Genomic DNA, 53,678 nt, shown 5'->3' with positions numbered 1-53,678 from the left:
CGGAACTTGGATCGTAGATCCGAACGCTTCAGGAGATTTGGCCTCTACTTTGGCTGGAGCAATCCTGCCAGAGCAAGCTGAGTCTATGAATGAAGAATCACCGCTGCTTTAGCACGGTGAGTGTCAACGTGAGTAATGGATATCTTTACTATTTGATCCTTAAACAGTGACAGTATTGTATCAAAATTTTACCGAGTTCCAGAACCTTGACCACCTTCACTAGGTGCGCCATTGTTCGGTGGGTCGTAATCATTATAAATGGGTAACACGGAAGCTGATTTCTCTGGACAGGAAAATTCTCTCAGCTGATTGCTGATAACAGTAGAACTCGATCTATCAGGAGTAACTAGTTGTAATCCTACGATCAGAGTTCCTAAACCTGCTAACCGTAAAAAAGTATCCATACCACATCAAACCTTGTCTGCTTAGTATATAGTATATATACTTAACAATAAACTGTCAGTAAATCCCGCAAAATTATTGATTGATAAAGAAAACTGATAGTTCAAAGTTAAGTAAGCTTATCGTTGCGGCTATCTCACTCTTCGATATAAACATAATTTTTTTATTTAGTGAGCAGATTTCAGATAAACTTCACAGTAATATTACGCTTTAACATTAAATATTTCAAATACTTAAGTAATTTAACAAAATGTGTAGTTGTTCTTTCCTTGTTCCTTCGCAGAGTACATAGCGGCATCAGCATTTTTTATCAAAGTTTCTATATCCTCGCCATTTAGGGGATAGACGCTAATCCCGATGCTAGTAGAGATGTAAATTTTGTGACCTTGCAAAATAAAAGGTTGATTAATTGTTGCCAAAATTTTGTCAGCTACTCTAGCAATATCAGTTACAGAGGGAATCCCAGGTAGAATCACTGTAAACTCGTCACCTCCTAAACGAGAAACAGTATCACTGCTGCGTAAGCAACGTTTGAGTCTATCAGCTACGGTTTGCAAGAGCAGATCCCCTATATCATGTCCTTTAGTATCGTTAATTAGCTTGAAGCCATCCAAATCTAAGAATAGTAAAGCTACTAAGTGATGATTTTGACGCGCCCATTCTATGGACTGATTCAACCGTTCGTAAAAAAGTTTCCGATTAGGTAAGCCAGTCAAGGTGTCATGGTAAGCTAAGTAGCGCAAACGGTCTTCGGAAAGTTTTAATTCTGTATTAGAACGAGCTAATTCGTCAGCGGTACGTTTGAGGTGTTCTTCTAATTGCTTGCGTTCTGTAATGTCACGAATTACTCCTACTAAAAAAATGTTACCTGCGGGGTCTTTATGCAGTGACCTTTTAGTAGCGATGTGATGAGTAATGCCTTGAGAGTTAGTAAATTGTTCTTCATTTTCTGTTGCGCCACCGCGTTGAAATACCAATTTATCTTGCTGCCAAAAGTTATAGGCTTCATGGTCAGGAAAAAAATCAAAATCTGATTTTTCTAGGAGATTTTCTAAGGGATATCCAATAAATCTACAGTAGGCTTTGTTTAAGACAATCCAGCGATGTTGTTTGTCTTTGACAAAAATTGGGTCGGGAATGGCATCAATGAGATTTTGTAAGAATTCCTTGGAACGTTTTAATTCATCTTTTAAGTGGGCAACTAAGGCTGTAATGATGGTAGCAGAGCTTAAAATTCCTAACATTGGTGGGAACAAGGGCAACCACCAACCTGCTAAAAAAGCCCAATAACTAATAATAAATAGGGTGAAGGTGACTAAAAATATCAGAATTGTGGAAATTTTTACGGAGGGCGATCGCCAAATGAAAATTGCCCCCAACCAAGTCCAAACCCAAATCCATATTACTTCTAACCATTCAGGCCAAACCTGAAATAAAACGGTTTTTCCTTGGGCGGCATTAAGAATTTGGCTGATAAAATTGGCCTGCAATTCTACACCGGAAATTGGTTTAGCACCCCGCATAAAAAGACCAGTGCTGTAAGGTGTGAAGAAAAAATCTTTGAGGGATTCAGCAGTTGAGCCGATTAAGATTATGCGATCGCGCACCCACTCGGCTGGTACTTTCCCCGATAACATTTGTGCCATAGAAACTCTGCGAAAGCTACCTGCTGGCCCTTGGAAATTAGCTAAAATTTGATACCCACCAGCATCAGCCATCACGTAACCACCGTCATTGGCTTGAAAGCGATCGAAAATAGCTTTACCTAGTTGTAAATCACCGCTATGGTTCTTTGCAGACTGCGGTTTAATATTTTCTGCTTGGAGATACTTGAAAGCTAGCTTGAGGGCAAAACTAGTCCGAGGTTTATTGTTGATATGCCAGTACAATAAATTGCGACGTACCTTGCCATCAGCATCAATAATTACATTGTTGAAACCTACTCTCCCTTCCTGTTGCAAAACTGGTGGTGCTGCTACTCTTAGACTTTTTTTAGTGTTTAGTTGCTCAATGCCAACTAAGTTAGATGTTTTCTGCGCCACCTCCAACCACTCTGTATGACCAGGCTGGACTGGTAGATCTCTGTAGATATCTAAACCAATAGCGCGGGGTTTTAGAGAACTGATTTTTTTGATTAACTCTGCCATATTGCGATCGGGAATCGGCCAACTACCAATGCGCTGGATGTCCGCTTCTTGAATGCCTACAATTAATATTCTTTCATCAACCAATTGGGGCGGACGTAACCGAAAAAACTGATCGAAAGCTTCCCATTCCCCAAACTGCAACAATCCCATCAGTCGCAGGGAAATTAAACCAGCCACAACAATGCAAGAGCTAATCCATACCCTTCGATCTTCCAAAAGCTGTTGCTTGACTTTTCTCACAAGCCTTTTGCCGCTAATGCCTAACTGATTCATCATCCGAATTACTCAATTTTGAAAGTTATCCCTATACCTATCTTTCATTAATAGCCAATGGATAGGCAAATCAGTGAATTAGGCTTTTTATGTGGCAGAGTCAAGATAGAATATTTTCTTAAGCAAAATTACAGAGGCGAAATAAAGAAAGTTGGAAGGCAAGGAAAATTAGGATCTGGTTAAAATGAGATTTTCTTAAATATTTCTTAGTTTATCAGTATATATAGCTACTCTAGTTGGGCTAAAGCAACTTAGCTTTACAGTAAATTTAAATGATAATTCCAGTTCTCAAATACATCTTTAACAATAATGTTGGCGCTTATTCTCCAACTAAAAATACGAACTGATATTAAAAATAAATCCCAGTTATCTCGTTAAAGTAATTATTGAAAAATTAACACTCTGGCAGCGATTAGCAACCAGAGTGTTGATTTTTGAACCCAGAGGTTCTCAAAGATTTACCGCCCTCAAAGGGAGTTTTTAAAGTTACGTGGGCCTTTGTAATCTGTTAAATCAGCGAGTTTTTCTAAGGTTTGTACACCTTCGTACAACTGTCCTTTAATCTGCCAAGTTGGATAACCTTTTATATTGGCTGCTTGACAGAGTTGTGGTCTAGCATTTACACCTTTAGGGTCACATTCAACGTAATCTAGTTCAGCAGCAGCTTCTTTACCAAATAATTCTTTTTGCTCGTGACAGTGAGGACACCAATAGGCACCGTATTCTTTTGCGCCTACTTGTTTCAAGTGACGTGCTAAAGCAATTTCTGCTGGGCCTGAAGAGTTTTGAATTGGCTTACCAACTTCTCCAGCGATGGTAGTAGTAGTATTACCAGCTGTGGTGGGTGTTTTGGCGCTGGCATAAACGCCAAGTGTGCCAATTAAGGCGATCATGCCGACTACAATACCAGTAAAAAATAGCTGTCCCACATCTTCCCAAGTATGACCAAATAAAGTAATTACAAATAGGGCGATCGAAAATAATGTTGAAAACAGACAATAAATACACAATTTCCCGATCGCAAACGCCATTAAATAGAACAGATAACCGCTGAAAAACAGCATTGCGGTTGCACCTGCAAACAACCCCAACCAAGTTAATTGTTCCATTTTGGAACGCAGGGCTTTTTGTTCTTGTGGGTTAATGAGTAATGGCCCTAATGCTAAAGCTGCCATACCTGCATAGGCAAAAAAACCAAAGACTGATAAAGGGATGCCAAAAACTTTGGCGTAAGCACTGCTTAATACGGCGTTACAGTCAACGATCCCAGTGGTAGGACAAAGAGCTTCTTTGAACACTCCCCACTCGACTAAGGTGAGGTAAATTGTGTCTAGAATGCCTAAAATGGCGATCGCGGCAATCAGAATTCGCGACCAGCGATGAATCCAAGGAGTAGAACGTCGGCGAATCATAATATTTACAGCCCTGCTATCTCATACAATCTGACTATAGTTTGCCAATTAATTCCCATTGTGAACTATAGACCTTTATTCAACATTTTTAGTCTTGTTAACTGATTAAGAATGCAGTTTTATTGACGACATTGGGTGGGGATGAGGCTTCCCAGATACGCTGTGCCGCATAGCTTCTACAAATTGACTCACCCGAATCGGATCGACTGCTTGCTCGCGTTTTCCTTGACGTTTTAGGGAACTAGAAACAATTACGCCATCTGCTGCTTGCATCAAGGTAGAAATATTTTCCCAACTCGCACCACTACCGATAAATACGGGTGTGTCGCTGGCTGCGGCTTTAGCTAACTCCAGGTCTTCTAAACTGGGAGGACTACCTGTTGCCCAACCAGATAAAATTACTGCGTCAGCTAAACCTCGTTCAATGGTATCTTGTACTGCTGTGGTGAGATTGGGCGAACCTAAAGGTCTGGCGTGTTTAACCAATACATCTGCCAAAATTTTGATATCGCTGCCTAACTCTCGTCGATATCTTAATAATTGATGCGCTTGTCCTTCAATTAATCCTTGATCGGTAGCCATTACGCCTGTGAGGACGTTGACGCGGATAAACTGAGCTTTGACACAGCTGGCGATCGCTATAGCACTGTGAGCATCATTCCGCAATACGTTGATTCCCACAGGCAATGTCACCAAGTTCATCACTCGATCCACAACTAATGTCATGGCGCTGACTACCGCTGGATCTACCTGGCTGTTGGTGAAAGGCGCATCGAAGAAATTTTCCACCATAATCCCATCTACACCGCCAGAAGCCAAAGCTGTGGCTTCTTGTTCGGCGCGATCGATCACTGCTTTTAAATTGCCTCCCCAGCGGGGGGAAGTGGGTAGCGGTAATAGATGAACTACTCCAATAATCGGATTTGGTGTCCTAAAAATTTGCTTCAAGTCCACGTTTTTTTTGCTATTTTCGGACTCGTTAATGCGTCCTGGTAGTTGGTCACTAGTCAATAAGTTTATTGTGACTACTGACTGTTGATTTATTTCACCTATTTTATCAGGTTGGGGTATCTCTATTTTGGCTATGGGTAAACAAGCCGGACATTTTGGTGGGTAAGGGAACAGGGAACAAATTTTTCTGTTACTTTTTCAGGAATGGCTTAAAGCGATCGATCCCTGAGAGCCACTCAATTGAACGGCGGCAACCTTCGTCGAAAGAAACAATTGGCTCATAACCCAAAAGCTTCTCTGCTTTAGTAAAGGGTAGCTGATATTGGGACTGTTGTAAGATGGACATCATCTCTGTCACCACTGGTTCTCCTTTCGGGATCGCGGCTGGGACTACTGGGACGGGTTCAGGTTTTGGTTCTGGGGCTGGCTGCTGTGGTTGGGATTTCGATCGCTTCAACTTTTGCTTGAGATCCTCTGGGATCATGGCTAAAGTTTTTTGCACAAATACTGATTCTCGGATAGAACCGATTAATTCCTGTTTCCGGCTATGGGTGAACTCTGGAACTGGAGGTGATGGCAGCTGGGTTGGGTCAACTCCAAAAGCTTCTGCAAAGGGACGGTAAAAATCTAACCAAGTTACCCTTTCGCTATCGCCAGCAAAAAATGCCTCACCATCCGCATCTTTTGCGGTCAACGCCAGTCGCATGGCATGAATCAGGTTATCTACATAGACGCTATTGCAGATCCCTTTTCCTCCATCGATCAAATAGGCTCTACCGTTTACCAGCTGATCGGCTAATTCTGTAACCCAGCGCGATCGCGGCCCAAACACAATCCCCGGTCGGAAGATCACCACCTCAACCGATCCTGTTTGGTGCAGCTGCAATAGTTGGCGTTCAGCATCGATTTTGGCGATATGGGTGGGAAATCCGGGTTGATTTGTAATTGGTGGAGTTGCTTCAGTTGTCCCAGGAGCGGGAGCCGAGGTATGGACAATCATTGAACTGAGATAAATAATCCGTCGCACCCCGGCTTTCTGGGCGGCTTTATAAGTGGGAACAATAGTACCCCTGATTAGCCCTGGAGTACCCAGAATCGACTGAATAATCGCATCACATCCTTGAAAGGCAGATTCTAAGGATGATTGGTCAAAGGAATTAGCAATCCGACCATCTAATTTATATTGCGCTAGTTTTTCCAGGCTGCTTTGAGAATGAACGATCGGGCAAACTTCTGTAGTTCCTTCGACAGGGAGCATTTCCACTGCCCGTCTACCTACGAATCCACTGGCTCCCACTATTCCAATTCGCATAATTTTCCTGTCACCGTGTAAGTTAGATAGAGTTAATTCAACCAATTTTAGATTTTAGATTTGGAATTTTAGATTCACTCTGCTCACTTTTGGGACAGAGCTTGAGGAATTTGAGATTTTAGATTTATTCCGTTCACTCTTAGACTGATATCTTGCACCTGGAGGCAGAGCCTCTGTTTTTCGTTTCCTGGTTGAAGCAGGGAACGAGAGACGAGAGAAAGGGAGGTTCTACTTTCCCTGCTGCAAGATCTGAGTTAGAGAGGGCTTGAACCAAGATCAAATATCAAAGGAATGCGATCGCGTTCCGCTACGAAGAGCGAAAATCTAAAATTCCCAGTGGTCAACATTAATTGATTACGATTGTATTGCGGTGAGCGATCGCAGACTCGGCATCGAATCTAACAACACTACTTGCCCTGTTTTTGCACTCTGATATGCTGCATCCACGATTTTCATGTTGACCAACCCTTCTGCTCCTCCCGGACTCGGTGTGCGGTTGGTTTGAATACACTCAAAAAAGTGTGCCATTTGTCGATCGTACATGGATTGCGGATAGTGGTCTTGGCGGGGGAACTTAAATCCAGATTTTATCTCCACTACTTCCTTTCTCTTCAGCTTGGAGCGGAGGCGTGTTGGTAATAACTTAATAAAATTGTTTTCCGGGTTCAGGTTAGGCAGCAACAACCGAGTGGGAAAAAGTTGACCAAAACCTCTGGTGCCATAGAGTTGTGTGCTGGCTTGAGGGCCGTCGCTATATGGCTGTCGCCAGCCTGATTCGACGTATGAAGTTGTACCATTATCCCAATTAACGATGATGATTCCGGTATCATCTACGTCGGAGTTTTGATAATAGGTACCCATGCGAGCAAAGACACTCACGGGTTGGGGATCGCCAAGCAAGAAGCGTGCGGTGTCGATCGCATGAATGCCGATATCTGCGATCGCGCCGCCTCCAGATAGAGCCTTCTGGGTAAACCAGCCCCCAGGTCCCCAGTGAGTATGTATGCCATACCCTTTGGTACGGATGATTCTACCCAATTTAGTCCGGCGATTCTTGAGCCATTGTGTCTCTTCATCGAAGCGCCAACAGTGTCCTACCATAAGCACTACGTTAGATCTTAAGCTAGCTTCCAACACCTGCTCAGCTTCGATCGAGTTTAGCGCCATCGGCTTTTCTACTAACACAGGTACTTTGGCGTTGAGTGCCACGATCGCTTGTGGCGCGTGGAGGAAATTTGGCGTACCAATAATCAAGGCATCGAACTTCGCCCTAGCCAGTGCCTCTTCCACAGAGGTATATTGATTGGCGATCGAGAATTTTTGAGCAAATTTACCAGCTTGCTCTGGAAACTTCTCAATCACAGCCACTACCTGACCGCCCTGAGCTTGGACGGCTCTGGCGTGAACTTCAGCAATGTGACCCGCTCCAGCAATTGCAACTTTCAATGTCATGGTTTGTCCTCAAATCTAAAACACTAAATCTAGAGCCCCTTTTTCACGGAAATTCCAGCATCCGTTTCAATTCCCTGCTAGCTTCTGTGGCTCATCTATCAAAGCCTCAAGCATGGAAGATGCTAACCCCAAGTAAATGAATCTTTCAATAACTATAGTGTGATGTATCGATTATTTTTTAGCATAGGATGATGAGTCATTGAAAGCTTTACTCAAAGATCTTTACAGAAGCTTTAAGTTAACAGCTAAATAATCAATCTTCTTAAAGATATTGTCTCCTTCAAAACCTAAAAAATCTATTTTCTTTAGGAAAAATTTAGGCTTTCTGGTTTAGTTATTTCCTAGAAACTCCATAGCTTTGGTACAAGATCTGGGCAGCTAAATAATCAATTTTCTCAACAATATGTTCTACTTCTGAATCAGAGTTTGTTGCCGGGATAGACCGAATTTGTTGGATTTGTTCTCGAAAGTTATTATCATTAATTGCGTTTTTACGAAGTCGCTTTTTCAAAGCTGGAATTATCGCTGATGTAGCTGACTCTTCAGGTTGTGGTGATTAATGATATTTTTGCAGGACTTAAGCAAAACAACGAAAAATCAATGGTTGTAGGCTTCTTCAGCTTTAACCATCACCGTCACATAACAGGTTAGTTATTCTACTGTTACTAACTCAATTTTGTAAATTTACGCAATTATCTTACTTAATAATGTTTTTTGTAGTTCTAAAAATAGAGTTAATCTTCCTCTTAGTTGTTAAAATTTAGTTTTTAACGATCGCAGTGGTAACGAATAACCATAATTTTGTTTAAATTTATGTATTGTACGTAACCAAATTCCACAAGCTGAGTTAAATTTATTTGGGTAGGTATGACATACCAGTTCCAGGGAGATGGGAAGATGGAACTAAATTTTACTTCTTACCTTAGTATTTACAAATTTTCTGGAATTTTGAGCAAAAGTCAAAATAAATTTACAAAGCATTTTTGGGTATTTTAGGGCATTTTGCAGATAAAATAGGTTAAATAAGAAATTTTAAATTTTTAGCTAGTTCAGAATAATTATTTTGCTTTTTTACTGACTATAGTTCTGATTTACGGCGATTTACGTCGAAGAGCGGTCAAACTAGAAAAAAAATTTTTGTTTAGATATGTTGAGAATGTTAATTTTGCGCTACGATTCTAGTACTGACCTAGATGCGATCGCGCAGGACGCAGGCTACCCCAAAAGTATGCCCAGCGCCTGTGGGCTGAACCAGCTTACTCATTGTAGTAGCCTGTGGAAAGGAACGACCTATCGCTCCGTTGTCGATCGCATCCCAAGCATAAAGACCGAGTTTGCCAAAACAAAAGTCTGAATGCTTATGCGACAAACGAACGAACGAACCTTCTCAATTCGCTAAATGCCTCACACAATGGGCCAACAGCCAACGATAGCAATTACTCATCTAGGATGTGAAAAAAACCGCATCGATACCGAGCATATTCTGGGACTGCTAGTACAAGCAGGATACCAGGTTGACAACAACGAAGAATTAGCAGACTACGTGATTGTTAATACGTGCAGCTTTATTCAAGCAGCACGGGAAGAATCCGTGCGTACCATCGCTGAATTGGTGGAGACTGGCAAAAAGGTAGTAATCACCGGGTGCATGGCGCAACACTTCCAAAACGAGCTACTGACGGGTTTCCAAAAACAGGAAAACCAGACTGGGGAAGCAGTAGCGGTCGTCGGTACTGGTGATTATCACAAGATTGTCAATGTAATTCAGCAAGTACAGCAAGGAGAAAAAGTTACCGAAATTTCCCAAGCGCCGACTTATATAGCTGATGAAAATATTCCCCGTTATCGCACTACCCCAGAAGCAGTAGCTTATTTGCGGGTAGCCGAAGGGTGTGATTACCGCTGCGCGTTTTGTATTATCCCCCATTTAAGAGGGGATCAGAGATCGCGTACAATAGAGTCGATCGTCGCGGAAGCCAAGCGACTAGTTACTGAAGGCGTAAAAGAAATTATCCTGATTTCCCAAATTACCACTAACTACGGGTTAGACATTTACGGAAAACCAAAGCTAGCAGAACTTTTGCGAGCCTTGGGAGAAGTAGAAGTACCTTGGATTCGCGTACATTACGCTTATCCCACCGGATTAACTCCAGAGGTAATTAAAGCCTTTCAGGAAACGCCAAACGTCTTACCGTATCTAGACCTTCCCTTACAACATTCCCATCCTGAAGTGCTCCGAGCCATGAATCGTCCTTGGCAAGGGCAAGTAAATGACACAATCATTGATAGAATTAAAGAGGCGCTACCACAGGCCATTTTACGGACAACATTTATCGTTGGGTTTCCTGGAGAAACGGAGGAACATTTCCAGCACCTAGTACAATTTGTTCAGCGCCACGAGTTCGATCATGTAGGTGTATTCACCTTCTCTCCAGAAGAAGGAACCCCAGCATATAGTTTGCCGAATCAATTACCCCAATCTGTGATGGATGAGCGTCGGGACATCCTGATGCGAGTTCAACAGTCTATTTCCCAGAAAAAGAACCAACAATCAATTGGGAAAATAGTAGATGTTTTAATTGAGCAGGAAAACCCCGCAACTGGGGAATTAATCGGTCGCTCAGCCAGATTTTCGCCAGAAGTCGATGGACTAGTCTACGTCACGGGTAATGCCGCACTGGGTTCAATTGTCCCGGTGAAAATTACAGACGCAGATATATACGACCTCTACGGTTACACAACTAGCTAATAGCTATTAGCTAATGGCTAAAAATCAGGACTAGTGGTAACTAGCCATTAGTTCTTAGCGAAAAAAAACACCTATCAACTAACAACTTATCAAACCTAAAAGCAAATTCATGACTATAACTTTCAAAAACTTAGGTCTTTCAGAAACTCGCGTTCAACAACTAGAAAAATTGGGTCTTACTACCCCTACAACAATTCAAACTCAAGCGATTCCGCATTTGTTATCTGGGCGTGATGTGGTAGGACAATCTCAGACTGGAACTGGGAAAACAGCTGCTTTTTCTTTACCAATTTTGGAAAGAATTGACCTGAGTCAAAAAGCAGTACAAGCATTAATTCTCACTCCTACTCGTGAACTAGCATTACAAGTTGGAAATGCAATTCGTGACTTCAGTGGTGCTAGTAGCGAACTTCCCACCAAGGAAGCGCGGAATTTGTGGGTATTGCCAGTATATGGTGGTCAAGCAATTGAACGCCAAATCCGTCGTTTGCAACAAGGCGTGCAAATTGTGGTGGGAACACCCGGACGGGTAATTGATTTGTTGGAACGCGGAGATTTGAAACTCGACCAAGTTAGCTGGTTAGTATTGGATGAAGCTGACGAAATGTTGAGTATGGGCTTTATTGATGATGTGGAAAAAATCCTCAAGCAAGTACCAGCTGAACGGCAAACAGCTTTCTTCTCTGCTACCATGCCACCAATGATTCGCGAGTTGATTACTAAGTTTTTGCGATCGCCAATTACTGTAACAGTAGAACAACCGAAAGCTGCACCTAAGCAAATCAACCAAGTAGCTTACATGGTGCCCCCAGGATGGACAAAAGCTAAGGCTCTTCTACCAATTTTGGAAATGGAAGATCCCGAATCAGCTTTAATCTTTGTTCGTACCCGGAAAGCTGCGGCGGAACTGACTAACCAATTACAAGCGGCTGGTCACAGTGTAGATGAATATCACGGCGACCTCAACCAACAAGCACGGGAACGGTTGTTACTCCGCTTCCGTCAGCGTCAAGTACGTTGGGTAGTAGCGACTGATATTGCTGCACGCGGTTTAGATGTAGATCATCTCAGCCATGTGATTAACTATGACTTACCCGATAGTGTGGAAAGCTACGTTCACCGCATTGGTCGGACAGGTCGTGCAGGTCGGGAAGGAACAGCAATTTCCTTGATTCAATCTTTGGATCGGCGGAAACTGCGGTTAATTGAACGGCACGTTAGACAAAGCTTGAAGATTACTTCTGTTCCTACTCGTTCTCAAATTGAATCACGTCACCTGGAAAAATTGCAAGACCGAGTGCGGGAAGCATTGGCGGGTGAAAGGATGGCTTCTTTCTTACCGATTGTGGCTAAACTGGGTGAAGAGTATGAGGTGCATACGATCGCTGCGGCAGCACTACAAATGGCTTACGATCAAACTCGTCCAGCTTGGATGAAATCAGAAAATTACAGCGCGGAAGATGAAGCGGCAATTAATGGTAAACCCAAACCTCTCCTGAAGCGGAGCAAACCTGCTGCACCAACTAGGGTAGAAATTGAAAGCAAGAAATAGTTAGCTTGCTCTTTTCTAAATTAAATTATCCCCAGACTAAAGTCTGGGGCGATCATAAAAGCCTGCTATCGCAGGTTTTTTTGTGCTATTGACTAAGATTTATAAATAGTCTTTACTATGTATAGGCATTAGAATAAAAAAATTTGTTTGATTCTTTCTGCCTTCAATGAATATTTGAGTGTTGCTTTTGCTGCATAAATTGTTTCATTGATTGGCGACGATTAATCATAAATTTGTGCCAAAACCCGGGGTACAAATCATCCATTGTTTTGGTAATTGACCAAATTTCCATGCCGATCAAGCTATGTAAAGAGCGATCGGATTTTTGCAATTCTTCAAGGTGTTGAGCAATATTTACCAAAGTTTGTGCATCAGGAACCATTGGTTTTTGTGGTTCAGGAGGTTGATAAACATTTAATTCTAGCATAGTTAGCCACTCTCAATCAGCGAACTTAGATAAATTTCTCCCAGGCAGCCATTGCAGTACACCCTACCGAAATTACCAGTGCAGTACAGCAGAAATCACCAATCAGTTGAATACAGGTACATAGCTAGACAGAAAAGCCTTCTGCCCTGGAACCTTCTGTCTTTCTTGTAGTATTAAATTAATTTTTAGCATTAATTTTTACTTATTGCACCTGATGAGCAGCAAATTTTACGATAACTTGATAAAGGGTAGGGAACATTTGAACAAAATTGTTGAGCGCAGCCCCCACCTAAAATATGTGAATTAAGTGAGGTTAGCTCTCTCCAACTAACAAAGCGAAGCAATATTAATGGTTTAATATGATACAAAATAGAAAAGTTACAGCTTACTTTATAAAAATTTATAAATTGTGGCAAAAGTAGTTATTACCATACATTACTTATACTTAGCCAAATTCACACATATAGTTAAATTTAACTGTTATAACCAGTATATTCAGGTATTATTCAGCAAGGAACCATGATAAAAAAATGACAATAGTAGTTAAAAGTAACCAGGTGGGAATGTGGAATAAATCCAGGAGGTTTAAAGGAATGAATATTAAAACCTGAGTGAAAAAAGCTCCAATAATCATTAAAAATATAAGTAATATAGCTATAGGCATAGCATCTACAATTTCAGTAAAAACAATTTTAATTATAGCAAAGTGAACACATGATTCTGCAATTCTAATAATTAGTTATGTTACTAGGAATTAATCTGAAAGGGAACCATCAAAAAATTAGTAAATTAATTTTATTTTACTCATTTTTATCAAGCTTGTGGTTTGTATTAACTGCACAAATTTTCAGATTGCTAACCAGAAACAGTCTGACTTTGAAATACTTACATATAATCGCGGAATGGACATTTGTACTTTTTACTGCTTGGTTACTCTACTACTCAATTGGTCGTTTACAGCGACAATTACAACAAAATAAACAAGAGTATTATAACTTATTTAATCATACAGTTGAAGGAATTTATCAAGTATTGCCTTCAGGAAAATACATAAATGCTAATTTAGCGTTAGCACATATTTATGGGTATACTGCTCCTGAAGAAGTAATTGCTAATTGTAATTGGCAAGAATTAGATGTTGACTATGAGAAACGGGAAAATTTTATAAATAAATTGTATAAAAATGGTACGGTTTATGGAGAAGTATTTGAAATTTACCGCCGGGATAGAAGCATTATATGTGTGGTAGAAAATGCTTGTGCTGTGCGAGATAGTTTGGGAAAATTGCTGTATTATCAAGGGACAGTTCAAGAAATAAATAATATTAAAAAATCACCAGAAGGTGAAGAAGAATTCTCAGAGGACAGCAATACTATATTGATGGCTGTAATTGAAGGAATGACTGATGCTGTGTTTGTCAAAAATCATCAAGGAAGATATTTGATGACAAATGAACCGGGGGCTAGGTTTTTAGGAAAATCTGTTAATCAATTATTAAATTGTTATGACTGGGAATTGTTTCCCAGAGAAGTGGCGCAACAAATTAGGCAGAGCGATCGCCTAGTATTATCGACAGGAGAAACCATGACTTATGAGCAGAACACTACTATTTTAGATAAAAATAATTTACCTGTATCCCGATCTTTTATAGTTAGTAAAAGTGTTTACCATAATTCAGAAGGTAAGACTTTAGGATTGATTTCTATTGCTAAAGATATCACTGATTATAAACAAGTAAAAGAAGAAAAAAGTCAACTATTGGAACAAGTAAAAAAAGATATTGAGGATTTGGCGGCGCTGACTGAAGCAACAACAAATAGTCCCAACACTATAGATTTAAAACAACTATTAGATACATTATTACAGCAAATCGTTGAAGTTTTATCAGCAGATACAGCAGTAATTTTATTAGCAAAGAACGGTTATTTGCATTACACAAACGGAGTAGGAGTACATCCAGAAATTAGTATTTATTATGAAGTGCCTGTGGGTGAAGGATTTGCAGGTACTATTGCGAAATTTATGGAACCACTTTATGTTAAAGATACAATCAATGCACCTACTTTAGAAGTATTGAATGCAACTTCTTTGACATTCATTCTAGAGCAGGGAATCCATACAATGTTGGGTGTACCACTCAAACGCAACGGCAACTGTATTGGTGTTATTCATTTGGGTTGGTGCCAGATTCATCCTTATAATGAGCGAGAACTACACCTTTTAGAAATTACAGCTGAGCGTTGTGCAATGGCGATCGTTAACACTGAACTTTACGAGCAGACTCAAAGATTGCAGAAATTACGACAATTACAAATTGAGCGAATGCCGATCGGTTTTATTCTTACCGATCCTGACTTTCATTTTTTAGATTGGAACCCCGCAGCAGAAACCATTTTTGGTTTTACTAAAGAAGAAATTCTGGGAAAACATATATTTACTATTGTTCCTGAGTCAGCTAAAACTAACTTTGGCATAGTTTTGTTGCGACTTAGCAAAGGAGATATGACTGCTCATAGTATTAATGAAAACATTACTAAAGCAGAAAAAATTATTATTTGTGAATGGCGGAATACTCCACTTCAGGAAACTGATGGCACAATTTATGGTCATTTGTTCATGGTGCAAGATATCACCGAGTTAAGGAAAGCTCAGGAAGAAAGACTACGTTTTGCTTTTTACGATCCGTTGACTGGACTACCAAATCGAGCTTGGTTTTTAGAACATTTGGGCAAAGTTTTACAACGGAAAACAGAAGATTATAGCGAAAATATTCAAGCAAAATTTCCTAAATTTGCTGTGCTTTTTCTCAATTTAGAACGCTTTGAGATAGTGAAATATAGCTTGGGACATTTAATAGCAGATCAACTGCTTATTGCCACAGCGCGACACTTAGAAAATTGTTTGCGCCCAACAGATAAAGTTGCTTATCTAGGAAGAGATGAGTTTGTCATTTTATTAGAAGATATTGCTGATGCTAAGGTTGCAAAGGAAATAGCTAACCGGATTTATCAGCAATTAAGCTTGCCTTTTAATTTAGATGGGCATGAAATATTTTCTAGTGCTAGTATCGGTATTGCGATTAGTTCAGATTTGTGGAATTCGCCTGATTATCAGCGTCCTGAAGACTTTTTGCGAGCAGCAGATACGGCGATGCACAGTGCGAAAGGTAGTAGGACTCCGGTGGTATTTGAGACAGATATGTATACAAGTGCTTTGTCTCGTTTGCAGTTGGATACTGATTTAAGAAGAGCGATCGCACTGATAGCCAAACCGAATAATGAAGTCCAGGAATTTGAATTATATTATCAACCAATTGTCTGTTTAAAAACTGATGAAATCAAGGGTTTTGAAGCACTGATTCGTTGGAATCATCCAAATAGAGGATTAGTTTCACCTGCTGAATTTATTCCCGTTGCAGAAGAAAGCAGATTAATTATTCCCCTTGGACTATGGATACTAAGAACCGCTTGTCAACAGTTGCGAATTTGGCAACGACAATTTCAGCGCAGTTTAACTATGAGTGTTAATCTTTCTGGTATTCAATTAGAGCAAGCTAATCTGACTGCACAAATTGAAGGAGTTTTGGGAGAAGTTTGGATTGCACCCAACACTTTAAAGCTGGAAATTACGGAAAGTACGATTATGAAAAATACTGAGTCTGTTCCAAATTTGTTAAATCAAATTAAACAAAATAAAGTGCTTTTCGCTATTGATGATTTTGGGACAGGTTATTCATCTTTGAGTTATTTACATCGATTCCCGATCGATACTTTAAAGATCGATCGCTCTTTCGTCAGTCGCATGAGTTTAGATGAGGAAAATTTAGAAATTGTCCGCTTAATTGTTACTTTAGCTCATACATTAGGGATGGATGTCACTGCCGAAGGTGTAGAAGACCTTGAGCAAATACGTTTATTGAAAAGTTTAGGATGTGAGTATGGACAAGGTTATTTCTTCGCTAAGCCATTAAATAAAAAAGCTGCTACCGAATTTTTAGAAAAAAAATTTAGGAATCCAATTCTAGACCTCCGAATTCATAAAGAAGTCGGAGATCTAGACAAAAGCTAAAGAATATAGAGCAGTAAGAACAGCACGATCCAAACAATATCTACAAAGTGCCAATAAACTTCTGCTGCTTCAACACCGAAGTGGTTTTTGGAACTGTAATGTCCTTGCTTGAGCGATCGCCACAGCACGCCTAAAATTAACAGAATACCGAAACAAACGTGCATTCCGTGAAAGCCAGTCAAAACGTAAAAAGTGCTGGCATAAAGATTAGTTTTCAAGCCAAATTCTAAATGGCTATATTCGTAAACTTGACCTGCTAAAAAAATCGCTCCCATGATGGCAGTGATCAAAAACCAAGTTCGTAAACTTGCTACATTATTGTTTTTTACCGCAGTATCACCTTTATGAATTACAAAACTACTAGCGATCAGAATAGCGGTGTTAATTCCTGGTAGCAATAACTCTCTTTCTGGAGTACCTTCTGGGGGCCAAACTGGAGCAACAGCGCGAAAGGTTAAATAAGCAGCAAACAAACCTAAAAAGATCATCCCTTCCGCCACTAGAAATACAATAATACCAAAAATTCGATGATCGGGATGTGCTTCGTGATGACTTGCTGCCTCAGCTGCACCATGATAATTTAGAGCAGTTTTAGACTCGTCAATTGTTGGAATTTGCATAATTTCCTAATTTGGTCATTGGTCATTGGTCATTGGTCATTGGTATTGTTATTTAGGTTTAAATTTTGAGTTTTAAGTCTTGAATTAATAGCAATTTTTAACTCAAAACTCAAAACTCAAAATTCAAAATTTTTAACCAACGTCTACTTTGACTTCAGCTAGTAATTCTTCCACTGACTTTTCTTCTCCCTCTTCTTCAAAATCGATGCCATAATCGTAAGGGCCAGTCCATAAAATTGGTTCTTCATGAAAGTTTTCTACTGGTGGAGGAGAACTAGTCATCCATTCCAAAGTTAGAGCTTTCCAAGGATTAGCAGAAGCTTTTGGCCCATACATCCAACTCCAGACAGCATTGATCACAAAAGGAATTGTGGAAACTGCCAAAATGTAAGCGCCAACAGTAGCCATTAAATTGAGTCCGGCAAATTTGGGGTCATATTCTGCCACCCTTCTAGGCATACCTTCTAAGCCTAGTTTGTGCATTGGTAAAAAGCACAAATTAAAGCCAATAAGTGTGAGCGCAAAGTGTATTCTTCCCCAAGTTTCATTGACCATTCTGCCTGTCATTTTGGGGAACCAATGATATAGTCCGGCATAGAGTCCGAACACGCTACCACCGAATAAAACGTAGTGCAAGTGAGCGACTACAAAATAGGTATCGTGAACGTGAATGTCAACGGGTACGGAGGCTAACATAATGCCACTTAAGCCGCCAATTACAAACATGGACACAAAGCCCATGCCAAATAACATGGCACTATTCAGGTCTAATTTTCCTCCCCAAATAGTTGCTAACCAACTGAATACTTTGATTCCGGTGGGGATAGCAATTACCATTGTGGCGATCATGAAAAACATTCTTAACCAGGCGGGAGTACCACTGGTAAACATATGGTGTGCCCAAACAATTAGACCTAAAAAGCTAATTGCTAGGCTGGAATATGCGATCGCTCTATACCCAAAAATCGGCTTGCGAGCATGAACTGGCAAAATATCAGAAATCATCCCAAACATCGGCAGAATCATAATATAAACTGCCGGGTGGGAATAGAACCAGAACATATGTTGATAAACGACTGGATCGCCACCACCAGTGGGGTTAAAAAATGCCGTTCCTGCTACCAAATCAAAACTCAACAGAATTAAAGCACCTGCTAATACTGGAGTGGAAACCAAAACTAATGCCGAAACTGATAACATTGCCCAGCAAAATAACGGCATTTGATGCAATCCCATCCCCGGAAGTCGCATCTTTAAAAGGGTGACGAGGAAATTTACTGCCCCTAAAATTGAAGAAGTTCCTAACAGCAGAACGCTAAGAATCCAAATAAATTCACCCGCTTGACCATTAATTAAACTCAATGGTGGGTAAGATGTCCAACCAGATCCAGCTGCACCGACAAAGAAACTACTTAACAGTAAAATTCCTCCTGGGGGAATCATCCAAAAAGCCACAGCATTTAATTTGGGAAATGCCATGTCTTTTGCGCCAATCATTAAGGGGATTAAATAGTTACCAAATCCTCCTGTACCAGCCGGAACAATCCACAAGAAAATCATGATTGTGGCGTGGATTGTAAAAAAACTATTGTAAAGTTCTCGGCTGACAAAATCGGAATCTGGAGTAGCTAATTCGGTGCGTACAGCAGCAGCTAATGCTCCACCGATGAGGTAGAAAACAAAGGTTGTCACCAGGTATTGAATTCCAATTACCTTGTGATCTGTGGAAAAACCAAAGTATTTCCGCCAATCACCACCAGTGTTAGTTTCGGCGGTATTTCCTAAATTGGCTGAATCTGTTACCTGAAGTTGTGTCATAAGAATTGCTAGTTGGTGTTTGGTATTTGGTAGTTAGTAGTTGGTTTTTCTGTGTTTGGGATTTGATGCCAGCAAAAACAAAATTTTCTTACCAATTACCCACTACCCATTACCGATTACCTAATGAATGTGTAATTGTTGTAGAGTATCTGAATTAATTCCCATTTCTTGAGCGTAGGGAGTGAGAAATTCAGAATTGGACATATTTGCGGGATTTACTGCTACTGCTTGATTTAAGTTTTCTTGGTTAGCAGCGATTTGAGATTGCATCCAAGTATCAAACTCTTCTGGTGTTTCTACGATTACTTGGGTTTTCATGGCACCATGATAAGAACCACAGAGTTCGGCACAAATTACTGGGTAAGTACCTGGTATTTTGGGAGTGAATCGTAGTTGAGTTTCTCTACCGGGAATTGCATCTTGTTTTAGGCGAAATTGAGGTACCCAAAAGGCGTGAATTACATCATTTGCGGAAATGTTGAGTTTAACTTCACGACCTACAGGAACGTGCAATTCGCCTGCGGTGACACCACTATCAGGGTAATTAAATATCCAAGCAAATTGCAACCCAGTGACGTTAATGTTTAAATCTGGATTTTGACCTTGTTCTTCTGGAGAAGCACCGACACCTAATGCTAATTGATTGTTGGTTGTGGGTGAGTCTGTTTCGTCGGTTAATGTGGCTGCGATCGCTGCTCCTGACATTTTGCTATGATGCGCCATAGTACCATGAGCCGCCATTGGATCTAAGCCACCCATTGAGTTATAAACTTCAAAACTGTAGATTCCAACTATGAGAATAATTACTGCGGGAATGGCTGTCCAAAGAATTTCTAAAGGAACGTTACCATGTATTGGTGGCCCATCTGTTGGGTCATTGGGACGTTTCCGAAATTTGAACAAACTGTAAATTAAAACACATTGAACTATCAGAAATAAACCTGTGGCAACGGTCATCATCATATTAAATAAACCATCTACCAAAGGTGCTTCTTCTGACACTGCTTCTGGTAGCAAGTTATGATTTTGACCATACCAAAGACTGACAAGGGTCAGTACAATTCCGGCAATGAGTGTGGTGATGTTACTTGGTATTTTCACGGCTAGTTATAATTGCTTGCACTACTGCTTACTTTGTTTGATTTGCTGTGAACCGAATCGATTTTAGGTTGCTCAAACAGTAAAACAGATCCGTCTTGATTGTAGACAAGCTATCCGTATTTCGCTATTTGGTCTTTTAACAAGGTAATGCAAGAACCATATATAAGGGGAGAATCAAAAGGCATATTTTTTTGTAATTCTTCCCAAAGGAAGAGACAAAAATTATGTTTGTACAGTATACTGCGCCGACTTACCAAGGGTTGCCAATCAAAGTAAAGCCTGACCAATAATAGGGGTGTGAGAAGTTAACTTTCCCTAATTGTCTCAGTTCGGGGGGTAAGGAAATTCCTGTTTGTCCTATGCCTTCTAGTTCGTTATTATTTACTACTACTTCTCCCTGAATCATTGCTACTTGAGCGCGTCTGAGTGCTTCGGCGCGAATAGGAGCGGTTTTTAGTTGTTCATAAAATTCGGTCATTAATGCTAAGGTACCTTGGTCGGATACGTACCACAAACTTGCTAAAGCTGATTGTACTCCGGCTTGAATTGCTATACCTGCAAAACCTAATTCTACTTGTTTATCACCTAATGCTGTGCGACAAGCACTTAATACTAATAGTTGCACAGGAGGATCGTTCCATTTCACGTTTCTTACTTGATCTAATCCTAATTTTTCATCCCAAAATTGAATGTAAGAATTGCTGGGAGTTCCTGGTCTAAATTCGGCGTGGGTAGCTAGGTGGACAATTTCAAATTTACCACTATTGCGTTGAGTGTTGAGATTATTTACGGTAAAAGCTTCGTTTAAGGAAATTTTTCCTGACCAGAGTTGATTAGCAATAGTAGATAGTTCTATTGGTACTGCTGGTAAGGGAGCTTGTTCTTGAAATGTTGAGGCTCCCATTGCTAATACTGTAGAGTTTTTTAAGTTATAAAACTGGGGATTAGTTAAGCTAAAACTTGGCATTAAGGAAACACTGTAACGTTCGACAATAAATCCTTTACCATCATGTAAAGCTGCTAATGGTAACGATCTTAAGCCTGCATCGGGAATAAAAATTAAGTTGTTAATTTTCCGTTCCTGTAATTTACCTTCAACAGGAGCTATCAATATTTTATAGAGTTCTTGTGCGGGAGCTAAGTAACTGGTGGTATTCAATTTTGAGCGATCGGTTACTTCCATTTGCAATTGTCTAGCCAAGGCAATTATTTGTTCTTTGGTTACATTGGAAATGGGAAAACGTATTGGTTCGCCTTCTGGTGTGATTAGGAATAGTTCGACGCGATCACTATCTTTTGCTTGACAATTTTCGGTTTGTAATTCATTATTTTGCACTCTAGTACCAGGATCAGGAGGACAGGTTACAAGTGCTTCTTCTCCCTGTTTTCCTCGACTAAAAATTATATAAAAAATTGCCGATCGCACACCAGTTTCTTGTTCGTTTCGTCGCAATTGATTCCTAATTTCTTCCAGACTTTTAATGTTATTATTAACTGTTAAACCTAAATAAGCTGCAAATTCTTGAGAAAAGTTTTCTTCTGTTACTCCCAATATGGAATCAATCGGAACTGGGGGAACTTGAGTGATAGGAATTCCAGGTATATTAGAAATATCTTGCTGTTGTTGAATTATTTGTGCAATTTCATTGATTATGGGATTAACAGGGAAATCCTTAGTAATAATTTGGATGTTTCCTAAAGTATAAGAACCTATAAAACTTTGAACAGGAATAATAGTATCTGCTCCCGTTGTTAAAGATCCCGCAGTGCCATTTTTGCTAGCATTTCCTACTACAAAAGGTGTTTTTAAAGAACCGCCACCATGACGAATAATAATCGAACCATTTCCGATTCCGCCAGTAGTAGAAATACTACTACTTACACCTTTGTTATCAATAAAAGTCGCGGTTGAACGGAATAACCTATCTGTTGTGATGTCAACTTTACCACCAGTTCCTTGACTTCCTCCTTGAGCATTAATAAACCCGATTTGCACATCATTTGGAGGATCGATAAATACTGTTCCACCATCACCGATCGTAGCACTAACATCGATGTTAGCTGTGGTAATGCGATCGCCAGATTTAACAATTACTGTACCGCCTTTTTCTACTCCTGTCGCGGTTAAATTCCCGGTAGTTATAGCTTTTGGTGAAATCAGAGTAATAGTTCCCCCGATTCCAGTATTAGAAGCATCTAAATTACCAGTTTCAACAATACCATTTTGACTATTAGCCGAAATATTTCCGCCTTTTGCAGTTATATTGCTAGTCCGAATATTGCCAGCTGTATTTAATCCCACTCCGGCTCCATTGGTGGTAATATTTCCTTTTAAATTAACATTGCCAGTCCCCGCATTAAGCTGTAATTGTTGCGCTTTAATTGTGGAATTGACTGTTAAATCTTTGGCGTTATTAATTACAATATTGCCAATTTCTTGACCTTTACTACCAACTGCACCATTAAAAGTAACATTACCAGTGACAGCAGATAAAGTTAAATTATTAGCTTTTCCAACTTCACTATCTACTGTATTACCAAAAGTTATGCTGCCATTTCCCGTACTAAAAACAGCGTTGTCTGTAAGAATTACTGGTGCATTAATAGACAAGTCGCTAACAGTATTGATACCTTGGGAAACAAAAACATTGCTAGCATTAGTAATATCTAATTTGCTTAAAGGTGAGTTTTTGCCAACAGCTGCATTAAAGCGAATGTTGCCGCTACCTGCAACTAAATTTAGCTGTTTAGCGCCATCTACTGAACCATTGAAAGTAATATCACCTGCTCCTAAACCTGTGCTAATTGTGAGAGCGTTACCTAACTGAATTGCTCGACCTAAAGTAATATTTTGATTCTCTGTGGAAATATTAGCATTTAGATTTAATAGTGTACCATCTAAGGTAATAGAAGCATTATCTTTGCCGAGAATAGCACCATTAACATTAATTGTGCCACTTCCCGATCGAATTGTAATCGGGTCATTAAATGTCACTTCTTTAATTGATACTAATCCCGTTCCATCTATACGTCCAATAATAATGGAATTAAAGCCATTTTCTAAGTTAGCTAAAGTGCTAGCTGAGAGGTTAAATGCACCAGGAATAATATCTGCGATCGCAATTGATTGATTTGGATCTGCTGGTTCTAAAATTAAATTACCAGTACCAGTAACCTTACCACCAAAAATCACTTCCCCTGCTCTTAAAGTGAGAGAGTTAGCACCAGCAAATAAACCGGAATTGAATGCGATCGCACCTGTACCAGGATTAAATTTTGTCTCTCCCGTTAAAGTTATAAAACTATTAAATCTGATATCATCATTAGTTGTAGTAATACTTCCCAAACCTAAAACTTCACCAGTACCTATTTGATTAAACGCACCATCTAAATTAATATCGCCTTTAAAGTTCAAAACGCCACTATTATTAATAGTTAAACCACCATTGTTAGTCGCTGTAATTGTAGCATTTAAATTAATAATATTACCATTAAAGTTAATACCTTGGGGACTATTAGTATCTAAAGCTCCTAAATTAGTTACACCAGTTACCGATTTTAGAGTAATGCTTGCTGCGGTAATTGCATTAGCATTGACATCGCTGACATTTTCAATAACTAAATCACCAATTCGCGTGTTACTTCCAACTGCACCAGCTAAATTAATCTTCCCAATTCCAGCATTTAAAGTTAAATTAGCTTTGCCATCGACAGGATTGTTAAAAGTAATATCTCCAATCCCTACACCAGTATCTAAAGTAGTGTCTCCAATCAGAGTGACAGCACTTTTGAAACTGATGTCATCGTTGGTAGTTGTTAGTTTTCCTGCTAAAGAAACTGCGCCTTCTCCAACTTGTTTAAATGCACCATCTAAATTAAAAATTGCCGCATTTAAATTTATTGGACTGGCATTACTAATTGTTAATCCGCCATTGTTTGTCGTTGTTACTTTGCCATTGAAAACAAAGCTATTACCTGTCAAATTAATTCCACTGGCGCTATTGGTGTTTAAATCTCCTAATGTTGTTACTCCTGTTCCTGCTTTTTGGGTGATGCTTGCTGCGGTAATTGTATTAGCATTGACATCGCTGGCGCTGTCAATAACTAAATCACCAATTCGCTGATTACTTCCAACTGCACCAGCTAAATTAATCTTCCCAATTCCAGCATTTAAAGTTAAATTAGCTTTGCCATCGACAGGATTGTTAAAAGTAATATCTCCAATCCCTGCACCAGTATCTAAACTAGTGTCTCCAATCAAAGTCACGGCACTTTTGAAACTGATGTCATCGTTGGTAGTTGTTAGTTTTCCTGCTAAAGAAACTGCTCCTTCTCCAACTTGTTTAAATGCACCATCTAGATTAAAAATTGCCGCATTCAAAGTCATTGGACTGGCATTACTAATCGTAAATCCGCCATTGTTTGTCGTTGTTACTTTACCGTTAAAAACAAAGCTATTACCTGTCAAATTAATTCCACTGGCGCTATTGGTGTTTAAATCTCCTAATGTTGTTACTCCTGTTCCTGCTTTTTGGGTGATGCTTGCTGCGGTAATTGTATTAGCATTGACATCGCTGGCGCTGTCAATAACTAAATCACCAATTCGCTGATTACTTCCAACTGCACCAGCTAAATTAATCTTCCCAATTCCAGCATTTAAAGTTAAATTAGCTTTGCCATCGACAGGATTGTTAAAAGTAATATCTCCAATTCCTGCACCAGTATCTAAACTAGTGTCTCCAATCAGAGTAACAGCACTTTTGAAACTGATGTCATCGTTGGTAGTTGTTAGTTTCCCTGCTAAAGAAACTGCTCCTTCTCCAACTTGTTTAAATGCTCCATCTAGATTAAAAATTGCCGCATTCAAAGTCATTGGACTGGCATTACTAATCGTAAATCCGCCATTGTTTGTCGTTGTTACTTTACCGTTAAAAACAAAACTATTACCTGTCAGATTAATTCCACTGGCGCTATTGGTGTTTAAATCTCCTAATGTTGTTACTCCTGTTCCTGCTTTTTGGGTGATGCTTGCTGCGGTAATTGATTTGGCAGTAACATTTTTAGAACTATCAATCACAAAATCATTCAAAGGAGTTGAACTTCCCACTGCACCATTTAAATTAATATCTCCTGTACCTGTTTCTAAAGTGAGTTTTTGATTACCATCTATTGTGCCATCAACAGAAATATTACCACCAGCAGTTACACCTGTGCTGAGGGTGACATCTTTGCCTAATATAACGCTACCTTTAAGGTTAATATCTCGATCGACAGTGGTAATATTTGCATTTAAATTACTTTTTCCACTTAAAGTAATAGAGGAATCATCTGTTCCAGTAATCGCACCATTGACGATAATTTGACCATTAGGAGATTGAATAATTACTGGGTCGCTAAATGCGATCGTATTTGGTATAGTAATTACACCACTACCATTTCCTGCACCAATAGTAATCCCAGCAAAACCTTCTGCAAAGACATTGAAATTAACTGTGGAAATGTCTAAATTTTGACTAGCTGTGAAAGGTTGAAGCAGTAAATTACCTTTACCTTTAATAGAATTAGCTGCTCCGGTAAAACTAATTTTATCGCTGGTTAAACTAATATTTCCCGTTCCTGATAAACCATTAGCATTAATTGCACCAACTGTGACTCCATTCGGTGCGCTTAAGCTAACATCACCAGCAATACCACTTGCAGAAGCAGCGTCTAAAATTCCCGATGAAGTGTCAATGAATCCAGCATTACTGGTAATAGAAATATTGCCGCCTTTAGCAGAAGCACTTGTTTTAGAAAGAATATCTTTAGTAATAATGTTACTTTTTGCGTTGAGTGTAATTGCACTTCCATTTCCAGTAATAGACGTAGCATCTAAAGTGCCTAACTGAGTGTTAATTGCTCCATTACTGCTAGTAATAGTAATTCCTTTGGGTGCAATAACATTACCAGTATTAATATCTAAATTCGCTAGTAAAGTAACACTAGTATCATCTGTTCCAGTAATACTAAAACCTGTGTTTTTTATATTACCTGTGCCTACTGGAGATTGCAAAATTACCGGGTCATTAAAGGTAACATTACCAATTATATTTATTGTGCCACTACTATTATCTCGACCTATAACTATAGAACTAAAACCATTTGTTAAAGCGTTAATATCAGAGAATGTCAAATCTAACGCAGATGTAATGGTTGATTGACTGCTACCACCAATATTAATATCTAAGTTGGAAGTTGCAGGTTGTAGAATTAATTTATTGGTACCACTAACCGAAGCTGCTCCTCCATTAAAATTAATTTTATCGGCGGTAAAAGTGAGTTGATTACTACCAGCAACCAATTGCTTATTAATATTAATTGTCGCAGTACCAGCGTTTAAAATTGATGTTCCTAATACTGTTACCGGAGCATTAAAGTTAATATCGCTATTATTAGTAGTAATGCTACCAGATAATTCAATATTTCCAGCACTAGCAATATCGAGTTTTCCTAATGGAATTATATCTCCCACAATAGCATTAAATCTAATCGTACCTGTACCAGCTTCTAGGCTTAATTGTTGCGTACCATCAACTTTACCAGTAAAGTTAATATCACCAGAAACACCTGCGCCAGTATCAATTTTTACATCTTTATTTAAGGTAACTTTACCATTGAAATTTACATTTCCTCCAGCAGTCACTCCCTTAGTTACAATGTCACCGGAAATGATATTAACAGGGGAATTAAGAAGCACTGCTCCTCCAGCATTTCCAGTAGTAGTAGTGTCAATTTTTCCGCCTGTAGTATTAATTGTGCCACCACTACTAATTAAACTCACATCTCCAGAATTGCCGCTACCAACGTTAGTGGTAATGATATCTCCTGTAGTAATATTACCTGTTGCATTCAGGAAAATAGAGCCTGTTTCACCTTCATTTGAAGTGTCTAATTTTCCGCCGCTAGTATCAATGTTGCCACCTGTACTAGTAATTTTAATTTCCCCAGTAGCAGTAATATTTTTAGTGCTAATATTGCCACCTGTGATTAATGTAATTTTACCTTTGTTAAATGCAGCTAATTCACCATTAGCTTTAATATTACCTGTACCTGATTGAATTGTTACTGAATTATTGAATGTAGCACCTGCGGCATCAACAGTAATATCGCCACTACCTTGAGTACTACCAATAATTAATTGGTCAATATCAACTAATTTATTTAAGTCATTTGGCGAGATATCTAAAACATCGGTATTATCAATTTCATCGCCAGCAATTCTAATTGCTTCTGTTGTGGGAGAAGGTTCTAAAGTAACTACACCACCTCTAACTGAGTCACCGAAATTAATCTCATTCCCGGTAAGTAAAATATTTCCTCTACCCGCTTCACCAAAAGTATCGATCGCACTTAAATCAATCTTAGTAACAGCTTTAAGACTGACATTTCCTCCAACCCCACTTCCTCCTTGAGCAAGGATATTTCCATACCCAGCACCACTACTAATCGCACCACCAGTACTAATAATACTAATGTCACCTCCACCATTAGTACCACTTGATTTTACTTCATTATTCAACAATACATTTTTATTTGCTGTAACATTAATGTTGCCACCTTTACCATTAGCAGAAGATGAGTCCACAACCCGCAAGTTGATATCATTTCCACTTTTTATTGTTATATTTCCGCCATTTTTTGTGCTAGAAGAGGAGTTAATTAATTCATTAAAATTCATCACACCACCACTGGTAATGTTAATATCTCCTCCACCAGTGGTTACTCGACTAATTTCCAATTCAGCTTTTGCTTCTAGATTTACATTTCCAGTGTTACTCCCTGTTGTTCCTGTTGTATTGAAGCTACCACCTGTTAATTTTCCTCCTAATGCTTGAACGGTAATTGCCCCACCTTGAGTACGAATTTCATCGGACACATCTTGAAAATTAACTGAACCATTTGTAGAAGTAATTCGTAAACTACCAGTGTCTAATTTTAAGTCTACTAAATTGTTTGTAGTTACACCGCTTGTTAAACCTGTAACATTACCAATTGTGATGTCTCCTGTCGCTTCTAAAACTACATTGGCACCACCTCCTAAACTAGCAATTGCTGCCCAACTAACAGTATTTGTACCCTGGAAATTTGTGATATCTGGATCGCCAGCTAATATTTGATTATCACTAATAAGGTTACTGTCTTGATTTCCACCTCCAATAGTATCTACGATATTTAATGAAGAAGGATCAAGTAACAGGGTTCCTGTTTTACCGTTAGGTGCAGAAGTATTTACGTCGCCGTTAAAAATTAAAACATCAGCACTGGAAATTTCTACAAATCCCCCGTCACCAGAATTATTGCCACCTTTGGCACTAATTTTGCCATTAAAAGCGGTTGCTTTATCGCTCCAAACAATTACTTTTCCACCATTACCCGAAGTGGAACTATCGACGTTAATAATGGTGTCATTACTAATCAAAACACGGGAAGCATTTGGTAAATTACCTTGTCCTTTATAATCACCACCAATGCGTACATTACCACCATCTTTAGTTCCAGAAGCGTTAATATTGGCATTAATTACGCCAATTTTGTCTCCCAAAATATTGATGTTGCCACCTGTTTCTCCAGAAGCATCAATTTTGCCTGAAGCTATTGCTGTATTTCCTGCGGTGGGAATGCGAATTCCTGAACCTGTGAGTTCAACACTACCATCTGGGTTAACAGTAACTCCTGTTGCGTTACCGCCATTTCCACCAGTTAACATTTGCGGTAAGCTAGCAATAGGTAAGTTAAAATCATTGGGTTGAGTGACGCTGTTCCCTATTGGTTGAATTTCTAAGCTCAACAAGAATCCCGGTTGCGAAAGTCTGACTAAACTATTACCAGGAACCGCAGTAACCGTAATATTTCCTTGGGGTGCGGTTAAGGTTCCAGTATTAATAACTGTTCCTGCTAATAAGTTTAAATCTTGACTTAATCCTACTGCTAAATCCCCGGAGTTTATAATTGCTCCTGGTTGTGGCATGGTAAAGGCAAAGGCATTAGGATTACCAATTAATGCAGGATAATTATTATTACCAGTTGCGTTAAACCAATTATTACCAAAACCAATACCGTTGGCGGTAGTTGCGGTAAAAGCTGCGGGGACATTTAAACGAGCATTTCCGCCAAAGACAACTCCTGAAGGATTCATTAAAAACAGATTAGAATTGCCACCTGTTACTTGAATTAAACCGTTAATATAGGAGATTTCGCCACCGTTAACTCTGGCAAGAATGTTCCGAATGTTTGGTTGAGATAAAAAGTTGGCAATCTGTAGGTTATCCAGTCCAAATTTGGTAAAACTGTGGAATAAATTTGCACCATCTCTCGAGCGTTGTCCGCCTGTAATGTCAAAGCGATTTCCTTGGGGGTTAACAATAGTGTTTGTACCATCTTTGGCGGGAACGATCGATTGAGCGAAAGCTGGATTAATATTAAATAAGGTTAGGGAAGACAGGAAAAATGCACAGGTGAGAATTTTATGTTTTTTCTCGGTTTTGGGATAGGGTTTTTCTGGGTTTGGTTCGTTAATTAAATAAAATTTACTTTGAATTTGTCCGTTGATTTCTTCGAGTTGTACATTTAGAGAAATGCGATCGCTCAATCCCCGTCTTTCTAATGCCTGTGTAATAATTTTTTGAGAAGCGCGAATCACTTGCAACTGTTGTCGCTGCGTGATGCTTTCGCTATGATTTCGATAATAGTAAAGCGGTTTATTTATATGTCTTATTTGCGTAACTTCCGAAATTTTCAAACATAAATCATAATCAGGTGCATACTTAACTGATTCGTCAATACCTCCTACTTGTTCAAAAACAGAACGGCGAAACAAGCGGAAATGAAAAGTCATAAAATCGAGCAATAAACCTTCAGGAGAATAAGGAATCCTACAACGTTCTCCATAACCAATAATTTCGCCTCTGGCAGAAATATCGAAATAATCGGTATAAACTAAACCTACTGCTGGATAAAAATCAAGTACTGACGCAGTTTCTTCTAATGCTGTAGGCGCAAGTAAATCATCACTATCTACCCATCCTAAATACTCGCCTGTAGTTTGGGAAATCGCTGCTTTTCGGGATAGAGTTTCTCCTTGATGTTTCCCAGCAATTACCCTGATTCGGCGATCGTTTTTAGCATAATTTTGGGCAATTTCTACAGAATTATCCGTAGAACCATCGTCCCAAATTAATAACTCGAAGTCATGCTTAGTTTGTGCTAGAACACTTTCAATAGCAGCACTTAAATAATGTTCCCGGTTGTAGGTGATTATAACTAGAGAAATTGTGGCTGACATAGCAGTATTAATTAATTTGTAAATTTGTGAAAAAAAATTAAATTTAACTTACTCAAAACTTAAGAATCTAGCAAGAGGAAGTGAGATTATTATGACTTATTTTTTCATCTGTGGTAACCAACGTGCGGGAACAACTTTATTACAAAGTATTCTATGCAGTGACGACACCACAAGTCCATTGCTTCAAGAAGCAATGTATTTTCGCTCAATGATTTCTACTTACCAACTTGGTAAAACGATTTTAACAACTAAACTGAAGGATTACTTTACCACTTTAGAGGAATTAAAAATTTTAACGCCACTTGGGTGAAAGCATTTCTCGAACATACTGTACACCGTTATGTACCCATTAAACATTTAGTTTTAAAACATCGATTCATTACCAAATTCCTGATTTTCAGAATCAACATTAAAATTTATCTTTTTCCACAGCCGAACTATCTAAAAGTAAATGCTCTTTATCATCATCAAAGGGATTATTAAAAAACGATCCTGTTTGTGGTGGTAAATCAGGATCAAAAACAATTTCCGCAATACTTTTAATCACACCAGTTAAAGGAATTGCTAAAACTACACCTAATAAGCCACCAAATTTAGATCCTAATAATAACGCAAGGAAAAGAATTACTGGCGAAAATCCGGTTAATCCTCCCATTAATCTGGGAGAGATTAAATTGTCTTTAATCTGTTGAATTATAAGTGAAACTCCCAAAACTTCCAGTGCTAACCACCAATTAATAAACGCTACAACAATTACTATAGTACCAATTCCTAAAGTTGCACCCACAAAAGGAATCACTTCCATTAAGCCAATAAAAACGGCAAATAAAAGGAAGAATGGTACTTTTAGTAGCCAAAAGGCAACTGATAACATTATTGCCATAAATAAGCCTAAAAGTAACTGACCTGAAATGAATTTTTGCAGATTCTTTTGTAGAGATTCAGTCAATACTTGGCTAACTATAGGTGATAAAAAACTGGTGATTCCTCCCCAAACTCTTTCTCCATCAATTAGCATATAAAAAGAGATTACCAGAATGAATATTAAGTCGATAAACCAGTTAAAGGTACCAACTACTAAACCTAAACCTTTACTGGCAATTACTTCAGCTTGAGCTTGGACTCTAGATAATAATTGAGAAGCTAAAATTCGGACATCAAATGGCAAATTATGCTCGGCGCTCCAAACTTGAAAATTGTCTAATTGTTCGCGTCCTGATTGTACCAAAGAAGGTAAATTAGTGACTAATTGTACTCCTTGATTAAACACGGGTGGTACTACCGTAAGACCGATAAAAATAATCGCGACAATTGCTGCTAAATAAACTAATGCTACGGCTAAAGTTCTAGGTAAAAATTTTTGTAACACTTTCACCGGGTAGTTAAATAAAAATGCCAGCAGTGCAGCTGTCAGGAAAACGCTGACTAATTCGCCGACATAACCAACTGTTACTAAAGTCGCCCAACTAGCTGCTAATACTAGCAGCCACGTTATCATAAACTTTTGTACAGGTGAGAAAATGGAATAGTCTTTATTCATGGTCTTAACTTCTGAATTTTATTCGATGCCATTACAACCACACTCATCCGAATTTAGATAGACATCTCCACAAAGTAAAGGTGCTAACGCACCGAACCCTTGAAGTAGAGACGTTGTATACAACGTCTCTACTTTTTTGGAGATGTCTATTGTAGATAGTAGATTTTAGATTGATTCCCCAGATAAATCTACTTGCTCAAGCTTAGGTCATCAATGGTAGAATGAAAGATCCTTGCTGCTGGAGGCTGTTGCCAAAAGCGGCCTTGTTGTCCAAAAGGGGAGAACTATGAATAGCTACGAAACAATGTATATTTTGCGTCCTGATTTATTAGATGAGCAAGTAAATCAGGCGGTAGAAAAGTATCAGAGTATGTTGCGAGATCAAGGTGCTCAAGATATCAACGTTCAACTGCGTGGTAAACACCGTTTAGCCTACGAAATCAATAGACAACGCGATGGTATCTATGTGCAAATGAATTACCAAGCAAAAGGTAATGTCGTTGCTCCCCTGGAAAGAGCGATGCGCTTGAGTGAAGAAGTAATTCGTTACCTGACAATTAAGCTGGAAGAGGTTTCCACTAAAGCTGAAGCAGAAGAAGAACCCGCAGAAGCTACTGCTTAGATTTTGATCTGTAGACTGAGATTTTGCACTCCTGAGCAGAGCCTCTGTTTTCGTTACCAGGTTGAACCTGGTAACGATATTTGGGAGGTTCTACCTCCCCTACGTCTTTTATCGGTGTGTAAGTTCTGTTTGTTCAAAGTATTGTAAATATTCAAGAATTCTATATATACGCTGCCCATCCTGGAATAACCATGATAAAATGTCGCTTGCACGTACTATAACGGCAAGTTGGCAAAATCTTCGAGGAGTTGTGAGCCATTGTGAGCCAAATCGACACCCCCTATCAATCCCTGCAATCAGAAGTTTCTCATCTCCGTGAGGAATTGCAGCTGCGAGATCAACTGGTTCAACAGTTGTCTCAAGAACTGTTCCGGTTAGTCAAGGGAAATACGACTTTCCTACCTGCGCCGGAATTGTCGCAACAGCATCAATCTCAAATGCAGGCGATGCAGGAACAACTGCAAGGGGTAGAACAACAAGTTAAGTTCTACCAAGAGCAGATTTCCGATCGCGATGCTGAAATCTATCACCTGCGTCAGTCGGTTCAAGAATTAACCGATCGTAGCCGAATGCTGGAACAAGTGGTACAGGAATTACCGCAAATTTATCGCCAGAAATTTACGGAACGCCTTGCACCAATTAAAGAAAAGGTGACAATGCTACAACGGGAAAATCGTCAGCTTCACGCAGAGTTGCAAAGTCTAACTTATCGTTTGGCAATTAAAAGTCGGACTCCGAATGCAAGGCTTGATTTGCCTAGCTTTCCTAAAGTGGGAGGTAGTAGAGTTAGTCTTCCTTTTAGTAATGCTTGAAGTTTGGCTCGTAGTTGATGGGGAGGTGAATCCTGCTGGCGAATTAACGGCTGCATCTCCCGCAACTGCAACAATGGTAGAGGCTTTGCGAAAAGCAATTGTAAAATTCCCCACAACTATAAAAGTTTTCGGAAAAACCGATCTAAATTCCCTAAACTTGCCCAAGGGCGTGGTATTTTGTCCTTTAACTCTGAATCTGCCTAGTAATTTTGATTTCCCGGAAAAGGCAATATTTAAAGCTTGTGAAAATGTCGAATTTTTACGTTATTTAATAGCTCAAAAGTTTGGCTATATTACCAGACCAGGTAATTTTTGGTTGCCTGTAGTTTTAACTCAGAAAGGGCCAATTTATGCGGAAGCGATTGCGCGGAGCGCAGCGCCCGAAGCGATCGGCCCAGCAAGCGAAACTTCACCAGCATTACAAGTTGAGTTAAATTACTATCAGCCAGTGCATTTTTCTGATATAATGCGTCAGCAAATTTATGAGATGGCGTACAAAATACTCAAATTTCTGAACGCTTCACCAGCTACTTATTTAATGCAATTTGGATTTATCGACAAAGAAATTTGGTTCGATCGAGTTTTCCCCTTTCCTGCTGCACCTGCGATCGCCAGTATCAACACCCAAATCCCCGATTTATTCACCTGCCATTGGTACTGCTTAACCAATCAACCAATTATCGACCTCACCATCAAGTTGAAAATCCATAGCAACCGCCAAGGCGATTAGAGCAAGGTAAATTGCTCAAACACTTGTAATTTCGGGCTTTTTCCCTTTTCCCTTCTGCCTTCTGCCTTCTGCCTTCTGCCTTTTGCAATAAAATCGATTGACACTATTGTAGAAATTAAGTCAAGATCGAGGTGAGTGTTAACCTTTGTTAAGGCTGTAGCAGATGTCATTAGAAATGGTTTCCCTGGAGAATATCCAGGAACTAGCTGGTCAGTACGGCTACTGGGCGGTATTTATCGGAATTTTATTAGAAAACGTGGGAATTCCCCTGCCTGGTGAAACTATTACCCTGGCAGGAGGGTTTTTAGCTGGTAGCGGTGAATTGAATTACTGGTTAGTTTTAGGTTGTGCGATCGCAGGCGCAGTTTTAGGCGGTAACTTTGGTTATTTAATCGGTAGATACGGCGGTTGGGCCTTGCTTTTAACTATAGGAAAAATTCTTCGCATTCAGGAAGAAAAACTTGTAGAACTAAAGCAGCAATTTGGCGAAAACGCAGGTAAAACCGTCTTTATTGGTAGATTCATTGCTTTATTGCGGATTTTCGCCAGCCCCTTAGCTGGAATCGTCGAAATGCCATACCTGAAATTTATGGCATACAACATCGCTGGTGCAACAGCTTGGGGTGCAATCATGGTCAGTCTGTCGTTTTTCGCCGGAAAAGTTGTACCTTTAGAACAATTAGTCACTTGGGCAGCCCAATTTGCTGTCTTAGCATTATTAATAGTAGCTGCTTGGATTTTTGTTCCCTTCTTCTTGGAATTACGCCAGACTAAAGAATCATAAATCAATAGCTATAAAAATACAGAGAGAGGAAAACACACTGAATCCTCTCTCTATTTTTTTGCTAGTTTGTTGTAAGGACTTCAGTCCTTCAGTTTGGCAACGACTAAAGTCGTCACAACGAACATCGCTAACTTCAGTCCTTCAGTTTGGCAACGACTAAAGTCGTCACAACGAACATCGCTAACTTCAGTCCTTCAGTTTGGCAACGACTAAAGTCGTCACAACGAACATCGCTAACTTTAGTCCTTCAGTTTGGCAACGACTAAAGTCGTCACAACGAACATCGCTAACTTTAGTCCTTCAGTTTGGCAACGACTAAAGTCGTCATAACGAACATCGCTAACTTTAGTCCTTCAGTTTGGCAACGACTAAAGTCGTCATAACGAACATATCTGTCTGTGCATCGATAAAATCAATGGTTATCCCAGAGAAAATTGATTTGTCTCTAGCTTATCAACATGGGACAATATGCACAGGTAAGTAAATTACCCAAGTTTCAAAAATTTCATAAAAATTAGTTTGGTAAACCAAGCAAGACTGATTACTTGCTAGGCATTATCTGTAGGATTGCTGTTTATGCACATAAGCTAATTAGCAATCCTCAATAATGTTCTTTTAGGCAATCCCGAATTATTAATAAGTAAAGTTAGCATCGTTTTTTTATGAAAAAACGATGAGTTTTTTGCTGTTTATCAAAACGAATGAACGGATTAAATAAGTAATTTATATCAACTGAATAAACCAATTTTGTATCAATAATTTTAGGGGTTCTCAATCAATAATTTTGATTTTAGATTTATTTAATGCCATGCTATACTGACTTCAACACAAATTAAACAATCTAAATAAAGAGATTCACCGTAAAAATCAATAATGAATAAGTTAGAAAAAACGTCGAAAAACTTATTTGTGATTTGATAGAACGGTATCTTCTTTAAAGAATCAAAACGATTTTATAAGCAACAGAAAACATAACGTTTTCTGGAAGATTGTTACGAGTGTAGACAGATTTTCGGAGACCAATTAATAAAGCTTTGCTGCTGGAGGATGTTATGGATCGGTTTTCTAGTCGGGTTTCTAGACGTAAATTTCTACTAACTGCGGGTGCTACTGCTGCTAGTTCCCTTTTACTTAAAGGTTGTTTAGGAAATCCTCCAGAAAATCTGACTCAAGGGGGTAATACAGCACCAACAAATACAACAGGAAATACAGCTGTTCCAGTGGTTAATGTTAATCCTGGCGCTGCCCCCGAAACAACTCGCGTAAAGCTAGGATATCTGCCAATTGTTGAAGCTGCACCGTTAATTATTGCTAAAGAAAAAGGATTTTTTGCCCGTCATGGCTTGAATGATGTAGAAGTATCAAAACAAGCCAACTGGGGTGCTGCGAGAGATAACGTAGAAATCGGATCTCAAGGTGGCGGAATTGATGGCGGACAGTGGCAAATGCCCATGCCTTATCTAATTAGTGAAGGCAAGATTACCAAAGGTAATGTCAAAATCCCGATGTATATTTTGTGTCAATTAAACACACAAGGAAATGGGATTGCGATCGCAGAACAACACAGAGGAAAAGGTGTTGACCTCAAGCTTGCTCAGGGCAAATCTTTAATGGGCGGTTTGAAATCTCAAGGTAAAACATTCACCGCCGCTTACACTTTTCCCCAAGTAAATCAAGATTTTTGGATTCGCTACTGGCTGGCTGCTGGCGGTGTCGATCCCGATGCAGACGTAAAACTATTAACAGTACCTGCTGCCCAAACAGTAGCAAACATGAAAACCGGGACAATGGATGCCTTTAGCACAGGCGATCCTTGGCCTTACAGAATTGTCGCTGATAAGATTGGTTTCTTAGCTGCTTTAACAGCGGAAATATGGAAAGCCCACCCCGAAGAATACTTAGCAATGAGAAAAGATTGGGTGGACAAACATCCTAATACTACTAAGGCAATCTTAAAAGCAGTTATGGAAGCCCAGCAATGGTGTGATGACTTTAATAACCGTCCAGAAATGGCGCGTATTTTGTCGGGACGGCAATATTTTAACGTTGCAGAACAAGTTCTTCTAGAACCATTTATGGGCAAATACACTCTTGGAGATGGTCGCACAATTGATGATAAGTCAATGGCTTCTTTGTATTGGAAAGATGAGAAAGGTAACGTCTCTTATCCATACAAAAGTCATGACCTTTGGTTCTTAACAGAAAGTGTACGTTGGGGCTTTTTACCACCAGATACTTTAGATAATGCCAAAGCGATGATTGATAAAGTCAATCGTGAAGACATTTGGAGAGAAGCAGCTAAAGAGTTGAATATTGCTGCTGCTGATATTCCCACCAGCACTTCTCGCGGTGTGGAAACATTTTTTGATGGCATTACCTTTGACCCAGAAAATCCCAAGGCTTACCTGAAGAGTCTGAAGATTAAAAAGGTGAGTGTTTAGTTTTTCGTAATGGGCGCGATCGCCCATTACTAATTTTCCCACAAGTAAAACTGGAAAGTTTTTTCCACACAGTATAAGGAACCCTAGTACAATGACGACATTGCAAAGAAGAACCGTTAAAACGGTACAGAATCCCTGGATGGCGAAGGTAGAAAAGTTATTGCCTGAAATCATTCCTCCTGCGATCGCGATCGCCATATTGTTAGTAATTTGGCAACTCTTTTCTTTCCTTCCAGGCGTAACTCTTCCCGGCCCAATTAAAGTAGTACAAGATACTTGGATTTTAATTGGTTGGCCGTTTTACAGAAAAAGTGAAACAGACGTTGGGTTATTTTGGCAAATTTTAGCTAGCTTACAACGGGTAGCAATTGGTTACTTTTTTGCCGCAGTTGTGGGAATTGCTTTAGGCATTTTGGTTGGTACTAACAAGATGATGTCTAAAGCTTTAGACCCAATTTTCCAACTACTGCGAACAGTTCCACCTTTGGCTTGGGTACCTATTGCTTTGGCAGCATTACAAAAAAACGAACCCGCTGCATTGTTCGTAATTTTCATCACTGCGATTTGGCCGATTCTGATTAATACAGCAGTTGGTGTGCGCCAAATTCCCCAAGACTACAACAACGTTGCCAAAGTCTTGCAACTGAATAAGAAAAAGTACTTCTTCAAGATTTTGATTCCCTCTGCTTTGCCTTACATTTTCACTGGATTGAGAATTGCGATCGGTCTAGCGTGGTTAGCGATTATCGCGGCTGAAATCGTAATGTCCGGTGTAGCTGGAATTGGCTTCTTCATCTGGGATTCTTATCAAGCAAACAAAATCAGCGAAGTAATTTTGGCGCTAATTTACATCGGGATTGTCGGCTTATTACTCGACAAATTAATGGCTTGGATTCAAACCAAAATTCTTCCGGAATAACAATTAGTTGAATGGTGCGTTACTAACGCACCCTACTACCCACTAAGAATTAGCAAAATTTACCAAATAACTAACATGTCTGTTTTCGTTGCGGTTGACAATATCGATAAGGTTTTTGACTTATCTAATGGTGGTCAATATGTCGCCCTCAAAGGCATAGACCTACAAATTAAAAAAGGCGAATTTGTTTCTTTAATTGGTCACTCTGGTTGCGGTAAATCTACTTTATTAAACATGATTGCGGGTTTAGATTTACCCAGTGAAGGAGTAGTAACTTTAGAGAGTAAAAGAATCACCAAACCGGGCCCCGATCGGATGGTGGTGTTTCAAAATTACTCCTTACTACCTTGGTTAAATGTGCGGGAAAACATCGAATTGGCAGTAGATGAAGTAATGGGCGATCTGCCAAAGGGTGAGAGAAAATCGATCGTAGAAAAGCACATTGATATGGTAGGTTTGCGACCCCACGCAGACAAACAACCAGCGATGCTTTCCGGGGGACAAAAACAACGAGTTGCGATCGCTCGTGCCCTAGCCATTCGTCCTAAACTATTATTATTAGATGAACCTTTTGGCGCATTAGACGCATTAACCAGAGGGAACTTGCAAGAAAGATTGATGGAGATTTGCGAAGAGTACAAAGTGACATCGGTGATGGTAACTCACGATGTTGACGAAGCTGTACTTTTGTCCGATCGCATTGTCATGTTAACCAATGGTCCCGGTTCAAAAATTGGGCAAATTTTAGATGTAGATATTCCCCGTCCTCGCAAACGGATGGAAGTAGTTAATCACCCGAATTATTACAGTTTACGGAGTGAAATGATCTACTTCCTCAACCGTCAAAAACAAGTGAAAAAGCGGCAAGCTAGCAAAGCCCAAGTTCCGATTTCTCGCAACAACTTAGAAAAGGTAAATTTGGAAATAGGTTTTGTACCTTTAACAGCTTGTGCGCCTTTAGCCGTAGCCAAAGAAAGAGGTTTCTTTGCTAAATATGGTTTAGAAGACGTTAAGTTAATTCGGGAACCTAGCTGGCGTGGCATTGTTGATGATATGGTAGCCGGACAATTGGATGCTGCCCAAATGCCAGCCGGGATGCCTTTGTGGTTAACTTTAGGTGGTAATGGTGGACAACCAGTTCCTATTGTTACTTCCCTAACAATGGCGCGGAATGGTAATGCAATTACCTTAGCCAAACGCTTTTATGAACAAGGAATTTACACCTTATCAGATCTGAAGAAGTACCTGCAAAAATCCAAAGACCAACAGCACATTTTTGGCATGGTACATCCTTCTTCAATGCACAATTTGCTTTTGCGTTATTGGTTAGCAGCAGGAGGAATCGATCCTGATAAAGATGTGAGTTTAACTGTTATTCCTCCTGCCCAAATGGTATCCAATTTGCAATCAGGAAATATCGATGGATATTGCGTGGGTGAACCTTGGAATATTCGGGCAGCGGTAGAAGGAATTGGATTCTCGATCGCCACCGATCTAGAAATTTGGTTAGGACATCCCGGAAAAGTTTTGGGAGTTCGTGAAGATTGGGCAGCCGCATATCCTCGCACCCACATAGCATTAGTAAGTGCACTTTTAGAAGCAGCACAATTCTGCTCCCAAGAACGTCACTATGAAGAAGTGCGGCAAATTTTAGCCAGACCAGAATATGTAGGAACCGACATTGAATATATTCAAATCGGAGATCCTAACGTAGCAATTTGCAGTTTAGAACATCACCGAGAATACGCCCATCATCTATTTTTTGGCGAAGGCGTTAACCGTCCTAGCCGTACCGAACACCTGTGGATTTTGACTCAAATGGCACGTTGGGATAAAGTTCCATTCCCCCGCAACTGGTTAGAAATTATGGAACGTTTGTGTCGGGTTGATGTATTTAGTATGGCTGCAAGAGAACTCGGTTTACTCGACTTTAGTTATTCTCGCGGGAAAATTGAATTATTTGATGGCATCACATTCAACTCAGAAGACCCACTAGCTTATTTAGCTAACCAAAAGATCAAACGCGAATTCCGCATTGAAGAAGTTGTTTTGCCTGTTCCCGGAAGATTGAAAGTTGCTTAATTGAGGGACTGGGGACTAGGGACTAGGGACTGGGAAAAAATATCTTCCTCTCTCTTCTCTCTGCGTCTCTGCGGTTCCAAGAAACCTATTCTCTTTCTTCGCGTCCTTTGCGTCCTTTGCGTTTCAAAAAAAAACTCTCTTGCACAAAACCAATAACTCAGAAAAATGCCCATCAAAACAACTCAAACAACCAAAACCTCCTTACCAGTAAAATCAGGCAAACAAGAGCCATTTTTAAACTTTGAAAACGTCTCCAAAGCCTTTCCTACACCCAAAGGGCTTTATGTAGTTTTAGAAGACGTTAACCTCAAAATTCAAGAAGGAGAATTTATCTGCGTCATCGGACACTCAGGTTGCGGAAAATCCACATTATTAAACATGGTTTCTGGTTTTTCTCGACCAACAACAGGGGAAGTCAGATTACGATCGCAACAGATCACCAAACCAGGGCCCGATCGCATGGTAGTATTCCAAAACTACGCCTTATTGCCTTGGTTAACTGCATTTGAAAACATTTACTTAGCAGTTGATGCAGTTCACCCAGACAAACCTCAGTCCGAAAAAGAAGAAATAGTCAAATATAATTTGTCTTTGGTAGGACTCTCGGAAGCAGCCAACAAAAAACCGCAGCAACTTTCTGGGGGGATGAAACAGCGGATTTCGATCGCGCGTGCCCTATCTATTCGTCCCGAAGTATTAATTCTAGACGAACCATTTGGGGCGTTAGATGCCATCACCAAAGAAGAGTTACAAGAAGAACTGCTGAAAATTTGGAATAATATGCGGATGACAGTGTTGATGATTACTCACGACATTGATGAAGCCTTATTTTTAGCCGATCGCTTGGTGATGATGACTAATGGCCCCAGGGCAAATATCGGGGAAATCCTCAACATTCCTTTTTCCCGCCCGCGCGATCGCACCAGAATCATGGAAGACCCGGAATACTACAATCTGCGTAACTACGCCTTAGATTATCTCTTCCGCCGCTTTGCCCACGATGATGAGTAGTATCAGTTTTCCTTATACCTGTGTGGTTTAAAACCTCCAGTGTATAACAGAGGTGGGCCTTCTCACCTCTTTCTTGTCAGAATTTACGTTCAATGCTATACAGATTTTTTTTAATATATCAATAGAAATCTATGATAACAATTTATACTATCAATTAAACAAAATGAAAAAAACCTTAAATTCATAAAAAAATCTGATAAATTGTTATTTACAACTAGCTCGTTGCTTAACCAGCTAAAAACTGTTGGCACATAAATACTAATCTGCCTTGACACTAATCTGGATTAAACATTTCAAATCCACACTTTCGTTTACCCATAATTCTTGTTGAAATTCGAGGGGTAATCCTGATGTCTGAGTTCTTGCTGCAAACTATTTGGATGGTGCCTTTATATCCCTTAGCCGGGATGATTTTAACAATACCCTGGTCGCCGGGAATGATTCGTCGCACAGGGCCAAGGCCGTCCGGTTACGTAAATCTCATAACAACTTTCTTTGCTTTTTTACACGGGTTATTTGCCCTCACAGCGATTTGGAATCAAGCACCATATCAAATATTTATTCCTTGGTTGCAAGTCGCCAACCTAGACTTAACTTTGCCCTTGGAAATATCCACCGTGACAGTAGGCGCTACAGTTGTCATCACGGGATTGAATGTACTAGCGCAAATTTTTGCCGTTGGTTATTTGGAGATGGATTGGGGATGGGCAAGATTGTTTGCTTTAATGGCATTTTTCGAGGCGGGAATGTGCAGTTTAGTATTGTGCAACTCCCTGTTTTTCAGTTACGCCATTCTCGAACTTTTAACCCTTGGCACTTATTTACTCGTCGGATTTTGGTTTAACCAATCATTAGTAGTCACAGGCGCAAGAGATGCGTTTTTAACCAAACGGGTAGGAGACTTATTCCTACTCATGGGTGTTTTAGGGCTTTATCCCATTACTCAAACTTGGAACTTCACCGATTTAGCAGAATGGGCATCAACCGCTCAAATTGACCCAAAACTCGCTGCATTATTGGGTTTAGCTTTAATTGCGGGGCCATTGGGTAAATGCGCTCAATTTCCTTTCCACTTGTGGCTAGATGAAGCAATGGAAGGCCCTCTGCCTGCTTCGATTTTGCGGAATGCGGTAGTTGTAGCCACAGGTGCTTGGGTATTAGTCAAAATTCAACCAGTTTTATCCCTCTCTCCCGTATCAGAATCGGCAATGTTTATTGTCGGTGGTGCAACTGCTATTGGTGCTTCTTTAATATCTGTTGCCCAAATTGATATTAAACGTGCTTTGTCTTATTTAGTCAGCGCCTACATGGGCATAGTTTTTATTGCCGTAGCTGCCGAACAAACGCAAACAGCATTATTATTAACCTTCACTTACTCACTTAGCATGGCGCTTTTAGTGATGGGTATTGGTGGCGTAGTTTGGAATAATACGACTCAAGATTTAACTCAATACGGTGGTTTGTGGTCGCGCCGACCTGTATCAGCATTTGCTTTTATTATCGGTGGAATGGGGTTAATTGCTTTACCACCATTGGGCGGTTTTTGGTCAATGCAAAAACTCGTAGAACAGCTGTGGATATCTAACCCATCTATCGCTGTATTGGTGTTAATAGTTAACGGTATTGTTGCCTTTAGCTTGACTCGGACTTTTGGTTTGGTGTTTGCTGGTCAAGTTAAACCAATGACTTATCGTTCTCCTGAAATTCATTGGCCGATGGCTTTGCCAATGATGTTTTTAAGCGGTTTAAATCTTCACGTTCCGTTGTTATTTTTGCAATGGCAATTGTTGCCTAGTTTAGAAACGGTGAATCTAACTGTACCGTTAAGTTTAGCTGTTTCTAGCTTAGTTGGTTTCGCTTTAAGTGGCGTAATTTATCTCAACAACAATTGGCAAAAACCAGTGCAATTGGGTTGGAAACCGCTACAAGATTTCTTTGCTTACGACCTTTATACACCCACACTTTATAAAGTGTCGATCGTTTTTGTGGTGGATTTAATTTCCCGTGTGATGTACGCGATCGATCGCTACCTAGTCGATGGATTAGTAAACTTAACTGGAATCGTCACAGTTTTTAGCGGACAAACTCTCAAATACAACGTTTCTGGAAAGGGTCAGTTTTACATCTTAAGCATCCTCTTGGGCATTTCTTTCCTAGTAATTTTGGTTAGCTGGCCATTTTTATCTCAACTATTAATTGTCAGCAAATAAAGGCGGACAGTGATAATTTGATTAACTCAAAATTGTTTAAGGGCGGGTTTTGTTGTTAACTTTTATGCTGTGATTACAAGATTTCCTGCTAAACCCGCCCCTACAAACTAAACAATTTCTCCCCAGTCCCCAGTCTCCAATACCCAGTCCCTAATCAAAACAATCACCATGCTGAGTACTTTAATTTGGTTGCCTGTCATTGGTGCTGCGATTATCGGAGTCTTACCACAAGAAAAAGCAGCACGCAACGCTCGAAATGTAGCTTTAATAGTAGCTAGCATCATCTTTTTCTGGACTCTTTTTGTTCTCTCTAAATTCAGTATTAGCAATCCAGGTTTTCAATTTACCGAATACCTGCCTTGGATTGAAACTTTGGGTTTGTCCTATCATTTGGGTATTGATGGTATATCGTTACCTTTAGTAGTTTTAAACAGTTTGCTGATTTGGATAGTCATTTTCAGCAGTGGTGACAAAATTGCCCGTCCCAAACTTTATTACTCTTTAATTCTGTTAGTTAGTTCTGGGTTAGCAGGTTCTTTCTTAGCCCAAAACTTACTGCTGTTTGTGCTGTTCTACGAAATTGAACTCATCCCTCTTTATTTGTTAATTGCGATTTGGGGTGGTTTAAAACGAGAATATGCAGCTATTAAATTTTTGCTGTACACAGCAGTTTCGGGAATTCTGATTTTAGCTGCTTTTTTAGCTTTGGGTTGGTTAGCTGGAAGCACAATCAAAGGCAGTACTCTAAACTTTGATTACGAAACAATTAAATCAACTATTTTGCCTTTTAGTTGGCAAATTCCGCTGTTAATTACTTTGTTGATCGGTTTTGGCATCAAAACTCCTTTAGTTCCTTTCCACACTTGGTTGCCTGATGCTTATGTGGAAGCTTCTCCACCAATAGCGATTCTTTTGGGTGGTGTTTTAGCGAAGTTGGGAACTTATGGTTTAGTGCGTTTTTGTTTGGGTTTATTTCCTGATGCTTGGGGAACTGTGGCTCCTAGTTTAGCAATTTGGGCGACAGCGAGTGTGGTTTATGGGGCGCTAACTGCGATCGCACAAAAAGACATCAAAAGAATGGTAGCTTATAGTTCGATCGGTCACATGGGTTATGTGCTGTTAGGACTTGCACCAGCAACACCTTTAGGAACTGTGGGTGCAGTTGCCCAAATGTTCAGTCACGGCGTTATTTTAGCTGCACTTTTCTATTTAGTTGGTGTGGTTGAAGAAAAGGTGGGAACTCGTGAATTAGATGTTCTCAATGGTTTAATGAATCCGATTCGCGGTTTACCTTTTATTAGTGCTTTTCTCGTAGCAGCAGGAATGGCAAGTGCAGGTATTCCAGGTTTAGTAGGTTTCATTGCTGAATTTGTCGTTTTCCAAGGCGCTTATGCAACATTTCCTATTCCAACTTTAATCTGTGTGGTAGGAACAATGTTGACCGGAGTTTACTTTGTAATTCTGTTAAACCGTACCTGTTTTGGCAAGTTGGATAATTCCACAGCTTATTATCCAAAAGTATTATGGAGTGAACGAGTTCCGGCTTTAATTTTAGTTGGTTTAACTTTCTTTTTGGGCGTGCAACCTTCTTGGTTGATGCGTTGGAGTGAACAAAGTAGTACTGCTTTAGTTGCATCTGTGCAAGTTCATCCAGAACAGCAAATAGCTAAAGTCATCGAACCTCTGGAAAAGTAAAGTCCGTTGTAAGCACTTCAGTGCGGCAACGCTAAAGCGTTTACAACCAACTTAAGAGAAGGTTTGTTGTAAGCACTTCAGTGCGGCAACGCTAAAGCGTTTACAACCAACTTAAGAGAAGGTTTGTTGTAAGCACTTCAGTGCGGCAACGCTAAAGCGTTTACAACGAACCTGGTTTATTAGAAGTAATTTAGTCATACAATTTCAGGAAACTAAGATGGTACAAACCCCCGTTAAATCTTCAAGTAAATTGCCTCCTTCTAGGCATAAGTATGCTGATATTGTGCATCGTTTGGAAGCTGGCGGCGCAATGTTACCTGATACGCCAGAAAATTTGATGCAAATTATCGGTATCTATAAAGCTTATGCTGTACCGATGGATTTTTATTGGCGAGATTTGCTTTATATTGGGGAGAAAGTTTTTCTCAATCCGTTGCCTTTATTTAAGTACTTTTTGCCCAAAGAGTATTTAGATTTGCATAATCATTATCAAGGCGATGATGCAGATTATCGAGTTTGGAGAAAAGGTGAAGCATCGGCACATCCTGAACTTTTAGAGTTCATGGATAAGGGAGAATTAAAGAAGAATTTTCCCCGAATTTTTCATCACCTGTGGCACGATCGCATTAACATGGAATTTGCCGAGGAATGTATGCGTTCCATGCAATGGCATCGACTCAGCGGTGGCATGGATCTTTATTTGGATACCCCAGAATATAAGAAGGCAGCTGATGAGGCGATTAAGTCTTACTTTAAGGGTAATCCGGCAATGTTAACCCTGTATAAGTTGTTCCCAGATTTGTTTTTGGAACAGTGTCGCCAAGCTTCTTATTATGCTAATCTGGGTTTATTCTGGGAAGTAATGGCTCCAGTGTTTTTTGAGATTAGCGATCGCTACGATGCAGGAGAAATTACCACTGTTCCTCAAGCAATGGATTTCTTGGTAAATTGCATCTTTATCGCCGCAGGAAGACCAATTTATCACCACGTAAAAATTCGGGATGAAGAACATAAAATCATTCCCAAAGATTTGGGTTTAATGTGGTTATATGATGCTGCTTTACCTTATGTGGAAGCAGTTTTCTATCGCACTTCACCTTTCCGAGGCACAAAATCTTACAACGCCCAAGCAAAACAAATTCCTGAAAAACAAGAAGATTTCCATTATGGAATTCTCTACGCTGATGTGTTTCCTGTAGGTACAGCAGGTATCCCACCAACACAATTAATGCAGGATATGTTCCATTTCTTACCCCCATATCTCAAGGATTACTACAGCAAACATTGTCGCAATGAAGATGATATGTTAATCCAATTGGGGATTAGTTTTCAACGTTCCATGTATGTGGTGACATCAGCAGTATTCCAAGCTTTAAGAACTGCTTTACTCTATCCTTTAGACGATCCAAATCCAAAACATTTAATGGCAAATCGCAATTTCTTTGAATCTCAATTGAATCGTTTCTTGCGCCCAGAAGCGAGAATAGGTAGCATTCAAAATCCAGAGTACAGGTAATTAAGGTTAGTTGTAAACGCTTCAGCGTTGCCGCACTGAAGTGCTCACAACAAACCTTATCTCAAGTTCGTTGTCAACGCTTCAGAGTTGACAACGAACTGTAAAATAGCTGTGAAAGTTGTTTTTACTCACAGCAAACAAACTGATGAACAAAATAATTTACCCGACTCTTGATTTATTTCTTTACCACCAAAGAGAAGGCTTAACAGAAAACGAAGTAGATATTAAAACAAATCATGCTAATTTTTGGTCTAATTTACCAAAAAATTTAAAGGTTGATCTTGCTGAAGAAGCAAAAGCAGAAAATACGGAATATGTAAGACTGCTAGAGTTTTCTGAAGCTGCAAAGAAACAAAAACAATTTTTTTTTACAGCATCTTTGGGCGGATATCCTATAGAAGCTTCTTACTATCCGATTCGTTTAAATGATACTTACGCACTGTTATTTGATAGCTATATTAATGATAAAGTACAACCGCAACCTATTACTTGTTTACGATATTTAAAAACTTTAGCTAATTATAAAACTGCAAATTTAGGCACAACTTGGATAATTTCAGGATATTTACCCCCATCTTCTAATTCTGAAAATATCGCTAAAGAATTATACAAGGAATTTACTGGTAAAGATTGGCAAAATCCACAAGAAGGGAAGTTTTTAGGTGCAACTGTTTTTGAAATTTGGCAATCTCCACAAAAATGGGAAGATATAGAAAAGGAAAACCATCATATTTTAATTTTTCTCTATCCTAAATTGCAAATAATGGAGAAAACATCCGGTTTTTATAAACTATGGTTACGGCTTTTCTATTACCGTAATAAAGTAATTTGGGCTTATTCAGAAAGCCGAAAATGTAACCAGCAATTGCATAATTTAGTTACTGAAATTGCCAGTACAACCCATATAATTGAGAATGTATGGAATCAAAAAGGTTCAGGAAAAACAAGGGAATTGGAAAAAATATTACAATCTCATCCCAAAAAATATTTTAATTGTTTGAATAAAATTAATCAACTTGAAATCTTACAAAAAATTATAAATAGCAACTTAGCTAGTTACCAATTTTTCATCAAGCGAATTAAAGATGAATCTCAATATATAACTGAAAAAAATGTCATGCTGGGCAAAACAGAGCTAATTTTTTTAGAAGATTTTAGTAGAATTGTAGAACAAGAATATCAATATAAAATAGATAAAGATTACACTAATTATAGTTCAACGGCTAAAGTTTTGGAAAGCCAAATTAACATAATTCGAGGGATGATAGATTTAGATAAAAAAGAAAGCGATCGCACTCTCACCAACACAATCATTATTGCCAGTACAGGATTAGCTACAAGTAGCATTACCGCCTCTATTATTTCTCAAAAATTGCCATCTCCAACAGCAAAAAGTAATGCTATTACTGTTGAACAAGCTTTTGGTTTAAGTATTGGAATTGGGTTGGTTGGAGTAGCGATCGCTTATTTAATTCTTCGTCTATTCCGCAAAGTTTTGCTAAAGTAAGAAAAAAGCCAAATTGAATATTGCAGCAAATTAAAATATCTTGCTAATTGGTTTGGTTTGATAAACTGGAATTTCAATAATAAACTCTGTTCCTTTTCCAACTTCAGAAACACAGCGTAAATCACCTTTGTGTTTATCTACTATAATCTGATAACAAATAGATAACCCTAAACCTGTACCTTTACCCACAGGTTTTGTCGTAAAGAAAGGATCGAATAGCTTACTTTTATGTTCGTCAGAAATGCCACAACCATTATCTTTAATCTTGATTACGGCGCGGGATTTATCCGTCGATAATTCTGTATTAATAGTAATAGTCGGAACAAAGTTTTGATTCCCCGTTTCTTCTTTATTTCGGAGTTTATCTAAAGCATCGACCGCATTACTCAGAATATTCATAAATACCTGATTTAATTGCCCAGCATAGCATTCCAATAGGGGTAAATTTCCATACTCTTTAACTAAGTTAATTGCCAAATTTGCTGGTGTCTCTTTCAAACGATTTTGCAAAATCAATAAAGTACTATCAATTCCCTCATGAATATTCACATCTTTCATTTCCGCTTCATCAAAACGAGAAAAATTGCGTAAAGAAAGCACAATTTCTCGAATTCTATTCGCACCAATACTCATTGATGATTGAATTTTTCTTAAATCCGTTATGAGAAATTCTAAATCCATTTCTTCTTCCAAATCTTGAATTTCTGGTTCAGGATTAGGATACTTTTGTTGATACAATTCAATTAATCTTAGAAGTTCTTGTGTGTAATCAGCAGCGTGGGGTAAATTGCCATAAATAAAATTGATTGGATTGTTAATTTCGTGGGCTACACCTGCTACTAATTGTCCCAAACTAGACATTTTTTCTGTTTGAATTAACTTCGCTTGTGCTTCCTGTAAAGCTTGATATGCTTTTGCTGATTTCTCCATTTCTCTTCGCAGGCGTTTTTCATTAACAGTTACTTGTCCTAACAAGTTATAAAAAGATATAGTTAACCTACCAATCTCATCTTCTCTACTCATCAATTCTTCACTTTTAGCACTAGCTTCTGCCAATAAATTACACTCATCCATAATCGGTTGTAAACGGCGATTTAACCGTTTCACAAACAGAAAAACTACTGCGGCTAAAACAGCGGAAGCCCCCATTGCTGCTAATAAAGTTCCCACAACTGAAAAGCGTAATAATGGGCCAATTACTACCCATTTGGGTACCGAAGCTAACAGAACCCAATTATTATTAGAAATTTTTCTATAAGCCCAAAATTCTTGCTTACCCTCTCGATCTTGCCAAGATATAATTCCCGTATTTTCCTTATTTGATTTAAGTTTTAAGTTAATTTTTTGCCAAAGTCGATCGTAGTTATTAATTTGAGGAAACGGCTTTAAATCAAGTGCTAATTGAGGGTCTGGTGGATAAGCAATTAAATTTCCTTTAGGACTCACTAGCACAAAATAACCAGAATCTCTCATTACAGAATGGGATAATTTTTCGCTAATAAATCCCAATTCCAAATCTAAAGCCATTACCCCCAATAGTTGTTTTTTATTATTATAAAAAGGCAAAGTATAACTAGTGCTAACAAAAATTTCCGGTGGCTCGACAGTTGTTTCTTTGTAGCGAACTGGTTCAATCCAAATTGCTTTACCAGCTTTTATAGGATCTCTGAAATAACTTTCTTGAAAATCTCCGGGTTCACTTTCTCCACCCTTGGCAATTACTTTACCACTTTTGTCCCGAATCGCGAATGGATAGGCATACTTTCTGTCAGGAATAATCAACCGTTTTTCAGGAGGTTGTCCAAAACCTAGTCCGGTTCCTAACCGCGAAGTTTGCAAAGATCGCCGGATTAAATCAACATAAACAAATTCTCTTTTTTCCCCTGCTTGGTGAAGTGTTGTCGCTGCATCAGCAACTAGTTTGGCAGTATTTTCAAAGCTAGTAAACTTACCTTCTAGGCTTCCGGCTTGGACTTCTAAACTAGAGAGTAATTCAGCTTTTGATTGTTTGACAAGTTCCTGGTAAAAGAGATATGATGCACAAAGTAAACCGACTAATGTTCCGCCCAAAACAGAAAGAAATAGTTTCCAACCAACCGATTTTAACAAAGAAAGTTTTTGGGAACGAGGAGACGTAAAATTTAATAAATTTGTTCGCATAATATCACCAATGTATGAGTTAATTTGATATTAGCAAAGTGGTTGTAAGTTGTTAGCGATCGCTATTCCACCCAACTGACTATACTCAAGTTTATTAGCCCGGTCATAGTAACAGTTGAGAATTGAATCTATCTTAACTTTTCCTTGAGCGATCGCATTTACCTTATCAATATACCGAGAATCGATTAACCTTTTTAACGGTTGTTCCACCCGATTAAAATATTCCATAGCTGCGGCTGCTTTGCGATCCCATTCGGGATAAAATTGCAAAAGATCGTCAGGCATCACTTTCGTGCGAGAACTTCCCTTTTCTGGCAAACAGTAAAAAGGTTCATCTAAATTTAGATAACCATAATCATCTGTTAACTGTTCTCCAGGGTAAATATCCCTCACAGCAATTTCAAATTTGTAAGGGGTACTAATACAATTAGAATTGAAACTATGATTGACAAACTTAGCAATATCCCAACATAATATGTACTTACCATCGCGGTCGCGGTAACAATACTTAAGCAGCTTCTGTCGCAGCACAGTATCTAGATAATTTACATAAGTTTCATCAAACTTTTGATCAAAATCATCTAACACCCAAGTAATCGTACCTTGAGGAATAAACTTAGTAGCAAAAACTCCGTATCCCACATACTTATTTATATAGAGAAGTTCTGTATCTGGATGAATCATACTTTTGGCACCTGATAATATAATAGTTGCATTCCGAGCAACTGATGAGCGATCAAAAGAAGGAACTATTACTAGCAGCCTTGAGGAAATTTTAAACTTTAAATTTTAGATTTAAGTTTAAGAGAAATATAATGACGAAAAAACTTAAAAATTCGTAATGGACTTACCACTGATATATCATCCTGACTACATTGCGCCACTTCCAGAAGGACATCGTTTTCCCATGTCCAAATTTCGCCAACTCTATGAATTACTGTTAACTGATGGTATTGCCAAACCGCAACAATTTCATGCACCCAAACACCCTCCGTTAGAATGGATTGAATTAGTTCACACACCAGAATATGTGCAAGCTTACTGTAAAGGCACACTAGACAGCAAAGCCCAAAGGAGAATAGGATTACCTTGGAGTCCAGCCTTAGCTAATCGTACCTGCATTGCCGTAGGTGGCACCATTTTGGCAGCCCAATTAGCATTAACTCATGGTTTAGCCTGCAACACTGCGGGTGGAACACATCACGCCTTTCCCAATTATGGATCTGGTTTTTGTATTTTTAACGATTTAGCCATAACCGCCCGTGTTTTGCAAAGCATGGGGGTGATCCAAAAAGTTTTAATTGTAGACTTAGATGTACATCAAGGAGATGGTACCGCTTTAATTTTTCAGGAAGATCAAAGCGTTTTTACCTTTTCCATGCACTGTGAAATAAATTTTCCCGGTACTAAGCAAAAAAGTGACCTTGATGTTCCCTTACCCGAAGGAATGGAAGATGACGCATATTTACAAACTTTGGCTAGTTACTTGCCCGACTTATTGAGCCAAGTAAATCCAGATTTAGTACTATATGATGCAGGAGTCGATACTCATTTAGCCGATCGCTTAGGTAAATTATCCCTCACAGACACAGGAATTTATCGTCGGGAAATGCAGGTTTTAAGTACTTGTATCGCCAAAGGTTATCCCGTCGCTTGTGTCATCGGTGGCGGATATGCTGATGACCTCAAAAGTTTAGTTTATCGCCATTCCTTAGTTCATCGCGCCGCCAGTGAGATCTACCATCAGTATCATCTTTAATGCCAGACTAAAGACAGAGGAGCAATCCCGCTCCCTTGTCGATAAACTTAATCGTTAGAGCAGGTGATTGTAACCTGTAAAGGATAAACCGTGCTGCTATCCAAAGGTTTTGAAGTTGAAATGTACACCGGGACTCCACAAGGAAATATTGTGGGTCTTTCCGATCGCATTGTGGCAGACTTAGACGGTTTTGTAAAAGAACCCGACAGCCGCAACGTCGAATATACTACCGCACCCTTATGGTGTTACGATCGCTTACTCTGCGCTTTAGTCCGTCCCAGACAGCGACTCCGAGCCTACCTACAACGTTTAGGCGATTATACCCTAATTCCCGGCAGTACCTTATCCTTGGGCGGAAGCGATCGTTTTTGGCGTTCCGACCCAAAAAACCCATACCATACCTACATAGAAAACACCTACGGCACCAAAGTCGTCACCGCCAGCATACACATCAATATTGGCATATCCCAACCAGAATTACTCATGCGGGCAATTCGCCTCATCCGCATGGAAGCACCTCTCTTTCTCGCCCTTAGCGCCTCATCCCCATTCCTCGAAGGTCAACCTACCGGATATCATTCCACCCGTTGGGGACTTTTCCCCAAAACACCAGCCCACGTTCCCATTTTTGAAAGTCACGCCCACTACATTCGATGGACAGAAGAACAATTAGTCGCTGGAACAATGCAAAACGTCCGTCACCTCTGGTCATCCATCCGTCCCAATGGTAACAACCGTCCGCATGATTTAAATCGTTTAGAATTGCGAATTTGTGATTTAGTAGTAGATCCGATCGCTCTTTTAGCCATCACCGCCCTCTTAGAAGCCAGAATTTGGCAATTAATCCAAGATCCTACGCTAGACCCTTTAGAAAAAAGCCAACTTTCCCCCGAAGATTTAGTCACTCTCACCGATGCCAACGAAGCCGCCGCCGCTAAATTGAGTTTAGAAGCCCAACTCCGACATTGGCAAGACGGTCAACCAATTTTGGCTAGAGATTGGATTGAACAACTCTACCAAGAAGTATGGCCTTTCGCCAAACAGCGAGGCTTTAGCTGTTTCCTCTCTCCCTTGAAAAAAATTCTCCGAGAAGGTAACACCGCCCAAAAATGGTTAACCCAAATTGACCAAGGTTTAGATGCCCACCAAGTCATCTCCCAAGCCATCCAAACCACCTTAACTCAAGAACAGGAATTAGAAGACAAACTCTGTCAAGTTTTAGTCGCCTAGTTGGGGCAGGGGGGCAGGGGAGCACAGGAGCAGGGGAGCACAGGAGCACAGGAGC

General features: G+C 39.4%; 34 protein-coding genes. 18 read left to right on the top strand and 16 right to left on the bottom strand.

Annotated features, from left to right (window positions below):
• Positions 1 to 188 precede the first annotated feature (188 nt).
• From IQ264_RS12920 to IQ264_RS12890, 7 genes are all read right to left on the bottom strand, one after another.
• Positions 189 to 404 (bottom strand): hypothetical protein, encoded by a 216-nt coding sequence (locus IQ264_RS12920; protein ID WP_193981193.1) that lies wholly within the window; start codon positions 402 to 404, stop codon positions 189 to 191.
• Positions 405 to 644: 240 nt separating this feature from the next.
• On the bottom strand, positions 645 to 2,825 hold the full coding sequence (locus IQ264_RS12915) for a CHASE2 domain-containing protein (protein ID WP_193981192.1): 2,181 nt from the start codon (positions 2,823 to 2,825) through the stop codon (positions 645 to 647).
• Between the two features lie 464 nt (positions 2,826 to 3,289).
• The gene (locus IQ264_RS12910; protein ID WP_193981191.1) at positions 3,290 to 4,234 is read right to left on the bottom strand and encodes a vitamin K epoxide reductase family protein; all 945 of its coding nucleotides are present in this window, start codon (positions 4,232 to 4,234) and stop codon (positions 3,290 to 3,292) included.
• 105 nt (positions 4,235 to 4,339) lie between these two features.
• Complete coding sequence (gene btpA / locus IQ264_RS12905) at positions 4,340 to 5,188, bottom strand: photosystem I biogenesis protein BtpA (protein ID WP_193981195.1); 849 nt, start codon at positions 5,186 to 5,188, stop codon at positions 4,340 to 4,342.
• Positions 5,189 to 5,375: 187 nt separating this feature from the next.
• Positions 5,376 to 6,497, bottom strand: a complete 1,122-nt coding sequence (locus IQ264_RS12900; RefSeq protein ID WP_193981190.1) for an NAD-dependent epimerase/dehydratase family protein — start codon at positions 6,495 to 6,497, stop codon at positions 5,376 to 5,378.
• A 354-nt stretch (positions 6,498 to 6,851) separates the two neighbouring features.
• Complete coding sequence (locus tag IQ264_RS12895; RefSeq protein ID WP_193981189.1) at positions 6,852 to 7,949, bottom strand: Gfo/Idh/MocA family protein; 1,098 nt, start codon at positions 7,947 to 7,949, stop codon at positions 6,852 to 6,854.
• A 1,189-nt stretch (positions 7,950 to 9,138) separates the two neighbouring features.
• Complete coding sequence (locus IQ264_RS12890; protein WP_193981188.1) at positions 9,139 to 9,318, bottom strand: hypothetical protein; 180 nt, start codon at positions 9,316 to 9,318, stop codon at positions 9,139 to 9,141.
• Between the two features lie 42 nt (positions 9,319 to 9,360).
• Here IQ264_RS12890 and rimO point away from each other — a divergent pair, with 42 nt between their 5' ends.
• Both rimO and IQ264_RS12880 read left to right on the top strand, forming a co-directional pair.
• On the top strand, positions 9,361 to 10,698 hold the full coding sequence (gene rimO, locus IQ264_RS12885) for a 30S ribosomal protein S12 methylthiotransferase RimO (RefSeq protein WP_193981194.1): 1,338 nt from the start codon (positions 9,361 to 9,363) through the stop codon (positions 10,696 to 10,698).
• Between the two features lie 109 nt (positions 10,699 to 10,807).
• Positions 10,808 to 12,250, top strand: coding sequence for a DEAD/DEAH box helicase (locus tag IQ264_RS12880; protein ID WP_193981187.1), 1,443 nt, complete (start codon positions 10,808 to 10,810; stop codon positions 12,248 to 12,250).
• Positions 12,251 to 12,413: 163 nt separating this feature from the next.
• Here the strand turns inward: IQ264_RS12880 and IQ264_RS12875 are convergent, their stop codons facing one another.
• Entirely contained in the window at positions 12,414 to 12,677 is a 264-nt protein-coding gene (locus IQ264_RS12875; protein WP_193981186.1) for a hypothetical protein, read from the bottom strand.
• An 876-nt stretch (positions 12,678 to 13,553) separates the two neighbouring features.
• Here IQ264_RS12875 and IQ264_RS12870 point away from each other — a divergent pair.
• On the top strand, positions 13,554 to 16,745 hold the full coding sequence (locus IQ264_RS12870) for an EAL domain-containing protein (RefSeq protein ID WP_193981185.1): 3,192 nt from the start codon (positions 13,554 to 13,556) through the stop codon (positions 16,743 to 16,745).
• Here the strand turns inward: IQ264_RS12870 and IQ264_RS12865 are convergent.
• The 4 genes from IQ264_RS12865 to IQ264_RS12850 all read right to left on the bottom strand — a co-directional run bounded on the left by IQ264_RS12865 (position 16,742) and on the right by IQ264_RS12850 (position 30,605).
• Positions 16,742 to 17,365 carry a cytochrome c oxidase subunit 3 gene (locus IQ264_RS12865; protein ID WP_193981184.1) on the bottom strand — a complete coding sequence of 208 codons (624 nt, stop codon included), beginning with the start codon at positions 17,363 to 17,365 and terminating at the stop codon, positions 16,742 to 16,744. The genes IQ264_RS12870 and IQ264_RS12865 overlap by 4 nt on opposite strands.
• A gap of 132 nt (positions 17,366 to 17,497) precedes the next feature.
• Positions 17,498 to 19,183, bottom strand: coding sequence for a cytochrome c oxidase subunit I (ctaD, locus tag IQ264_RS12860; protein ID WP_193981183.1), 1,686 nt, complete (start codon positions 19,181 to 19,183; stop codon positions 17,498 to 17,500).
• Between the two features lie 120 nt (positions 19,184 to 19,303).
• Positions 19,304 to 20,284 (bottom strand): cytochrome c oxidase subunit II, encoded by a 981-nt coding sequence (locus IQ264_RS12855; protein WP_193981182.1) that lies wholly within the window; start codon positions 20,282 to 20,284, stop codon positions 19,304 to 19,306.
• A 250-nt stretch (positions 20,285 to 20,534) separates the two neighbouring features.
• On the bottom strand, positions 20,535 to 30,605 hold the full coding sequence (locus tag IQ264_RS12850) for a CHAT domain-containing protein (RefSeq protein ID WP_193981181.1): 10,071 nt from the start codon (positions 30,603 to 30,605) through the stop codon (positions 20,535 to 20,537).
• Between the two features lie 91 nt (positions 30,606 to 30,696).
• Between IQ264_RS12850 and IQ264_RS12845 the strand changes: the two genes are divergently transcribed.
• Entirely contained in the window at positions 30,697 to 30,915 is a 219-nt protein-coding gene (locus tag IQ264_RS12845) for a hypothetical protein (RefSeq protein ID WP_193981180.1), read from the top strand.
• 99 nt (positions 30,916 to 31,014) lie between these two features.
• Here IQ264_RS12845 and IQ264_RS12840 read toward each other — a convergent pair whose 3' ends face one another.
• Complete coding sequence (locus IQ264_RS12840; RefSeq protein WP_193981179.1) at positions 31,015 to 32,145, bottom strand: AI-2E family transporter; 1,131 nt, start codon at positions 32,143 to 32,145, stop codon at positions 31,015 to 31,017.
• Between the two features lie 286 nt (positions 32,146 to 32,431).
• Between IQ264_RS12840 and rpsF the strand changes: the two genes are divergently transcribed.
• From rpsF to IQ264_RS12825, 3 genes are all read left to right on the top strand, one after another.
• A complete protein-coding gene (rpsF, locus tag IQ264_RS12835) occupies positions 32,432 to 32,767 on the top strand; it encodes a 30S ribosomal protein S6 (protein WP_193981178.1) in 336 nt (111 codons plus the stop codon).
• A 260-nt stretch (positions 32,768 to 33,027) separates the two neighbouring features.
• The gene (locus IQ264_RS12830) at positions 33,028 to 33,579 is read left to right on the top strand and encodes an Npun_F5560 family protein (protein WP_193981177.1); all 552 of its coding nucleotides are present in this window, start codon (positions 33,028 to 33,030) and stop codon (positions 33,577 to 33,579) included.
• The gene (locus IQ264_RS12825) at positions 33,572 to 34,309 is read left to right on the top strand and encodes a hypothetical protein (protein ID WP_193981176.1); all 738 of its coding nucleotides are present in this window, start codon (positions 33,572 to 33,574) and stop codon (positions 34,307 to 34,309) included. The genes IQ264_RS12830 and IQ264_RS12825 overlap by 8 nt, the downstream gene beginning before the upstream one ends.
• Here IQ264_RS12825 and IQ264_RS12820 read toward each other — a convergent pair.
• Entirely contained in the window at positions 34,306 to 34,479 is a 174-nt protein-coding gene (locus IQ264_RS12820; RefSeq protein WP_193981175.1) for a hypothetical protein, read from the bottom strand. The genes IQ264_RS12825 and IQ264_RS12820 overlap by 4 nt on opposite strands.
• On the opposite strand from IQ264_RS12820, the gene IQ264_RS12815 reads away from it, so the two are divergent.
• The 9 genes from IQ264_RS12815 (at position 34,473) to IQ264_RS12775 (ending at position 48,474) form a co-directional block, all read left to right on the top strand.
• Entirely contained in the window at positions 34,473 to 35,093 is a 621-nt protein-coding gene (locus IQ264_RS12815) for a DedA family protein (RefSeq protein ID WP_193981174.1), read from the top strand. The genes IQ264_RS12820 and IQ264_RS12815 overlap by 7 nt on opposite strands.
• A gap of 1,052 nt (positions 35,094 to 36,145) precedes the next feature.
• Positions 36,146 to 37,534 carry a CmpA/NrtA family ABC transporter substrate-binding protein gene (locus IQ264_RS12810; RefSeq protein WP_193981173.1) on the top strand — a complete coding sequence of 463 codons (1,389 nt, stop codon included), beginning with the start codon at positions 36,146 to 36,148 and terminating at the stop codon, positions 37,532 to 37,534.
• A gap of 91 nt (positions 37,535 to 37,625) precedes the next feature.
• The gene (gene ntrB / locus IQ264_RS12805) at positions 37,626 to 38,453 is read left to right on the top strand and encodes a nitrate ABC transporter permease (protein WP_193981172.1); all 828 of its coding nucleotides are present in this window, start codon (positions 37,626 to 37,628) and stop codon (positions 38,451 to 38,453) included.
• Between the two features lie 75 nt (positions 38,454 to 38,528).
• Positions 38,529 to 40,535 carry a nitrate ABC transporter ATP-binding protein gene (locus IQ264_RS12800; RefSeq protein WP_193981171.1) on the top strand — a complete coding sequence of 669 codons (2,007 nt, stop codon included), beginning with the start codon at positions 38,529 to 38,531 and terminating at the stop codon, positions 40,533 to 40,535.
• A 165-nt stretch (positions 40,536 to 40,700) separates the two neighbouring features.
• On the top strand, positions 40,701 to 41,546 hold the full coding sequence (locus IQ264_RS12795; protein WP_193981170.1) for a nitrate ABC transporter ATP-binding protein: 846 nt from the start codon (positions 40,701 to 40,703) through the stop codon (positions 41,544 to 41,546).
• Between the two features lie 350 nt (positions 41,547 to 41,896).
• Complete coding sequence (locus tag IQ264_RS12790; protein ID WP_193981169.1) at positions 41,897 to 43,756, top strand: NAD(P)H-quinone oxidoreductase subunit F; 1,860 nt, start codon at positions 41,897 to 41,899, stop codon at positions 43,754 to 43,756.
• 168 nt (positions 43,757 to 43,924) lie between these two features.
• On the top strand, positions 43,925 to 45,451 hold the full coding sequence (locus tag IQ264_RS12785; RefSeq protein WP_193981168.1) for an NADH-quinone oxidoreductase subunit M: 1,527 nt from the start codon (positions 43,925 to 43,927) through the stop codon (positions 45,449 to 45,451).
• A 217-nt stretch (positions 45,452 to 45,668) separates the two neighbouring features.
• Positions 45,669 to 46,967 (top strand): CO2 hydration protein, encoded by a 1,299-nt coding sequence (locus IQ264_RS12780; RefSeq protein WP_193981167.1) that lies wholly within the window; start codon positions 45,669 to 45,671, stop codon positions 46,965 to 46,967.
• Positions 46,968 to 47,112: 145 nt separating this feature from the next.
• The gene (locus tag IQ264_RS12775; RefSeq protein ID WP_193981166.1) at positions 47,113 to 48,474 is read left to right on the top strand and encodes a hypothetical protein; all 1,362 of its coding nucleotides are present in this window, start codon (positions 47,113 to 47,115) and stop codon (positions 48,472 to 48,474) included.
• Positions 48,475 to 48,504: 30 nt separating this feature from the next.
• Here the strand turns inward: IQ264_RS12775 and IQ264_RS12770 are convergent, their stop codons facing one another.
• Positions 48,505 to 50,634, bottom strand: coding sequence for a sensor histidine kinase (locus IQ264_RS12770; protein WP_193981165.1), 2,130 nt, complete (start codon positions 50,632 to 50,634; stop codon positions 48,505 to 48,507).
• A 30-nt stretch (positions 50,635 to 50,664) separates the two neighbouring features.
• Positions 50,665 to 51,318 carry an SET domain-containing protein gene (locus tag IQ264_RS12765; RefSeq protein ID WP_193981164.1) on the bottom strand — a complete coding sequence of 218 codons (654 nt, stop codon included), beginning with the start codon at positions 51,316 to 51,318 and terminating at the stop codon, positions 50,665 to 50,667.
• A 157-nt stretch (positions 51,319 to 51,475) separates the two neighbouring features.
• On the opposite strand from IQ264_RS12765, the gene IQ264_RS12760 reads away from it, so the two are divergent.
• Positions 51,476 to 52,393, top strand: a complete 918-nt coding sequence (locus IQ264_RS12760; protein WP_193981163.1) for a histone deacetylase — start codon at positions 51,476 to 51,478, stop codon at positions 52,391 to 52,393.
• 90 nt (positions 52,394 to 52,483) lie between these two features.
• Positions 52,484 to 53,623 (top strand): glutamate--cysteine ligase, encoded by a 1,140-nt coding sequence (gshA, locus tag IQ264_RS12755; RefSeq protein ID WP_193981162.1) that lies wholly within the window; start codon positions 52,484 to 52,486, stop codon positions 53,621 to 53,623.
• The last annotated feature ends 55 nt before the right edge of the window (positions 53,624 to 53,678 follow it).

Source organism: [Phormidium] sp. LEGE 05292 (assembly GCF_015207735.1).
Classification (GTDB): Bacteria; Cyanobacteriota; Cyanobacteriia; order Cyanobacteriales; family Aerosakkonemataceae; genus Floridanema.
Note: the sequence above shows the minus strand (reverse complement) of the source record. Positions and strands in the feature narration are given on the sequence as shown.

What these genes read in the sequence shown, in the direction of transcription:
- IQ264_RS12920 (WP_193981193.1), bottom strand. Translation starts at nt 404, where the DNA reads ATGGATACTTTTTTACGGTTAGCAGGTTTAGGAACTCTGATCGTAGGA.
- IQ264_RS12915 (WP_193981192.1), bottom strand. Translation starts at nt 2,825, where the DNA reads ATGATGAATCAGTTAGGCATTAGCGGCAAAAGGCTTGTGAGAAAAGTC.
- IQ264_RS12910 (WP_193981191.1), bottom strand. Translation starts at nt 4,234, where the DNA reads ATGATTCGCCGACGTTCTACTCCTTGGATTCATCGCTGGTCGCGAATT.
- IQ264_RS12900 (WP_193981190.1), bottom strand. Translation starts at nt 6,497, where the DNA reads ATGCGAATTGGAATAGTGGGAGCCAGTGGATTCGTAGGTAGACGGGCA.
- IQ264_RS12895 (WP_193981189.1), bottom strand. Translation starts at nt 7,949, where the DNA reads ATGACATTGAAAGTTGCAATTGCTGGAGCGGGTCACATTGCTGAAGTT.
- rimO (WP_193981194.1), top strand. Translation starts at nt 9,361, where the DNA reads ATGGGCCAACAGCCAACGATAGCAATTACTCATCTAGGATGTGAAAAA.
- IQ264_RS12880 (WP_193981187.1), top strand. Translation starts at nt 10,808, where the DNA reads ATGACTATAACTTTCAAAAACTTAGGTCTTTCAGAAACTCGCGTTCAA.
- IQ264_RS12875 (WP_193981186.1), bottom strand. Translation starts at nt 12,677, where the DNA reads ATGCTAGAATTAAATGTTTATCAACCTCCTGAACCACAAAAACCAATG.
- IQ264_RS12865 (WP_193981184.1), bottom strand. Translation starts at nt 17,365, where the DNA reads ATGCAAATTCCAACAATTGACGAGTCTAAAACTGCTCTAAATTATCAT.
- ctaD (WP_193981183.1), bottom strand. Translation starts at nt 19,183, where the DNA reads ATGACACAACTTCAGGTAACAGATTCAGCCAATTTAGGAAATACCGCC.
- IQ264_RS12850 (WP_193981181.1), bottom strand. Translation starts at nt 30,605, where the DNA reads ATGTCAGCCACAATTTCTCTAGTTATAATCACCTACAACCGGGAACAT.
- IQ264_RS12845 (WP_193981180.1), top strand. Translation starts at nt 30,697, where the DNA reads ATGACTTATTTTTTCATCTGTGGTAACCAACGTGCGGGAACAACTTTA.
- IQ264_RS12840 (WP_193981179.1), bottom strand. Translation starts at nt 32,145, where the DNA reads ATGAATAAAGACTATTCCATTTTCTCACCTGTACAAAAGTTTATGATA.
- rpsF (WP_193981178.1), top strand. Translation starts at nt 32,432, where the DNA reads ATGAATAGCTACGAAACAATGTATATTTTGCGTCCTGATTTATTAGAT.
- IQ264_RS12825 (WP_193981176.1), top strand. Translation starts at nt 33,572, where the DNA reads ATGCTTGAAGTTTGGCTCGTAGTTGATGGGGAGGTGAATCCTGCTGGC.
- IQ264_RS12815 (WP_193981174.1), top strand. Translation starts at nt 34,473, where the DNA reads ATGTCATTAGAAATGGTTTCCCTGGAGAATATCCAGGAACTAGCTGGT.
- IQ264_RS12820 (WP_193981175.1), bottom strand. Translation starts at nt 34,479, where the DNA reads ATGACATCTGCTACAGCCTTAACAAAGGTTAACACTCACCTCGATCTT.
- IQ264_RS12810 (WP_193981173.1), top strand. Translation starts at nt 36,146, where the DNA reads ATGGATCGGTTTTCTAGTCGGGTTTCTAGACGTAAATTTCTACTAACT.
- ntrB (WP_193981172.1), top strand. Translation starts at nt 37,626, where the DNA reads ATGACGACATTGCAAAGAAGAACCGTTAAAACGGTACAGAATCCCTGG.
- IQ264_RS12800 (WP_193981171.1), top strand. Translation starts at nt 38,529, where the DNA reads ATGTCTGTTTTCGTTGCGGTTGACAATATCGATAAGGTTTTTGACTTA.
- IQ264_RS12795 (WP_193981170.1), top strand. Translation starts at nt 40,701, where the DNA reads ATGCCCATCAAAACAACTCAAACAACCAAAACCTCCTTACCAGTAAAA.
- IQ264_RS12790 (WP_193981169.1), top strand. Translation starts at nt 41,897, where the DNA reads ATGTCTGAGTTCTTGCTGCAAACTATTTGGATGGTGCCTTTATATCCC.
- IQ264_RS12785 (WP_193981168.1), top strand. Translation starts at nt 43,925, where the DNA reads ATGCTGAGTACTTTAATTTGGTTGCCTGTCATTGGTGCTGCGATTATC.
- IQ264_RS12780 (WP_193981167.1), top strand. Translation starts at nt 45,669, where the DNA reads ATGGTACAAACCCCCGTTAAATCTTCAAGTAAATTGCCTCCTTCTAGG.
- IQ264_RS12775 (WP_193981166.1), top strand. Translation starts at nt 47,113, where the DNA reads ATGAACAAAATAATTTACCCGACTCTTGATTTATTTCTTTACCACCAA.
- IQ264_RS12770 (WP_193981165.1), bottom strand. Translation starts at nt 50,634, where the DNA reads ATGCGAACAAATTTATTAAATTTTACGTCTCCTCGTTCCCAAAAACTT.
- IQ264_RS12765 (WP_193981164.1), bottom strand. Translation starts at nt 51,318, where the DNA reads ATGATTCATCCAGATACAGAACTTCTCTATATAAATAAGTATGTGGGA.
- IQ264_RS12760 (WP_193981163.1), top strand. Translation starts at nt 51,476, where the DNA reads ATGGACTTACCACTGATATATCATCCTGACTACATTGCGCCACTTCCA.